Source organism: Bradyrhizobium semiaridum (assembly GCF_020329505.1).
GTDB lineage: Bacteria > Pseudomonadota > Alphaproteobacteria > Rhizobiales > Xanthobacteraceae > Bradyrhizobium > Bradyrhizobium semiaridum.
This window is the reverse complement of the sequence record NZ_JAGKJJ010000019.1, coordinates 56,820-111,229: the sequence shown is the minus strand read 5'-3', so window position 1 is coordinate 111,229 and position 54,410 is coordinate 56,820. Positions and strand designations below refer to the sequence as shown.

Genomic DNA, 54,410 nt, shown 5'->3' with positions numbered 1-54,410 from the left:
GGAAAACCTCTACAACAGCGTGACGCGGCTGATCGAGGAGGAGCTCAACGGCGCCGCCAACATCCTGAACTTCGAATCGACCTCCGACTCGCTCGGCCAGGTCGAGATCATCGCCAACTTCAAGCCGGGCACCGACACCAGCCAGGCCTCGGTCGAGGTGCAGAACCGCCTCAAGCGCGTCGAGGCGCGGCTGCCGCGCGCCGTGATCCAGCAGGGCATCCTGGTCGAGGAAGCCTCCTCGGCCGTGCTGCAGATCATCACGTTGAATTCGACCGACGGCAGCCTCGACGAGGTCGGTCTCGGCGACTTCATGATCCGCAACGTGCTGGGCGAGGTCCGCCGCATTCCCGGCGTCGGCCGCGCCACGCTGTATTCGACCGAGCGCAGCCTGCGCATCTGGATCGATCCGGCCAAGCTGGTCGGCTACGGCCTGTCCGCCGACGACGTCAACAAGGCGATCACGGCGCAGAACGCCCAGGTCGCCTCGGGCAGCATCGGCGCCGAGCCGAGCACCGACAGCCAGAAGATCTCCGCGCAGGTGCTGGTCAAGGGCCAGCTCTCCTCGCCGGACGAGTTCGGCGCGATCATCCTGCGCGCCAATGCCGACGGTTCGACGGTCCGCCTGCGCGACGTCGCGCGGATCGAGGTCGGCGGCCTCAGCTATCAGTTCAATACCCGCCTCGACGGCAAGCCGACCGCCGGTCTGTCGGTGCTGTTGTCGCCGAAGGGCAATGCGCTGGCGACCGCGAGCGCGGTCGAGGCCAAGATGAAGGAGCTGTCGCGCTTCTTTCCGGCCAACATCAGCTACGAGATCCCCTACAACATCACGCCGGTCGTGAAGGCCTCGATCGAGAAGGTCCTTATGACGCTGGTCGAGGCGGTGGTTCTCGTGTTCATCGTGATGTTCCTGTTCCTGCAGAACATCCGCTACACCATCATTCCGACCATCGTGGTGCCGGTGGCGCTGCTCGGCGCCTGCGCCACGCTGATGATCGCGGGCTTCTCGATCAACATGCTGACCATGTTCGGCATGGTGCTGGCGGTCGGCATCCTGGTCGACGACGCCATCGTCGTGGTCGAGAACGTCGAGCGCATCATGGCCGAGGAGGGCCTGCCGCCGAAGGAAGCGACCAAGAAGGCGATGTCGCAGATCACCGGCGCCATCATCGGCATCACCCTGGTGCTGATGGCGGTGTTCGTGCCGATGGCGTTCTTTCCGGGTTCGGTCGGCATCATCTACCGCCAGTTCTCGGTCACCATGGTGGCGGCGATCGCGTTCTCGGCGCTGCTCGCGCTGTCGCTGACGCCGGCGCTGTGCGCGACCTTGCTCAAGCCGGTGCAGCAGGGCCACGGCCACGCCCGCAGGGGCGTGTTCGGCTGGTTCAACCGCGTGCTCGACAAGAGCCGCGACGGCTATACGCGCACGGTGCAGGGTGGGCTGAAGCGCACCGGCCGCCTGATGGCGATCTACGCCGTGCTGTTCGTCGCCGTCGGCTGGGGTTTCGTGCGGCTGCCCGGCGGCTTCCTTCCGGTCGACGACCAGGGCTTCATCACCACCGACGTACAGACGCCGTCGGAGTCGTCATACGCGCGCACCGAGGCGGCGGTCGAGAAGGTCGAGAAGTATTTGCTCGAGCGCGCCGGCATCGAGAACGTCACGTTCCTGACCGGCTTCAGCTTCCTCGGCCAGGGCATGAACACCGCGCAGGCCTTCATCACCCTGAAGGACTGGTCGGAGCGCGGCCCGAAGGATTCCGCGGCCGCCATCGTCGCCGACATCAACCGCGATCTGTCGTCGATCCGCGACGCCAGGATCTCGGCGCTGCAGCCGCCGCCGATCGACAACCTCGGCAACTCCTCGGGCTTCTCGTTCCGCCTGCAGGACCGCGGCCAGAAGGGTTATGCGGCGCTGATCTCGGCGTCCGACCGCCTCGTGACCGAAGCCAATGCCAGCCCGGTGCTGCAGAAGGTCTATGTCGAAGGCCTGCCGCCGGCGCCGCAGGTCAATCTGATGATCGACCGCGAGAAGGCGGGCGCGTTCGGCGTCACCTTCGAGGACATCAACCAGACGATCTCGACCAATCTCGGCTCGAACTACATCAACGATTTCCCGAACCGCGGGCGTATGCAGCGCGTCATCGTGCAGGCCGACAAGACCAGCCGCATGAACGCCGACGATATCCTCAATTACAACGTCAAGAACAGCCGCGGCCAGCTGGTGCCGTTCTCGGCCTTCGCCACCATCGAGTGGACCAAGGGGCCGACTCAGATTGCGGGCTTCAACTACTATCCGGCGGTGCGCATCTCCGGCGAGGCGCGGCCGGGCTTCACCTCGGGCGATGCGATCGCCGAGATGGAGCGGCTCGCCGACAAGCTGCCGCGCGGCTTCGGCTATGAGTGGACCGGCCAGTCGCTGCAGGAGAAGCTGTCCGGTTCGCAGGCGCCGTTCCTGCTCGCGCTGTCGGTGCTGGTGGTGTTCCTCCTGCTCGCCGCGCTCTATGAGAGCTGGACCATTCCGCTCGCGGTACTGCTGACGATTCCGCTTGGCATTCTCGGCGCGGTGGTGGCGGCGACGATGCGCGGGCTGTCCAACGACGTCTATTTCACCGTCGGCCTGATCACCATCATCGGCCTTGCCGCCAAGGACGCGATCCTGATCATCGAGTTCGCCAAGGATCTGCGCGCGCAGGGCAAGCCGCTGGTCGAGGCGACGGTGGAGGCGTGCAGTCTGCGCTTCCGCCCGATCCTGATGACCGGTCTCGCCTTCGTCTGCGGCGTGCTGCCGATGGCGATCGCGACCGGCGCCGGCGGCGCCAGCCAGCAGGCGCTCGGCACCTCGGTGATGGGCGGCATGATCGCCGTCGTAATCCTCGCGCTGCTGCTGGTGCCGGTCTTCTTCGTCAGCGTCCAACGCGTGCTCGCCGGCGACCGCGAGAAGGCGGCGGAGACGGTCGAAGCACACGGCCCGCCCGCGCCGGCCAAGGGCGCGCACTGAGCATGATCCGGAAAAGTGCGAAGCGGTTTTCCGAGAAGATCATGCTCAAACAAGAGCTAAAGCGCGATGACGATTCAACCAAACCTCATCGCGCTTTAGAGGCGCGCACCGGCGTTCGAGATCGGCGCTGTTCAATTCGGACCCCAGCGCCGCTTCCGGCTTGCTTTCGCGAGCCGGCCAATCCAGATTGCACCTCTGGATTGAACGAGAACCCGGCGGGCAACCCGAGGAATGAGAGCGTGCAATGGGCCCGAGCGAAATTGAGATTTCGAATTATCGCTCGATCCGGCGGCTCTTCATGCCCGTTCAGCCGCTGTCCGTCTTCGTCGGCGAGAATGGTGTCGGCAAATCGAACCTCTACAAATCCCTGTCGCTGTTGCGCGACGCGGCGACCGGCCGGATCACGCGCACGATCGCCGACGAAGGCGGATTGAACTCGGTCTGCTGGTCCGGCCTGCGCAAGCGCGGCGAGGATGGACGGCTGCGATTGGCGGCCAAAATCGACAACATCAGGTACTTCATCGAGCTCGGACATCCGGGCCCGCTTGAGGCGGCATTTCCCGGCGAGCCGATGATCAAGTCCGAGCGCATCGAGGCGACGCACGGCAAACGCAAGGTCCTGCTGATGGAGCGGACGAATTCGCATGTCAGCGTCCGCGGCGAGAGCGGCGCCTGGAGTGAGCACAAGAATGCGGTGCTGCCGTCGGAAACCGCGCTCGCCGGTTTCCTCGACGGCAAGACGTGTCCCGAAGTGGACCTGATCAGAAACGCGCTGCAGAGCTGGCGTTTCTATCACGATTTCCGCACCGATCAGGCGTCACCGATCCGCAAGCCCTGTCTTGCGATCACAACGCCCTCGCTGAGCGCCGACGGCAGCGATCTGGCTGCCGCCCTGGCAACGCTCTACGCCATCCGCCAGGATGCCGAGGATATGCAGGATGCGGTCGAGGATGCGTTCCCGGGTGCCGAGCTCCGGGCATGGCAACGAAATGGTGCCTGCGAGTTCGATCTGCAGCTTGCCGATATGCCGCGTCCGTTCAAGGCGCACGAACTATCCGATGGGACGCTGAAATATATCTGCTTGCTCGCCGTGTTCATGGGCTACCGGCTGCCGCCGTTCATTGCGCTGAACGAGCCCGAGACCAGCCTGCATCCATCCTTGCTGGCGCCGTTGGCGCGGCTGATCGTCAAGGCGTCGCGCCGCGCCGATGTCTGGATCGTCACCCATTCGGAGCACTTGATGGAGGCGTTGCGCAGCGAGAGTTCGGTCCCGCTGCGCCGGGTGATCAAGACGAAAGGCGCCACCATCATCGAGGGCCTGACCCTCGCCGGCGAATTTCGCGACGAGGACGACGATTAGCCGCCGCAGATCGCGGCGTTGCACTACTGCCCGAGCGGCCGCAAGATCCTGATCAGTTCGCCGTGCACGAATTCGTTGCCGCAGACGACGTGGCCGGTCTGCAGCGGGTCGTCATTGCCCTGGATGCCGGAGACGGTGCCGCCGGCTTCCTTGACCATGATCTGGCCGGCTGCGATGTCCCAGGGTTGCAGGTTGCGCTCCCAGTAGCCGTCGAGGCGGCCGGCGGCGACGAACGCGAGGTCGAGCGAGGCGGCGCCGAAGCGGCGGAAGCCCGCGACCTTGCTCTGCAGCGCGGCCATCTCCTGCAGCGCCAGCTGGTGGTTGCCGCGGCCGATATGCGGCAGGCCGCAGGCGATCACGCATTCGTTGAGCTGGCGGCGGCCAGCGACCCGCAGCCGCTGGTCGTTGAGGAACGCGCCCTTGCCGCGCTCGGCGATGTAGAGCTCGTCATTGGCCGGATTGTAGATCACACCCGCGATCACGGTGCCCTCGCGCGCCAGCCCGATCGAGATCGCGAATTGCGGGATGCCGTGCAGGAAGTTGGTGGTGCCGTCGAGCGGATCGACGATCCAGGTGTGGCTCTTGTCGGAGCCTTCCCGATGCCCGCCTTCCTCGCCGTGAAAACCGTAGCCGGGCCGCGCCTTCTCGAGGTCGGCGTAGAGCATCTCCTCGGCGCGCTTGTCGGCCAGCGAGACGAAATTCGCCGGCCCCTTCAGCGACACCTGGAGGTGCTCGATCTCGCCGAGATCGCGCTTGAGGCTGCGGCCGGCCCGCCGCGCGGCCTTGACCATGACATTGATGAGGGCGGAGTAGAGCATGATGTGTACTTGACTCGAGAATGTTGGATCTCGGCGCTGGCAGCGCAGGAAGTTTCTGCCCGTCATCCCCGGAGCAACGGCTTTGCCGTTGCCTCGGGAGGAGCGCGGAACGCGCGTCTCGAAGGATCGACGGCCTGGTCTGTGGCCGATCATCCTTCGAGGCTCGCTCCGCTCGCACCTCAGGATGACGGGCAAAAATAGAGCGGCGAGGCTGTCCGAGGTTTCCGGACTGGGTGCCCTCTGAAGCAGGCGCCGTCAAGGCGTCATTTGGCGTTGCGGCCGATCCATTTCCGGGCAGCTGCCTCGGCCTTGGCGCGGTCGTCCGGGCTCATGTCGGCGAGGATGTCGTCGAGATCCGGATCGCCCTTGCCGCCGGTCTTGGCCACGGTGTGCCATTTCAGGGCCTCGACCTTGTCGACCGGCGCGCCCTGGCCGGTCGCCAGCACACGGGCGAGCCGGTTCTGTGCGATCGGGCTGTTCTGCCGGGCCGCCTTGCGCAGCAATGCCACCGCCGCCGGCACGTTCCGCGGCGTGCCGGTGCCGTTGTAGAGGGCGATGGCGTATTCGACCTCGGCGTCGACATTGTCGGCCAGCGACGCCGCCTGCAGCAGCCGCACCGCCTTTTCGAGGTCCTTCGGCACCCCGGTGCCTTCCTTGTAGAAGGTCGCGAGCGCGTATTGCGCCTCGGGGCTGCCGGCATCGGCGGCCATGCGCAGCAGCTCGGCCGAGCGCCTGAGGTCCTGCGGCAGGGTCTGGCCGTCGAGATACAGCAGCGCGAGATTATAGGCCGCCTTGGGCTCGCCGAGCTTGGCCGCCGACGCCAGCAGCTTGACCGCGGTATCCTTGTCGACCGGGCCGCCGCGGCCGGCGATCTTCATCATCGCGAGCGCGAACATCGCCTCGCGGTCGCCGCCGTCGACGGCGCGCTTGTACCAGCCGTCGGCCTTGACGTAATCGCGCTTGACGCCGAGCCCGTTGGCATAGAGCTCGCCCAGCATGGTCATCGCCTTGGGGTCGTTGTTGTTCTGTGCCCGCGCGGTCGCGAGGTCGAACGCGGTCTTGTACATGCCGCGCTGATAGGCGCCGTAGACCAGGTCGACATTGGGATCGTCGACCGTCTGGGTCGGCGTGGGCGAAGGCGTCGGGGTGGGCGTCGCCGCGGCGGCCGGCTTCGGCGCGGGCTTCTTGGCGACCGGCGAATGCACCTTCGGCTTGCTCTCCTTGGGCGCCTCCTTCTTAGCCGGCGGCGTCTGTGCCGGCGGCGTGATCGACAGCTGCGCCATCGCGCCGCCTGCCAGCATCGTGCAGCCGAGCGCAACACCTATCGGACGCAGGTGCTTCATTCCGGCGTCATCCTTCAGTCATCCCTCGGCCTTGGCCTTCCCGAACGTGCTGGCATGCGCTTGCGCGATCGCCTCGCCGATCTCGATCAGCGCCGCCTTGGCGCCGCGCGGATCGGCCCAGATGGCATCTCCGACCAGGACGAAATCCGCGCCCGCGGCGGCGAATTCCTCGGCCTCTGCGCGCGAGGCGGCGAAGCCCACGCAGGGCGGCTCGAACAATTCGTCCCACCATCCCAGCCGCTCGGCGATCGCCTCGACCGACGGCCGCTGTCCCTTGGCATCAGGTTCGCCGAACAGCACGTAGTCGGCGCCGGCTTCGCCCGCCGCCATCGAATCGTGGCGGGTCGCCAGCCCGCCGACACCGGCGATGCGGTCCGGCTTCAGCGAGGGCAGGGCGTCCTCCATCGCGGCAACGCCGGTCAGATGCGCGCCGTCGGCGCCGGCGCGGGCGACGATGTCGGGATGGCCGTCGATCAGGAGCGCCGCGCCCGCGTTCTGAACTGCAGGCGCCAGCGCCTTGACGCGGGTGATCATGCTGCGCGGATCGGTTTCGGCGAGCCGCACCAGCACCGCGGCGACGTCGGCCGCGGCGAGCAGATCCGGGAGCTCGGCGGCGAGCTGCGCGGGCTCCTCGACCAGCGGCGTCGCGAGATAGAGGCGCGGGACGGGCCGCGGCGGAACGGGCTTGGTGGCCAATTATGCCGCCTGTTTCTCGAGCGCGGCGTCCCAGTGGCCGGTGCTCGCGAGGCTGTTCATCTTGGCGCGATGCGCGAAGGCGCGCTGGCCCGCAGGCACGTTGTCGGCCTTGCCCGACCACGCCCTCTGCGGCGCCGCCTGCAGCGCGCGGCCGTAGGAGAAGGTCAGCTTCCAGGGCAGATTGCCGATCTTGTTCATGGCGTCGAGATGCGCGGTGGCCTCCTCGTCGCTCTGTCCGCCGGAGAGGAAGGCGATGCCGGGGACCGCGGCCGGCACGCAGCTCTTGAGCAGGCGCACGGTCTTCTCGGCGACTTCCTGCACTGACGCCTGCTTCGGGCACTTCTTGCCAGATATGGCCATGTTCGGCTTAAGGATCATGCCTTCCAGCGCGACGCGCTGCACCCGCAATTCCTGGAAGGTGCGGTTCAGCACCCGCTGCGTCACCTCGTAGCAGCGGTCGATGTCGTGGTCGCCGTCCATCAGCACTTCAGGCTCGACGATCGGCACGATCTGTGCGGCCTGGCACAGCGCGGCGTAGCGCGCCAGCGCGTGCGCGTTGACGCGGATCGCGGTCATGGTCGGAATGCCGCGGCCGCCAGCGCCCGAGCCGATATCGATCACCGCACGCCATTTCGCAAAGCGCGCACCGCGCTCGTAATATTTCTTCAGCCGCTCGGCGAGCCTGTCGAGGCCGACGGTGACGAGTTCACCCGGGCAATTCGGTAGCGGCTGCGTGCCTTCGTCGACCTTGATGCCCGGAATGGCGCCGGCCTGCTCGATCAGCTTGACCAGCGGCGTGCCGTCCTTGGCATTCTGCCAGATCGTCTCGTCATAGAGGATGACGCCGGAGATGTACTTGCTCATCGCCTCCTGCGAGCGGAACAGCATCTCGCGATAGTCGCGGCGATTGTCCTCGGTCGAATCGACGTTGATGGCGTCGAACCGCTTCTTGATGGTGCCGGAGGATTCGTCGGCGGCGAGGATGCCCTTGCCCGGGGTCACCATGGCGAGCGCAACTTTGTTGAGGTCAGCGAGGTTCATTTGGCGTCCTCCAGAGCGAATTGCCTTTGCAAACCAAAATAGGCGGTTCTCGGGCAATTGCCTAGAAAACGTTGGTCGCGGCCAGGAGGTCGCACCTCGCCCCGCTTGCGGCACGGCTATCGCATATCAGGCGCGCGAGGCTATCGGCTGGCTCACTTCGCCTCTCCCGCTTGCGGGGGAGGCCGACGCGCATCGTGAGATGCGTGGCGGGTGGGGGTATGTCCATGGTGGGATTCGCAATGCGGAGACACCCCCCACCCCCGCAAGCGGGAGAGGGAGCCCACCGCCAATGCCTACATCAATCCAATCCCCATATGTGATTGCCCTGCCGCTTGGAAAGGGAAGGATACATCACGCGATCTTCGGATCGAGCTCACCCGCGGCGTAGCGCTTGGCCATCTCGGCGGTGGTCAGCACCCGCTTGATCTTGCTGGCCTGGCCCGCGGTGTTGAACTCCTGCAGGCGCTGCTTGCAGAGCCTGGTCATCGCCTCCATCGCCGGCTTCAGGTACTTGCGCGGATCGAACTCCTCCGGATTGTCCTTCAGCACTTTCCGGATCTGGCCGGTCATCGCCATCCGGTTATCGGTGTCGATGTTGATCTTGCGCACGCCGTTCTTGATGCCGCGCTGGATCTCGGCGACTGGCACGCCCCAGGTCGGCTTCATCTTGCCGCCATTGGCGTTGATGATGTCCTGAAGGTCCTGCGGCACCGACGAGGAGCCGTGCATGACCAGATGCGTGTTCGGCAGCTTGCGGTGGATCTCCTCGATCACGTTCATGGCGAGGATGTCGCCGTCCGGCTTGCGGGTGAACTTGTAGGCGCCGTGCGAGGTGCCCATCGCGATCGCCAGCGCGTCGACCTTGGTCTCCTTGACGAACTTCACGGCCTCGTCGGGATTGGTCAGCAACTGGTCATGCGACAGCTTGCCCTCGGCGCCGTGGCCGTCTTCCTTGTCGCCCATGCCGGTCTCGAGCGAGCCGAGCACGCCGAGTTCGCCTTCGACCGAGATGCCGCCGAGATGCGCCATGGTGGTCACGGTCTTGGTGACACCGACATTGTAGTCCCAGTCGCCCGGGGTCTTGCCGTCGGCCTTCAGCGAGCCGTCCATCATGACCGAGGTGAAGCCGGCCTGGATCGCGGTCATGCAGGTCGCCGGCTCGTTGCCGTGGTCGAGATGCACGCAGACCGGGATCTGCGGATAGATCTCGGTGACGGCGTCCATCATGTGCTTGAGCATGACGTCATTGGCGTAGGAGCGCGCGCCGCGCGAGGCCTGGATGATGACGGGGGCATCGACCTCGGAGGCGGCGGCCATGATCGACAGCGCCTGCTCCATATTGTTGATATTGAAGGCAGGTACGCCGTAATCGTGCTCGGCCGCGTGGTCGAGCAGTTGCCGCAACGTAATGCGAGCCATTCAGTTTCTCCCTGTATTTGCAGCGCTTTCGCGCGATGCGATCGGTCAGCCCCGCTTCAGAACTTCGACGCCGGGCAGCGGCTTGCCTTCCATCCATTCAAGAAACGCGCCGCCCGCGGTCGAGACGTAGGTGAACTCGCCGCCGACGCCGGCCTGGTTCAGCGCCGCGACGGTGTCGCCGCCGCCGGCGACCGAGATCAGCTTTTTCGCCCTGGTGCGCTCCGCGGCGTGCTTGGCCGACACCACGGTGCCGCGGTCGAACGGCGTCAGCTCGAAGGCGCCGAGCGGGCCGTTCCAGACCAGCGTCGCCGCATCGTCGATCGCGGCATGGATGCGTGCGATCGACTGCGGGCCGACGTCGAGGATCATGCCGTCGGCGGGAATCGCGTCGAGGCCGTAGGCATGCGAGGGCGCGTTGGCCGCGAATTGATTGGCGACCACGGCGTCGACGGGGAGGATGATCGCGCAGTTCGCGGCGTTGGCCTTGTCGAGGATGCGCAGCGCGGTGGCTGCGAGGTCCTTCTCGGCCAGCGACTTGCCGATCGCGACGCCCTGCGCGTGCAGGAAGGTGTTGGCCATACCGCCGCCGATTACCAGCGCGTCGACCTTGCTCACCAGGTTTTCCAGCAGATCGATCTTGGTCGACACCTTGGCGCCGCCGACGATCGCGATCACCGGCTTGGTCGGCGCATCCAGCGCCTTGCCGAGCGCGTCGAGCTCGGCCTGCATGGTGCGGCCGGCATAGGCCGGCAGCTTGTGGCCGAGGCCTTCAGTCGTGGCATGGGCGCGGTGCGCGGCGGAGAACGCGTCGTTGACCCAGATGTCGCCGAGTTTGGCCAGCTCGGCGACGAAGCCGGCGTCGTTCTTCTCTTCTTCCTTATGGAAACGCGTGTTTTCCAGGCACAGGATGTCGCCATCCTTCATGGCGCCGACCGCCTTGGCCGCGACGTCGCCGATGCAATCGTCGGCGAAGGCGACCGGGCGCTTGATCACCCTCGACAGCTCCTCGGCGACCGGTTTCAGCGACTCCTTGGGATCGCGGCCCTTGGGCCGGCCGAAATGGGCGAGCAGGATCACCTTGCCGCCCTTGCCGGAGATTTCGGTGATGGTTGGAGCGACGCGCTCGAGCCTGGTGGCGTCGGTGACGCGGCCGTTTTCCATGGGCACGTTGAGGTCGACGCGCAGCAGCACGCGCTTGCCCTTCACGTCGACGTCGTCGAGGGTGCGGAATGATTTTGTCATGCGGGGGTCCCTTGTCCCGGGCGCGCTGCGCAGCGCAAGGGGTGCGCTGCAGAACCGGGACCCACGCACGGGTCCCGCGGTGGCATGGGTCCCGGCACTGCGGCGCGACGTGAAGACACGCCGCACCGCGTCCGGGACGCGAGTCGGCTTTAAACCAGCTTGCCGATCGCGACGGCGGTGTCGGCCATGCGGTTCGAGAAGCCCCACTCGTTGTCGTACCAGGACATCACGCGCACGAAGTTGCCGTTCTGCACCTTGGTCTGGTCCATGTGGAAGGTCGACGAGTGCGGATCGTGGTTGAAGTCGATCGAGACGTTGGGCTGATCGGTGTAGCCGAGGATGCCCTTGAGCTGCTGCTCGGAGGCGCGCTTCATCGCCTCGTTGATCTCCTTGGCGTTGGTCTCGCGCTTGGCGACGATCTTGAGGTCGATCACCGAGACGTTCGGGGTCGGCACGCGAACCGAGACGCCGTCGAGCTTGCCCTTCAACTCCGGCAGCACGAGGCCGATCGCCTTGGCGGCGCCGGTCGAGGTCGGGATCATCGACATCGCCGCGGCGCGGCCGCGGTAGAGATCCTTGTGCAACGTATCGAGCGTCGGCTGGTCGCCGGTATAGGCGTGAATCGTGGTCATGAAGCCGGTCTCGATGCCGACGGTGTCGTTCAGCACCTTGGCGACCGGCGCCAGGCAGTTGGTGGTGCACGAGCCGTTCGAGACCACCATGTGATCCTTGGTCAGCGTGTCGTGGTTGACGCCGTAGACGATGGTCGCGTCGGCGCCGTCGGCCGGAGCCGAGACCAGCACGCGCTTGGCGCCGGCGGTCAGATGCGCGGAGGCCTTGTCCTTGGAGGTGAAGATGCCGGTGCATTCCAGCGCGACGTCGACGCCGAGTTCCTTCCACGGCAGCTTGGAGGGATCGCGCTCGGCCGACACCTTGATCTTGCCGGCGCCGAGACTGATCGAGTCGCCGTCGACGGTCACGGTGCCCGGGAAGCGGCCATGCACGGAGTCGAAGCGCAGCAGGTGGGCGTTGGTCTCGACCGGGCCGAGGTCGTTGATGCCGACCACCTCGATGTCCTTGCGGCCGGACTCGGCGATGGCGCGCAGGATGTTGCGGCCGATGCGGCCAAATCCGTTGATCGCGACGCGGATTGCCATGCTCTTCTCTCCTCTAAAGCTGGTGCCAGCCCCGCGGGAGGCTGTCCCACGAGGTTTTTACGGCGGAACGCCCGGTTCGGCCGGGCGCGGACGGAAAAGATGGAGCTTAGGTAACCTTTTTTTGTGACAAGCTCAACCTTGGCCGGCGGGTGTCTGGTCAGCGTCAGACGCGTTTCAGCGCGGCGTTGACCACCGCCTCGGCAGTAATGCCGAAATGCTTGAAAAGGTCCTTGGCCGGAGCGCTGGCGCCGAAGCCGTGCATGCCGATGAATTCGCCGTCGTGGCCGATCACCGCGTCCCAGCCCCAGCGCACCGCGGCCTCGATCGCGATCTTGACCGGCGCCTTGCCGATGATGGCGTTCTGCCGCTCGGGCGGCTGTTGCAGCAGCAATTCCAGCGATGGGACGGAGACCACCCGCGTCGCGATGCCGCGCTCGGCGAGTTGCTTCTGCGCCGCGACCGCGACCTCGACCTCGGAACCGGAGGCGAACAATGACACTTTTGCGTCACCCTGTGCCGCGACCAGCTCGTAGGCGCCGTGGCTGCACGGGTTGTCGTTCGGCGCCGTGGTGCGGAGCTGCGGCAGGTTCTGGCGGGTCAGCGCCAGCACCGTCGGGCCGTCGATGCGGTTGAGCGCGAGTTCCCAGCACTCGGCGGTCTCGACCGCGTCGCAGGGCCGGAACACGCGCATGTTGGGCATCGCGCGCAGCGCCGAGAGGTGCTCGACCGGCTGGTGCGTCGGGCCGTCCTCGCCGAGGCCGATCGAGTCGTGGGTCATGACATAGACCACCCCGGCGCCCATCAGTGCCGACAGCCGCATCGCGCCGCGCGCGTAGTCGGTGAACACCAGGAAGGTGGCGCCGTTCGGCGCGAAGCCGCCATGCAGGAAGATGCCGTTGAGGCACGCGGCCATGCCGTGCTCGCGGATGCCGTAATGGATGAAGCGGCCCTTCGGCGTCTTGGCGCCGAACGCTGTCGCCGACTTCGCCTTGTTGTTGTTGGAGCCGGTGAGGTCGGCGGAGCCGGCGACGAACTCCATCGGCATCGCCGCGGCAATCGCCTCGATCGCGGCTTCCGAGGATTTGCGGGTCGCGACGTTGAGCGGATTTTCCAGCAGCGACTTCTTGTGCGCGCGCAGCGCCTTCGCCAGCGACTGTGGCCGCTCGTGGCGCAGGCGGCGCTCGAACTCGGCGCGCTTGCGGCTGCCGAGCTGATTGAACTGCTCCTCCCACGCCTTGCGCGCGGCGGCGCCGCGGGCCCCCGCCTCGCGCCAGGCCTTCAGCACGTCGTCGGGCACCGAGAACGGCTCAAGCGAGATGCCGAGATTTTCCTTGGCGGCCTTCAATTCGTCGGCGCCGAGCGCTTCGCCATGCGCCTTGGCGGTGCCGGCCTTGTGCGGTGCGCCGTAACCGATCGTGGTCTTGCAGGCGATCATCGACGGCTTGCTCGATTTCTGCGCGCGGGTAATCGCTGCCGCGATCGCTACCGGATCGTGGCCGTCGATCAGCTCGGCGGCCCAGCCGGCCGACTTGAAGCGCTTCACCTGGTCGACGGAATCCGAGATCGAGGTCGGGCCGTCGATCGAGATGCCGTTGTCGTCATACAGCACGATCATCTTGTTCAGCCGCCAGTGGCCGGCGAGCGCGATCGCTTCCTGCGAGATGCCTTCCATCAGGTCGCCGTCGGAGGCGAGCACATAGGTGTGGTGGTTGACGATCTTCTTGCCGAATTCGGCGGCCAGCATCTTCTCGGCCAGCGCCATGCCGACCGCGGTCGCGATGCCCTGACCGAGCGGTCCCGTCGTGGTCTCAATGCCCTTGGTGTGAAAATTCTCCGGATGTCCCGGCGTCAGCGATCCGAGCTGGCGGAAACGCTTGAGCTGGTCGAGCGTCATGTCCTTGTTGCCGGTGAGGTACAGCAACGAGTAGAGCAGCATCGAGCCGTGGCCGGCCGACAGCACGAAGCGGTCGCGGTCGGGCCAGGCGACATCGGCCGCGTCGAATTTCAGGAATTGGGTGAACAGCACCGTGGCGATGTCGGCGGCGCCCATCGGCAGCCCGGGATGGCCTGATTTCGCCTTCTCGACGGCGTCCATGGCTAGGCCACGGATCGCATTGGCCATACGGGTGTGATCGACCTGCGTCATGATGAATGTCCGCCTGAAATGAGGAGCTGATTGCGGGACGCATCGGGGCGGGCAGCCGCGACACGCGCGTGGATGGCCTTACGGGTTGAGGGGTGGATTAGCACCTGAATTCCGCAAGTCCAAGGCGATGAAACGCCTCAAAACGGGGAAAAGTTGCTCGAAACGGGCGGTTTTCATTGTTCGGTGCATAGTTCGGCGGCGGCGTTGCGCTTGCCTCGCTCACCACGTAAATTTCATGCCGTAAACGCTTGCCGAAGCGCCGGTTTTGCCGAACGGCAGCTTGCTTCTGGCCACTTACCGAGAGGGTCCGCGCCGCGTGTCATGAGTGATCGTCCCGCCAACGGGTCTGCCAATACCGAGGCACCGCTTGCCGATATCGACGCGGCGACCAAGCGGCTGATGGCCGCGCTCGATGCGCTGGAGAATTCGGTGGAGCGGCGCCGCGAGGCCGACCGCGACGAGAACGAACTGGCGAGCCGCATCCAGGCGCTCGGCGCCGATCGCTCGAGATTGGCCGACGAACTCGACGGATCGCTGGTGAAGACGCGCAAGCTCGAGCGCGCCAATCGCGAGATCGCGGAAAGGCTCGATGCGGCGATCGGCACCATCCGCGCCGTGCTGGAGAGCGGAGAGACGCGATGAGCCACATCAACGTCACCATCAACGGCCGGCAATACCGGATGGCCTGCGAGGAGGGCCAGGAGGTGCGACTGCTGAAGCTCGCGGAAAACCTCGAGCAGCGCATCGAATCGCTGCGCGGCAAATTCGGCGAGATCGGCGATGCGCGGCTGACGGTGATGGCGGCGCTGACCGCCTGCGACGAGGTGCTCGATTCCGCCGCGCGCATCCGCAGCCTCGAGGAAGAGGTCGAGCAGCTGCGCAACGCGCGCACCGCCGCGGCCGATCGCGCCCGCGCCACCCAGACCGCCGTCTCCGCCGCGCTCAATGCCGCCGCCGAGCGGATCGAGCGCACCACCCAGGTGCTCAACCGCACCGTCGGCGGCGGCATCGCGATCGGGTGATCCCGTCGTCCCGGCGAAGGCCGGGACCCATACGCCGCGGCTCATCGATTTTGGACGGTGCCGGTCGATACTGCCCGCAGCAATCAAAAGTAGTGGTTATGGGTCCCGGCCTTCGCCGGGACGACAAGGTGCCGCTGGCGGAACCACTGCTTCGTCGCTACATTAGCCCGCAGCGAAGCTGCGTCGTGCGTCAGGAGCCATATATCCCCGGGGCCTTATCGATCCTTTAGGGAACTGTCCCTGGCCGGGTCCGTGGACCCGGACATATGGTGCCCACCTACTTTCGTAGGGAACTCCGGGATCGAGCGCTCCAACGGCCTCTGCGGCTTCGCGCTCTAAAGCGCGATGGGTTCATCGCGCTTTAGTTTGTGGTTTGAGCATTCCGTGTCGTCGCATAGCGGCGTCCGATCGAGGTGCAGTTCCGCGGCTGCGGAGCGTCCAGTACGCCGCGGCGTCGCCGCAAGACTGCAAGCGTCTAGAGCCACGCGTTTTCTGGAATAGACCGATCGTCCGCCGGTTGCGGATGATGAGAGCGGAAGATGGTCATGCATGCATCTCCATCGAAGGCCGAGCTCCGGGCCCTTGCGCTGGCCAAGCGCGACGCGCTGAGCGACGAGCAGCGCGCGGCGGCCGCCGAGGCGCTGGCGAGGCGCGGCACGCCGTTCGAGATCACGCCGGGCATGATCGTGTCGGGCTATGCACCGATCCGCAGCGAGCTCGATCCGAAGCCGCTGATGCTCAAGCTTGCAGCGAAGGGCGCGCGGCTCGCGCTGCCCTGCGTCAACGCGCGCGGGCAGTCGCTGACCTTCCGCGCCTGGGCGCCGCATGACCGCTTGATGCTCGGTCTGCTCGGCATCCCCGAGCCGTCGACCGCCGCGGCCGAGGTGCATCCGGACGTCATGCTGGTGCCGCTCGCGGCGTTCGACAAGCTCGGCCACCGCATCGGCTATGGCGCCGGCTATTACGACTATAGTTTCGCGCATCTGCGCAAGACCAAGCACGTGATCGGGATCGGGGTCGCCTTTGCCGTGCAGGAAACCAAGGCGATCCCCGCGCTATCGCACGACGTCGCGCTGGATTATGTGCTAACGGAGCGCAAGACGTTCGATTTCCGGAGTGCCTAGCATTGCGAATTCTCTTCGTTGGTGACGTCGTCGGCAAGACCGGCCGCACCGCCATCACCGACCACCTTCCCGGCATGATCAGGGACTGGTCGCTCGACCTCGTCATCGTCAACGGCGAGAATTCCGCCGGCGGTTTCGGCATCACCGAGACAATCTACCAGGATCTGCTCGACGCCGGCGCAGACGCGATCACGCTCGGCAACCATGCCTGGAATCAGAAGGAGGCGCTGGTCTTTATCGAGCGTGCGCCGCGCCTGATCCGCCCGCTGAATTTTCCGCGCCATTCGCCCGGCCGCGGCTCGGCGCTGGTCGACACCAAGAACGGCAAGCGTGCGCTGGTCATCAACGCGATCGGGCGTGTGTTCATGGAGCCGTCCCACAACGATCCGTTCGCGGCGATCGAGCGCGAGCTCGAAGCCTGTCCCCTGCGCGAGGGCGCCGACGCCATCGTGCTGGATTTCCACGCCGAGGCGACCAGCGAGAAGCAGGGCGTCGGCTTCTTCTGCGACGGCCGCGTCAGCCTCGTGGTCGGGACGCACACCCATGTGCCGACCGCCGATCACCAGGTGCTGCCCGGCGGCACCGCCTATATGAGCGATGCCGGCATGACTGGCGATTATGATTCCGTGATCGGCATGCAGAAGGAGGAGCCGCTGCAGCGCTTCCTCACCGGCATCCCCTCCGCCCGCTTCGAGCCGGCCGGCGGCGTCGCGACGCTGAGCGGCGTCGCGGTCGAGACCGACGACGCGACGGGACTTGCCGTCAGAATCGCCCCGGTGCGCGCCGGCGGCCGCCTCGAGCCCGCCGTGCCCGCGTTCTGGACGTAGAGTTCACCTCCCCTTGAAAAGGGGAGGTCGCTTTGCTCGCCAGAGCAAAGCGGGTGGGATCTGCTCTCTCCATACGCGGTTGTGCCTGTGGCCGACCCCCCATCCCGACCTTCCCCCTTGCAAGGGGAAGGAGACGCAGACCACCTGTAGCCCGTCCACGCTTCGGAATAGTAGAATAATACCGCCGGTTGCCCGGCATGGCTACTTTGCATGGGGTTGTTTTTCGAGTTTGGGTCGTCGTGCCCCCAAGCCGGCGGGGGCGCGCCTAGCTCTGGCGAAAGCCCATCCGGAACGCGCCCCAATGGCGGCCCTGCACGAAGATCGGGGCGGAGGCGTCCTTCATCAGCACGAAATTGCCGCCGCCCATGTCGCGGCGATAGGTCTGCAGCAGGAACGGTTTTGTGTTCGCCGCGACCTTCTTCACCGCGCGGTCGCTGAACAGGCGGCGGTTGCGGCAGTTGGCGTTGTTCCAGACCGGGTCCGGACCCTGCGGCTGGCGGTAGTCCGGATTGTGGGTCGGCAGGTAGCCGCCCCTGGCCCAGGCGACGCAGAACACGATGCGCGGATCGCTCTTCTGGAGCGGGTCCTGGATCGCCGGCAGCACGCGATCGGTGAAGCTGACGTAGTCGGTCAGATACTGCTTCGGATCGGTGCCCGGTATCTCGCGATACTTCTCATCCATCAGCTGCGCCAGCGTGATCTCGCCGCGCGCGATCGCGGTCTCGAACAGCTCGGAGATCTGCTTTGCGGTATCGACCACGATGCGGATCAGCGGCGCGTCCGATGTTTCCACGCCGCTGTCGGCGATCAGCGCGATCAGGCCCTCGGAGGTCTCGAGCAGCTTCGCCACCCGCTCGTCGGCATGCTTGAGATCGCGCGAGGACAGGTCGACGCCCTTGGCGAGCTCGTTCAGCTCCGCGATCACGGTGTCGCAATGGCCGAGATTGGAGGTGGCGGCGCGCGCGACATTGCCGATCTCTTCGCCGACAGAGGAAAAGCCCTCCTGCACCCGCATGATGATGCCGGAGATCTGCTGGGCGCCTTCGCCGGCGCTCTTCGCGCGCAGCGAGGCGTCGCTGCTCTCGCCGATCAGGCGGCCGATCTGGCCGTCGAGATCGCGCACCGTGTCGGAGATCTGATGCGTCGCCTGGCGGGTCGCCTCGGCGAGGCTCTTCACCTCGCTGGCGACGACGGCAAAGCCGCGGCCGGCGGTGCCGGCGCGCGCAGCCTCGATGGTGGCATTGAGCGCCAGCAGATTGGTCTGCTTGGCGATCGCCTCGATCGAGCCGGTGACCTTTGCGACCTGGGTGAGCGCGGAGCCGACTGCGGCGAGCCGCGTCTCGATCCGTCCGACTGCCGCGACCAGCTCGGCGATATGACTGACCGCGGTCTCGACCGCATGACGCGACTCCGCAATCTGGCCGACCGCGGCCGATGCCGTCGACTGCACCGCCTGCGAGGCCTTGGCGATGTCATGATTGGCCGAGACCATCGTCTCCGCCGTCTGCTGCAGATGGTGGAACCGCTCCGACTGGTTGGTGACGCGGTTGGCGACCTCCTGGACATTGCCAGCAATGTCGGCGAGCTCGACGCCGAGGCCGCCGATGCGATCGGCGAGCTGGTCGACCAGACGTTCGGCCAGCGTCCGGTTGGATGACGTGTCCAAGACTGCAAGCTGCGCGACCGACATTGCGCAAATCCTTTTATCAGTGCCGCGCGTCGACCCACCACGGCATTCCCAAGAAGTTACAGCGTGATTCGCGCGCGACGTCTTGCCTGAGCGCGAACTGCGTCATCCGGCTGCGGCGCAGCGAAATCGCGGAGTTTCGCCTTTGGAAAGACTGGTCCCGGATTACGCTGCGCTGCATCCGGGCTACGAAACGTCAAAGCTTGTAGGCGCTGCGGAAGCCGCCCCAGTGCCGGCCGCGGACACGGATCGGCACGTCGATCTCGCGCATCATCACGGTGTTGCCGCCTCCCATGTCGCGGGCATAGGTCTGGATCAGATAGGCGCGCTGGTTGCGGGCGGCCGCAAGCCCGGCGGTGTCGTTGAAGATTCGGCGGTTGCGGCAATTGGCGGTGTTGTAGGTGACATCGCCCGGCCGCTGCGGATGCGAGTAGATCTTGTTGTGCACCGGCAGGTAGCCATTGCGGTCGACCGTGGCGCAGAACGCCATCCGCTTGTCCTTGGCGAGGAACGCTTCCAGCAGTGCAGGCAGCGCGCGATCCGCCCAGTCCAGCATTCGGGTGCGGTACTGCACCGGATTGGTGCCTGAAATCTCGACATAGTCCGTGTCGAACAAATCATCGAGCGTGACCGCGCCGGTGCGCAGCCCATCCTCGAAAATCTTCGTCAGCGCGTGGCCTGCTTCCATCGCGCGGGTGACGAGTTCGGCGGTCTCCTCATGGATCGCCCACATCGTGTCTTCGATCTTGTCGCGCATCGCCGCGCTCGCGGCCTCGAAGCGCGCCTGCGCGCCGGCCTTGCTGCGCTCGCCGATCCTGATCCGGCAGGCGCCGATGTCCTGCAAGGTCGCGCTCAGGGTCTCGTTGGCCGGCAGCTTCTCGGCGTCGGGTCCGCCGATCAGGATGCCGTCCATCGCGATCTCGTAGACCGGCGCGGTGACGACGCCGCGTGCGGTGCTGATTTCGATGGTCAGGCTGCACGGCAGCCGCTCGTCCTTGCGCGGATCGCCGCGCTCGCCTTGGCGCAGCAGCACGGCGCAGCGCGCCTTCAGCTTCTGCGCGAAAGCGGTGACGGCCTTGCCAGCGGTGGCGACGCTCTCGCCATGCGCTTCGGCTTCCCTTGTGGCCGAATCGATTTCGCCGGCGCTGGTGCCGACCGACACGATGAAGCTGGAGGCGGAGGCGGCGTTGTGACCGATCTCGCCGGTGATCTGGTTCTGCTCGGCGACCGCGCCGTTGACGTTCTCGAACACAGGGCGGATCGCCTCGATCGCCTGCGAGATGCGATGCACGGCGTCGGCCGAGCCGGTCGCGTCCTTCTGCAGCGCCTCGATCTTCCTGGTGATCTCCTCGGTCGCGCTCTGGGTCTGCACCGCCAGCGCCTTGACCTCGGTTGCGACCACTGCAAAGCCCTTGCCGGCGGCGCCGGCGCGCGCCGCCTCGATGGTCGAGTTGAGCGCGAGCAAAGTGGTTTGCCGCGCGATCTGCGCGATCAGATTGACGACGTTGCCGATCGCTGCCGAGGATTCGCGCAGCCGGTCGACATTGGCGGTGGCCTCGCGGGCCGCGGCCGCGGCGTCATCGGCCAGCCTCGAGGCGTTGCGCACCTGCTGGCCGATGCCGTCGGCGGAATGGGTGAAGCGGTCGGCGGCTTCCGAGAAGGTGGTGGCGGTGCTCTGCGCGGCGCTGCTGCGGCCGCTCAGGGCGTCGGTGCGGGCGCGGATGGTCGCGAGCGTCGAGGCCGTCGCCTCGGCGCCGTCGGCCACCGAACCGGCCGCGCGCTCGAGCTGGCGAATCATGCCGCCGAGTTCGAGTTCCAGCAGTTCGAGAATCTCCCTGGCCGAATCGATCTCGGCCGAAGCGGGCATCTCGGGTGCAGCAGCGGCCGGAACCTCGGCAGGAACAGCGGGCGCAGCCGGCTCCGGCACTTGCTTTCGAAACAAACCGAACGCCATGGGAATGCTCTGGGGCTTTGGGAAAGTTACGGCGGGACCGGGCGGATCATCTCAGCCGGGCATGAAGTCATGGTTAACAGGTGCCTCATATTCCGGCATGCGGTAGTATGCCGGGGACGGAATGCCCCGCCGGTGCTTTGATTTTGGCGGGTGGCGGGCCTATAAGGCCGCGTTTTCCATCCCCGTTCAGACCTGAGCTTCGAAGAGACGACGCATGGCCGGCCATTCCCAATTCAAGAACATCATGCATCGCAAGGGCCGGCAGGACGCCCAGAAGTCGAAGCTTTTCGGCAAGCTGGCCCGCGAAATCACCGTGGCGGCCAAGCTCGGCACCCCGGACCCTGCGATGAACCCGCGGCTGCGCGCCGCGGTGGTCGCGGCCCGCGCGGAAAACATGCCGAAGGACAATATCGAGCGCGCCATCAAGAAGGCCGCCGGCAGCGACGGCGAGAACTATGACGAGATCCGCTACGAGGGCTACGGCCCCGGCGGCGTCGCCGTCATCGTCGAGGCGCTGACCGACAACCGCAACCGCGCCGCCTCCGACATCCGCTCCTTCTTCACCAAATCGGGCGGCAATCTCGGCGAAACCGGCTCAGTCGCCTTCATGTTCGACCGCACCGGCATCATCGAATACGACAAGAGCGTCGCCTCCGACGACGCCATGCTGGACGCCGCGATCGAGGCCGGCGCCGATGACGTGGTCTCGAGCGAAGCCGGCCACGAGGTCTACGCCTCGCAGGATACCTTCCGTGAGGTCGCCAAGGCGCTGGAAGCGAAGTTCGGCGAGCCGCGCAAGGCGGCGCTGACCTGGAAGCCGCAGAACACCGTCTCGGTCGACGACGAAACCGGCGAAAAGCTTTTGAAGCTGATGGACCTGCTCAACGAACACGATGACGTGCAGAACGTGTTCGCCAATTTCGAGGTGTCCGACGCGCTGATCGCGAAGATGGGCGGGTAGGTGGGTAAGAGGGTAAGAGGCTGGTCCTCGCCTCACACTCCGCTGTCATCGCCCGCTTGACCGGGCGATCCTGTACCCCAGAGACCTCAGTTTGATCCGCGAAGCCGCGGCGTGCTGGATCACCGCTTTCGCGGGATATAAGCGGGCATTACGAAGACTGGGGCAGGGGATGACGCCCCGTTTGTGTTTCGTTCTCGCGAGGCAGGCGGTATCACTAGCCCATGACAGCCCAGCCGATTCGCATCCCCGTCCGTATCATCGGTATCGATCCCGGCCTCCGCCGCACCGGCTGGGGCGTGGTCGAGACCGAGGGCAACCGTCTGATCTATATCGCCTGCGGCTCAATCGAGCCGCCCGACAATCTGCCGCTGGCGAACCGCCTGCTCGCGATCCATGAGGGCCTCGCCGCCGTGCTCGGCGATTACCGGCCGGCGGAAGCCGCGGTGGAGCAGACCTTCGTGAACAAGGACGGCGTCGCCACCCTGAAGCTCGGCCAGGCCCGTGGCGTCGCCATGCTGGCGCCCGCAATGTTCGGCATCTCCGTCGCCGAATACGCGCCGAACCAGGTCAAGAAGACCGTGGTCGGTGCCGGCCATGCCGAGAAGAACCAGGTCCAGGTGATGCTGAAGATTTTGCTGCCGAAAGCCGAGCCGCCCTCCGCCGACGCCGCCGATGCGCTCGCCGTCGCCATCACCCACGCCCATCACCGCCAAACCACCGCGCTGCGGCTGAAGGTGGCGAGCTTATGAACAGCGCTCGTTTGTTCACGCGACGTGAGGTGAGCACGCCAGTCAGGCTCCCTCCCTCCTTGCGGGGGAGGGCTGGGGAGAGGGCTAAGCCCCGGGCGCCGACCGGCGATGTGTCGCGACGCATCAACGAGGATCACATGGTCCGCGCGATACGTCGGGCAACTGAGCAAGCGGCACCCCTCTCGCTAACCCGCAAGGGGGGAGGAAACCCTTCCGCTGGTGCGTCCCTTACTGCGTTCGATGCGAGCGCCGAACTTGCGGTGTCATCATGATCGGCAAACTGAAGGGCCTGATCGATTCCTACGGCGAGGATTACGTGATCCTCGATGTCGGCGGCGTCGGCTATCAGGTGCATTGCGCCAGCCGCACGCTGCAGGCGCTGCCGTCGCCGGGCGGGGCGGCGGTGCTGTCGATCGAGACCTATGTCCGCGAGGACCAGATCAAGTTGTTCGGCTTCCGCAGCGACCACGAGCGCGAATGGTTTCGGCTGCTGCAGACGGTGCAGGGCGTCGGTGCCAAGGTCGCGCTCGCAGTGCTCGGCACGTTGCCGCCGACCGATCTCGCCAACGCCATCGCGCTGCGCGACAAGGCGGCGGTGGCGCGGACGCCGGGAGTCGGACCGAAGGTCGCCGAGCGCATCGTCAGCGAATTGAAGGACAAGGCGCCGGGCTTTGCCGATGTCGATCCGGCCGTCGTGCATCTATCGGGAGCGATCGACAACAACCGCGCGCCGCGTCCGGTAACGGATGCGATCTCCGCGCTGGTCAATCTCGGCTACGGCCAGCCGCAGGCGGCAGCCGCCATCGCCGCTGCCTCGCGCAGCGCCGGTGAGAAAGCGGAGACCGCGCACCTGATCCGGCTGGGCCTGAAGGAATTGTCGAAGTGAACACGCCCTCCCGCATCGTCACGCCCGAACGCCGGTCCGATGACGTCGGCGACACCGCGCTGCGGCCGCAGTCGTTGTCGGAGTTCGTCGGCCAGGCGCAGGCGCGCAAGAACCTCTCGATCTTCATCGAGGCGGCGAAGAAGCGCGGCGAGGCGCTGGATCACGTGCTGTTCGTCGGCCCGCCCGGCCTCGGCAAGACCACGCTGGCGCAGATCGTCGCGCGCGAGCTCGGCGTCGGCTTTCGCGCCACCTCCGGTCCTGTCATCGCCAAAGCCGGTGATCTTGCGGCGCTGCTCACCAATCTCGAAGAGCGCGACGTGCTGTTCATCGACGAGATCCATCGGCTCAGCCCGGCGGTGGAGGAGGTGCTCTATCCCGCGATGGAGGATTTCCAGCTCGACCTCATCATCGGCGAGGGGCCGGCCGCGCGTTCGGTGAAGATCGACCTGGCGAAATTCACCCTGGTCGGCGCCACCACGCGGGCCGGCCTCTTGACCAATCCGCTGCGCGACCGCTTCGGGATTCCGATCCGGCTCAATTTCTACACTGAGGAGGAGCTGGAGAAGATCGTCACCCGCGGCGCCCGCGTGCTCAATGTCGGGATGACGGGCGACGGCGCCAACGAGATCGCGCGCCGCGCCCGCGGCACGCCGCGCATCGCCGGCCGTCTGCTGCGGCGGGTGCGCGATTTCGCCTCGGCGGCGGATGCGGACTCCGTCGACCGCGGTATCGCCGACCGTGCGCTCAGCGCGCTCGAGGTCGACAGCGCCGGCCTCGATGCGATGGACCGCCGCTATCTGACGACGATCGCGCTGAACTATGGCGGCGGCCCGGTCGGCGTGGAGACCATGGCGGCGGCGCTGTCGGAGCCGCGCGATGCGATCGAGGACATCATCGAGCCCTATCTGATCCAGTGCGGCTATTTGCAGCGCACGCCGCGCGGCCGACTGCTCACCTCGCACGCCTTCCGCCATCTCGGCCTCGCCGAGCCGAACCGCGATCCCGCGCAGTTCGGCCTGTTCGGCGGCAATGACGACGAGGACTGAAGCGCGATGGGTTCGCGCTTCAGTTTTTGATTTGAGCATGATTTGCTCGAAAAACCGCTTCACACTTTTCCGCATCATGCTTCCCACGCTCCCGAAGTCGTGAAAAGACGGGTTGAGCGCCGCCGGTAACCTTGCTTCGTAACCATTGCGAAACGTCTGGAGGCCTTCTGCACAAACGCGGCGCAATTCCGCTCCAATCCGAGGGCCTATGATCGACCGCGGCATGATCCGGAGACCTGCGAAGCGGTTTCCGATGAGGTCATGCCGGAGAAGATGAAGCACATCGCGCTTCGGGCATCACCGATCACACGTCCATGATTTCACGTCGCCAGTTTTTCCGCACCGTCGGCGGGTTGACCGCCGCCACCGCCTCGACCGCGGCCTATGGCGTCAGCGAGCCGGTCGTCCGCCTCGCGCTGACGCGCTACGACCTGTCGCCGCGGCAATGGCCGGCGGGCTTTCCGCTCAGGATCGCCGCGCTCGCCGACATCCATGCCTGCGATCCCTGGATGTCGCTCCGGCGCATTGAGACCATCGTCGAGCGTACCAACGCGCTCGATGCCGACATCATCGTCCTGCTCGGCGACTATGTCGCGGGGCTGCGCCACGTCACGCGGTTCATTCCGGCCTCGCGCGGCGCTATCGCCCGGTCGCACGTATCGGCGTCGACGATCTGGAGGCCACGCTCGGCAGGGTCACCGACGACGCGCCGGTGATCCTGCTCGCGCATGAGCCCGACGTCGCGCGCCGCGTGCCCGCGCGCGTCGCGCTGCAGCTGTCCGGCCACACCCATGGCGGCCAGGTCCGGCTGGCTGGCTGGTCCCCGGCGGTGCCCGTCAAGCAGGGCATGCGCCTCGCCTATGGTCACTTCAAGCTGAAATGCGACGTCGTCGTCTCCGGCGGCCTCGGCTGCAGCATCATGCCGTTTCGCCTCGGCGTGCCGCCAGAGATCGTGCAGGTGACGTTGGGCGGCAAGGCGCCGGTGGTGTCCTGACCGCGCTTGCGCCGAGCGGCGAATTTGCGCAATAGAGCATGATCCGGAAAAGTGTGAAGTGGTTTTCCGAAAGGATCCTGCTCAAAAAAGAACCAAGGCGCGATGATCTCATCGCGCTTTGGTAGCGCAAGTTCAGCGTGATCGGGGCGCAACATGACTTCACCCATTCTCGACGGCGAAATCCGCGACGGCCGCCACCATATGCAGGTCCGCGTCTATTACGAGGACACGGATTTCTCCGGCATCGTCTATCACGCCAATTACCTGCGCTTCATGGAGCGCGGGCGCACCAATCATCTGCGCCTGATGGGCGCCGAGCAGCAGGCATTGTTCGAGGAGGCGCAGGAGGAGACCGGTGGCTTTGCCTTCGTGGTGCGCTCGATGACGCTCGACTTTCTCAAGCCGGCGCGGATGGACGATCTGCTCGATATCGTGACCTGGCCGGTCGCGGTGAAGGGCGCCTCGATCACGCTGGCGCAGGAGGTGCGGCGCCGCGATGACGTGCTGGTCAAGGCCGAGGTCCGCGTCGCCTTCATCAGCGGCGGCCGCGCGCAGCCGATCCCGAAGGCGATCCGCGCGCTGATGAAGGCCGATCTGGTCTAGCTATCGGCCGATAGGCGCGAGCCCATCGACTCTTTCTGCCACGACGATAGATTGCGTGAGCGCAACAACCGCGAGGGATCGCCAATGTCACGTCCGCCGCTGCCGCCATTCACCCGCGAAACCGCCGCGCAGAAGGCGCGCATGGCGGAGGATGCCTGGAATTCGCGGGATCCTGCGCGGGTCGCGCTCGCCTATACCGAGGACAGCCGTTGGCGCAACCGCTCCGAGGTCTTTGCCGGCCGCGCAGCCATCGAGGCCTTTCTCACCCGCAAATGGGAGAAGGAGCGCGAGTATCGCCTGATCAAGGATCTCTGGGCGTTCGACGGCAACCGCATCGCGGTGCGCTTCCAGTACGAATGGCACGATGCCGACGGCAACTGGTTCCGCTCCTACGGCAATGAGCAGTGGGAGTTCGACGAGCATGGCCTGATGCGCCGCCGCGAAGCCTCGATCAACGACATCGCGATCGCGGAAAAAGACCGCCGCTTCCACTGGCCCGCCCCGGGCCCGCGTCCGGCCGACGTGCCCGGACTGGGCACGGAGCCGTTCTGATCCGCTGCGCACTCCACCTCGCCCCGATTGTGGGGAGAGGTCGGATCGCATCGTCCGATGCGATCCTGGTGAGGGGGACTCCGCGATTCCATTTCTCACCGGTCTCGCGGGAACTCCCACCTCATCCCGACCTTCTCCCGGCAGGCGGGGAGAAGGAGAGTTCACGCCGCCGCTTTGTGCCGCGCGATTTCGGCCTTGTAGAGCTCGAACTCCTCCGCGATCGCCTTCGCGACCGACGGCCGGCTGCGCAGCCGCTCGTAATAGGCTTTCAGCGCCGGCCATTTGGCCAATTCGATTGGTGGGGTCGCCATGGTCCAGTTGATGACGGTGACGAGGTAGGCGTCGGCGACGCTGAAATGATCGAGCAGGTAATCGCGGTCCTTCAGATGGTCCTCGAGATAGTCGAGCCGCGAGACGTATTTCTCCAGCGCATAGCTCTTCGCCTCCGGCGGCGCCTTCTTGTCGAGCAGCGGCAGGAACAGGCCCTTGTGCAGCTCGGTGCCGATGAAGCACAGCCATTGATGCAGCCGCGAGCGCTCGACGTTCGAGCTGGTGCCGATGCCGGCGCGCGGAAACTGGTCTGCGACGTATTGCAGGATCGCGGCGTTCTCGGTCAGCACCACGCCCTCGTCGGTGCGCCGGCCGATTGATTTTTGTACTGTCTTGCATAATATGGGGTCCGTCAAGGGATTTCATGCGAAATGGTACAAAAAAATAGCAAGCCGCCATCTGCTGCCAAACCGCTCGCTGCGAAAGCGCCCGCCGCCCCGAAGCGGCGCGGGCGGCCGCGTGCCTATGAGCCTGATGTGGCCCTCGGCAAGGCGCTCGATCTCTTCAGGCGCGACGGCTTTGCCGCGACCTCGCTCGATGATCTCAGCGCGGCAACCGGCATGAACCGGCCGAGCCTCTATGGCGCGTTCGGCGACAAGCGCGCGCTCTACATCAAGAGCTACCAGCGCTATCGCGACGAGGCGCGCGCCGCGATGGTCGATATCTTCGGCGCCGAGGCGCCGCTGCGACAGCGGCTCGAGCGCATCTACAAGATCGCGCTCGACATTTATCTGTCGGGCGACAGCGGCCCGCGCGGTTGCTTCACGGTGATGACCGCGGCATCGGAGGCGGTGTCGGATCCGGACATCCGCGCCATGGTGCTGGAGGGCCTCGTCGGCCTCGACAAGGCGTTCGCGTTCTGCTTCCGCGTTGCCAAGGAACGCGGCGAGCTGCCTGGCGATGCCGACGCCACCGCGCTGGCACATCTCGCCTCCGCCACCATCCACACCATCGCGATCCGCGCCCGCGCCCGCGTGCCGCGCAAGGACCTCGAGGCGATCGTGAAGGGCGCCATGGACGTGATGTGCGCAGCGGCGGCGCCGCCGAAATAGAACCGAGCCCGCACGTCAATACCCTCGCGTACGGTCCACCACATTCTCCAGCGCGCCGCCCGACTCGAAGCGGGTGATCTGCGCCGCAACGTATTTCGAGATCTCGTCGGCGTCGGTGTCGGCGGCGTTGTGCGGCGTCAGCACCACTTTCGGATGGCTCCAGAACGGGCTGTCCTGCGGCAGCGGCTCGGTCTCGAAGACGTCGAGCGAGGCGGCGCCCAGCGTGCCGTCGTCGAGCGCCCGCAGGATGTCGGGCTCGTTCTGCAGGGCGCCGCGGCCGGCATTGACGATCACGGGCGCGCCGAGCGGGCTGTCACGGTTCAGCTTCGCGAACACATCGCGGTTGAGGACATGCTGCGTATCCGGCGTCAGCGGCAGCAGGCAGACCAGGATGTTGCTCTGCCGCAGGAACGCATCCAGCCCGTCGGCGCCGTGGAAGCAGGCGATGCCGTCGATCTGTTTGGCGCTGCGGCTCCAGCCGACCACGCGAAAGCCGAGCGCGCGGAGCGCACGCGCCGAGGCGGCGCCGAGCGTACCGAGCCCCATGATGCCGACGGTGAGGGCGCTCGCCGCCCATTGGTATTTCGGCTCCCAGCGCTTCGCCCGCTGCGACTCGCGCAGGTAAAGCTCCTGCCTGTGATGCATCAGCACGTGCAGCACGACATATTCGGTCATCCGGTCGGTGAGGTCGCCGACCGAGACCCGCACCAGCGGCACGTCGGGCAGCGAGCGGTCGGCCATCAGCGCGTCGACGCCGGCGCCGAGATTGAAGATGACACGCAGGTTCCTGAATGCAGCGAGTTCGCCGGGCCTTGGTTTCCACACCGCGGCATAGTGCACATCGGCCGGATCGAGCGCGCCGTCCGGCAGCAGCACCACGCGGCGGCCAGGGCATTCGGCATCGAACCGCGCTTTCCAGCGCGACGGCAACCAGTTCTGCATGGCGCTGTTCACCAGAATCGCGAGCGTGCCGTTACCCATCTAAATACCTCCAAAACCTACGTGATGTTAGTCACAGAACTCGCCGACCTCTCTAATCTCCTGCCATCAACCGGAGAGAACTTCCATGCGCAAACTGCTCGCGCCGGGAGAAGCGAGGCCGCAACGGATTGCCTGGCCGTCGAACAGAAGCGACGCCTGGTACCCGGAGAACGACGAGGACCAAGGCACGCCGCATTGCCGCGCTACGGCATCTATCGTTGAGCACGTGATCGTCGCGGCGTTGACACGATGTATCATCGCCGCGACTGCAACGCCTGCGCCATCCGGAACCTTCTTTCCGCAAAATTTCTTTCGGCCCCTGTCGGCAGCGGGCATAATCGTTCGTTCTTGAATTGAACGGAGACGCCTTTTCGATGCTGTACGCCATCCTCTGCTATCACGACGAAGATCTCGTCGGTTCCTGGAGCAAGGAACAGGACGCTGCCGTCATGCAGAAACTCGCCGTGGTGCAGGAAAACCTCGCCAAGCAGGGCCGGCTCGGCCCGGTGGCGCGGCTGCTGCCGACCACGGCGGCCACGACGTTGCGCAAGGACGACCCGCCGATCGTGCTGGACGGGCCGTTTGCCGAAACCAAGGAACAGCTGCTCGGCTTCTACGTCGTCGACTGCAAGAACCTCGACGAAGCGCTCGACGTCGCCCGCGATCTCGGCAAGGCCAATCCCGGCGGCACCTACGAGATCCGGCCGGTCGGCGTGTTCAGGCCGGGGAGCGTCGAGTCGTGACCGATACCGCCTGGATCGATGCGGCACTGACGTCTGCGCGTCCCCAGGCGGTCGGCGCATTGCTGCGCTACTTCCGCAACCTCGACACCGCTGAGGAGGCATTCCAGAACGCCTGCCTGCGGGCGCTGAAGAGCTGGCCGCAGAACGGCCCGCCGCGCGATCCCGCGGCGTGGCTGATCATGGTCGGCCGCAACGTCGCGATCGACGAGGTCCGCCGCAACAAGCGGCAGCAGCCGTTGCCCGAGGACGACCAGGCGATCTCCGACCTAGACGATGCCGAGGAGGAGATCGCCGAGCGGCTCGACGGCTCGCACTACCGCGACGACATCCTGCGGCTGCTGTTCATCTGCTGCCACAAGGATCTACCGGCGACGCAGCAGATCGCGCTGGCGCTGCGCATCGTCTCCGGCCTTTCGGTGAAGCAGATCGCGCGCGCCTTCCTTGTATCGGAAGCCGCGATGGAGCAGCGCATCACGCGTGCCAAGGCGCGCGTCGCCGACGCCAGGGTGCCGTTCGAGACGCCGGGCGCGGTCGAGCGCAGCGAGCGGCTCGCCTCGGTCGCCGCGATGATCTATCTGATCTTCAACGAGGGCTATTCGGCGAGCGGCGATACCGCCGAGATCCGCTCGCCGCTGTGCGAGGAGGCGATCCGGCTCGCGCGCCTGCTGCTGCGGCTGTTCCAGAGCGAGCCGGAGATCATGGGCCTCACCGCGCTGCTGCTGTTGCAGCACGCCCGCGCCGCGGCGCGCTTCGATGCCGACGGTCAGGTGATCCTGCTGGAGGATCAGGACCGCGGCCTGTGGAATCAGAAGCTGATCGCCGAGGGGCTGGCGCTGATCGACAAGGCGATGCGCCACCGCAGGAGCGGGCCCTATCAGGTGCAGGCCGCGATCGCGGCGCTGCACGCCCGCGCAGAAAAGCCCGAGGACACCGACTGGGCGCAGATCGACCTGCTCTACGGCGCGCTCGAGGTGATGCAGCCGTCGCCGGTGGTGACGCTGAACCGCGCGGTCGCGGTCTCCAAGGTGAGGGGCGCGGAAGCCGCACTTGAGATGATCGAGCCCTTGGCGCCGCGGCTCGCCAATTACTTTCATTACTTCGGGGTGCGCGGCGCCTTCCTGATGCAGCTCGGGCGCAATGAGGAAGCCCGCGTCGCCTTCGACCGTGCCATCGCGCTCGCCAACACGACAGCCGAAGCCGCCCACATCCGCATGCATATCGACCGCCTGATGCGCGACAGCCAGCCGCGCAGCGCCAAGGCGAAGTAGTCGCGCGGCGGTGCGCGCATTGGTCGAAGCCAGATCGATAGACTTCCCCGCGCGGCACCCCTCTCCCCAACCCTCCCCCGCAAGGGGGGAGGGAGCCCTGCCGCCGGTGGCCGCATTACATCCGCACAATCGCGATCTGCCGAAGCCCCGTGAGGTGAGCACGCTGGTCAGGCTCCCTCCCCCCTTGCGGGGGAGGGTTGGGGAGAGGGGTGCCGCGCGCGAGAACATCGACGCATGCATCACTCCTGCAATTCGATCGCGCCGTCGCGGCTCCCTGCGTCGCTCTCGCAAAAATCTTCACCACCGATGTCGGCCCCGCCCGCGCCCATTCGTCTTGATGACAGAGCGTCACCAAGCCTTACGGAGCCAGTCATGGCGATCCTCGTCGACACCGAAGTCTCGAAGCCCGCCCGCATCACCGGCCGCGTGATGAGCGGCGTCGTCGTTCTCTTCCTGCTGTTCGACGGCGCTATCAAGCTGCTGCCGCTGCCTGTTGTCACCGAGACCATGGACAAGATGGGCTGGGGCGCGAGCGATACGCTGGCGCGCAGCCTCGGCATCATCACCATCGTCTGCACGCTGCTGTATTCGGTGCCGCCGACCTCGATCCTCGGTGCGATCCTGCTCACCGGCTATCTCGGCGGCGCCATCGCATCGCATGTGCGGATCGACAGCCCGCTGTTCACGCACACGCTGTTCGGGCTCTATCTCGGCCTGCTGCTGTGGGGCGGGCTTTACCTGCGCGACGGCACGCTGCGCACGCTGCTTCCGTTCCGCCGCTGAGCTGTTGCTGCACCCGTTTACGGAGATCCGTCATGCTTGAGACCATTGCCATCATCGCCGTGATCCTCGCGATCGCGATTGCCGTCATCCTTGTCCTCGCGGCGACCAAGCCGGACACGCTGCGGGTCGTGCGCACGATCAGCATCAAGGCGCCGGCCGAGCGGATTTTTCCGCTGATCAACGATTTCCACCAGTGGGTCGCCTGGTCACCCTACGAGAGCCGGGATCCTGCGATGAAGCGCAGCTATGACGGCGCCGAGCGCGGCCAGGGTGCGGTCTATGCCTGGGACGGCAGCAAGAATGTCGGCGCCGGCCGGATGGAGATCCTCGAAGCGCAGGCGCCGTCGAAGATCGTGATCAAGCTCGACTTCTTCAAGCCGTTCGAGGGCCACAACACCGCCGAGTTCACAATGCTGCCGCAGGGGGATGCGACCACCGTCACATGGACCATGTATGGTCCGGCCGTCTTCATGTCGAAAGTGATGCAGGTGTTCATGAACCTGGATCACATGATCGGCAGGGATTTCGAGGCCGGTCTCGCCAATCTGAAGAAGCTGACTGAGAAATAGAGCGTTTTCGAGCGAGGTGGATACCGGTTCGCGTCAGGAAAACGCGTCAAACAGGAATCGATCACCAAGGAGCATGCAATGCAGGTCAATCCCTATCTCTCCTTCGACGGCAATTGCGACGCCGCGCTGAAGTTCTACCAGAAGGTCCTGGGCGCGCAGATCGAACTGACCTTCCCCTACGGGGAGGGCAATCCGGAGATGCAGACCCCGCCCGGATGGAAGGACAAGATCATGCACGCCCGGATCACGATCGACGGCGAGATCATCATGGCCTCCGATGCGCCTCCCGGCCATTTCCAGAAGCCGCAAGGTTTTCACGTCGCGCTGCAGGTCGAGGATCCCGCCGACGCCGAGCGCCGCTTCAAGGCGCTGTCGGAAGGCGGCACCGTCACCATGCCGTTCGGCAAGACCTTTTTCTCGAAGGGCTTCGGCATGTGCGTCGATCAGTTCGGTATCCCCTGGATGGTGAACTGCCCGCAGGAGATGTGAGGGGCGGATCGGCTTGTCACCGGCACCCCGAGAGGATGCGAAGCTTTATTCTCACCCACCGCAGTCATCGCCCGGCCTGTGCGCAATTGCGCACATGGACCGGGCGATCCAGTATTCCAGAGACAGCCGTTGTTGAGCCGACAGGCCGCGGCGTACTGGATCGCCCGCAAGCCGGGCGATAGCAGCAGCGGGCTTCACCGGCAGCGCGGATAGATCGCCGCGAGGTCGCGGCCGCGCAGCAGCAATAGCCGCGAGCTCAATCCGCCGCGGCGGACGATCCAGCCGCGCACCGGTCCGGGATAGGCCGCCAGCACCGCCTCGGTGGCTTCCGGCTCGGCGTAGGTGCGGCCACGCTGGTCGATCGAGCGCGCGGCGTGGAAGCCGAGCACTGCGCGCCGCGTCACGCAGATGCGGTCGTCGGGCACCATCGAGAGCACCAGCGTGCAGGCCGAAAAACACGGGCCGTCGATCACCACGCGCTCGCCGGAGGCGCGCACCTTCTCGAACAATTCGAGGAATGGGCCGACCTGTCCGCCGGGGCTGGCGAGGATGCGCACCTCGGCGGCGGCGGACGAGACCGTCGCGAAGAACGCGGCTGCAGCGAGAAGCATCTTCATCAGCGCAATCCGATGGCGTGGACGCGATCGGGATCGCACCGCGTCTGTTGCGGACAATAGATGCACGCGGATCGGGGCATCATCAAGACCGGCGGCCGCCCCGAGCGGAGAATCAGGCGGTCCGGTTCTTCAGCGCGCCGACGATCGCGGTGAGCACCGCACCGGCCACGCCGCCCCCCGCGATCTGCCCGACGATGCTGCCGATATCCGGCGTTGCGGTGGAATTGGCGAGCAGCGGAATCAGCATGCCGAGAAGCTGTCCCCCGGCGCCGCCGCCGATCGCGCCCGCGATGGTGTTGCCGAGCGTGCCGAGATCGATGTTCTTGGCCGCCCCCGCGGCGACATTGCCGCAGATGGCTCCGCTGATGACTTGAATGAGCAGATTGATGAGAACTCCCGACATGACGTCATTCTCCCCGATAGCTGGTTTCAGCACGGCTGTTGCGCCTTGGCACCGCAGCGGGGCAAAGGTTATGCGGTTCGGGCACTGAAATCATGCTGCACACGCGAAGATTGCGGGCGGCCGGGCCGCTATGCACCGGCTTTTCAGCCGGTTGCCGGGCTGTCCGAGGCTCAGCCTGCGCCGGAGACGCCGGCCTCGGCAAAGGTCGCCATGCCGCCGTGGCAGGCCAGCGCCGCGCGCAGCAGGAGGATCGCGACCCCGGCGCCGGAGGCTTCGCCGAGCCGCATCTCGAGATCGAGCAGCGGGGCGAGGGCGAGCTCGCGCAGCAATTCGCGGTGGCCGAGCTCGGCCGAGACATGACCGGCGCGGCAATGCGCGAGGATATCGGGCGCAAGCTTGGCCAGCGGCAGCACTGCCGCGGTCGCCACGAAGCCGTCGAGCAGCACCGGGATGCAGCGCGCGCGTGCTGCGAGCACGGCGCCGGCGATCGCCGCAAGCTCGCGCCCGCCGAGCGCTGCGGCCGTGGCCAGCGGATCATCGAGCACCCCGCGATGCAGCTTCAGCGCCATATCGATCGCGGTGCGCTTGCGCAAAAGCCCGGCATCGTCGATGCCGGTGCCGCGGCCGGCCCAGCGCGCGCCGCGCCCGCCCATCAGCGCCGCGCATAGCGTCGCGGCCACCGTGGTGTTGGCGATGCCCATCTCGCCGACGACGAGCAGGTCGCACTGCTCGGGCACCGTGCGCCAGCCGGTGTCGAGTGCGACGAGGAAATCCGCCGTGTCCATAGCCGGCGCCATCGTGAAGTCGCGGGTCGGCCGCGCCAGCTCGAGCGGCTCGACGCGCAGCTCGGCACCGGCGAGTTTTGCGATCTGGTTGATCGCCGCGCCGCCGGCGGCGAAATTCGCCACCATCTGCGCAGTGACCTCGGACGGATAGGCAGAGACGCCGCGTTCCGCGATGCCGTGGTTGCCGGCGAACACCGCGATGGTGACCTTGTCGAGCTGCGGCAGCTCGCGACCCTGCCAGCGCGCCAGCCAGATCGCGATCTCCTCCAGTCGGCCGAGACTGCCCGGCGGCTTTGTCAAATTCTGCTGCCGCAGCCTGGCCGCCTCCGCCATGGCGGCGTCACCCCCGGGGAGGTCGCGACAAAAGCCGCGGACGTCGTCTAGAGTACTGAACTGCATGCGATTCCCTCGTCGAGCGCGGCGCAAGCTAAAGCATGATCCGGAAAAGTGTGAAGCGGTTTTCCGAAAGATCATGCTCAACAAGAGCATGATCCGGAAAGGCGTGGAGCGGTTTCCGACCGGATCATGCTCAAACGAGAAGCTATTGAAGGCTGCGATATGCGTGAATGGCTCGACGATCTCAGGACCGCCACCGCCTTCCTGACCCGCCTGCCGATGTCGCATCCGGACGGCGCGCGGCCGGAGAATTTTGCGAGGGCGCAGCGGCTGTTCCCCGTGATCGGCGGCCTGATCGGCACGGCGATCGGGCTGTTCTGCCTGTTGCTGCGCGCGGTCGGCGTGCCGGATCTTGCCGCGGCTGCGCTTGCGCTCGGCGGCGGTACGCTGCTCACCGGCGCATTGCATGAGGACGGGCTCGCCGACGTCGCCGATGGTTTTGGTGGCGGGCGCGACGTCGCGGCCAAGCTCGAGATCATGCGCGACAGCCGGCTCGGCACCTATGGCGCGCTGGCGCTGCTCGTGGGCTTTGCCGCAAAGCTTTCGGCGCTGGCGGCGATTCCGGATGGTGTCGTGATGCAGAGCCTGATCGCCGCGCATGCGCTCGGCCGCGGCGTGCTGCCGTGGCTGTCGATCAGCCTGCCCAATGCGCGCGCCGACGGGCTCGCGGCCAACGCCGGCCGGCCCGACGGCACCATCGCAGCGGTCGCGGCCGGCGCGGCGCTGCTGATTGCCGTGCTGGTGCTGCCGTTCGCCGGCGCATTGCTGGCGGCGATTGCGGCCGGCGCGGCGGCATTGCTCATGGGACTCCTGGCAAAGCGGCAGATCGGCGGCCTGACCGGCGACGTGCTCGGCGCTGCCGAGCAGGTCGCGGAGGTCGCGATCCTCGTACTGCTCGCGGCGCGGCTGGGATAGGCACGATGAATGGTGAAACGCGTCTCTGGCTGATCCGCCACGCGCCGGTGGACGGGCCGCCCGGCGTGATCCATGCGGCCGATGCGCCGGCCGATCTTGGCCATGCCGCGGCGTTCGAGACGCTCCGCGCGCGGCTGCCGACCGCAGCATTTGCGGTGTGCAGCCCGGCACGGCGCACGCGCGAAACCGCCGCACGCCTCGGCCTTCATGCTGCGCAGGACGACGCCTTCCGCGAACAGGATTTCGGCGACTGGACCGGCCGCCGCCACAGCGAGATCGAGGCCGAGCTTGGCGCGGAGGCCTATCGCGCATTCTGGCAGTTGCCTGCAACCAACCGCCCGCCCGGCGGCGAGAGCTTTGCTGATCAGATCGTGCGTGCAAGGGCAGGGCTGGCGCGCCTCCGCGCAGGCGATGCCGTGCTGGTCGTGCATTCCGGCACCATCCGCGCGGTGCTTGCGATCGCGCTCGAACTGGCCCCGGAGCTCGCGCTGCGCTTCGTCATCGACCCGCTGTCGCTGACGCGGATCGACCGGCTGCAGGATGCCTGGCGCGTGGTCGCGGTGAATCAGCGCTGACCGGTTCTGCTACCGGTTTAGTTTGCTCAACTTGCTCGGTGTCATCGCCCGGTCCATGTGCGCAATTGCGCACAGGCCGGGCGATGACAGCGGTGGGACAAACCTTCACGCCCTCTCAGGATGACGGGAGGGTAAGGAATGCGTGGCGAAGCTATCCATTCTGCCGCTGGCCGCGCAGGGTCGGCAGGCCGATGCCGGCGGCATCGAAGCCGCCGTCGACGGCGAGGATCTGGCCGGTGATGTAGCTGGCGCGCTCCGAGCACAGGAAGAAGATGGCGTCCGCCAGCTCTTCCTCCAGACCGTAACGATTGAGCGGAATCGCGTCGTGATAGTCGGCGCGGATCTCCGCCGTGTGCACCGCCTTGGCCATCGCGGTCTCGACCGGTCCGGGCGCCACGGCATTGACGCGGATGCCGAGCGAGGCGAGCTCGACCGCGAGCTGCTTGGTCAGATGCGCCAGCCCCGCCTTGCTGGTGCCGTAGGCCGAGCGCAGCGTCGAGGCGCGCACTGCCGAGATCGAGCTGATGTTGACGATCGCGCCGCCGCCATGCTCGCGCATGACCGGCGCCGCGGCTTTGGTGCACAGGAACGGGCCGGTCAGGTTGACCGCCATGATCCGGCTCCAGTCTTCGTCGGAGGTCTCCAGCACCGGCGCGAACACTGCGACACCGGCATTGTTGACCAGCGCATCGAGCCGGCCGAAGCGGCCCGCGACCGCGGCGATCGCCGCCGCGACGGCGCTGGCATCGGAGACGTCGCAGGTCAGCGCCAGCGTGTCGTCGGGCCTGTCAAGCGCCGCCACCGCGCGCGCCTGCAACTCACCCTCGATGTCGAGCAGCGCGACGCGCCAGCCCTCGGCGAGAAAGCGCTTTGCCGTCGCCAGCCCGATGCCGCGCGCGGCGCCCGTGACGAGTGCGACTTTCAGTGCGGGAGAATTCATCTGCAGGTCCATCGGTTCGGCGGGGAGAAGCCGACCGTCTGCGATCTTTGACCTGCGATGTCAACCGAGCGACGCGAAATCGCGCACCCCCGTCTTTCTGAGAGAGTGTGAATGTATGTATCGTCGCCTTGGCGAAAACGCTGGAGCCACTATCCCCATTCTCGATCAGACTCGGGGGTTATGGCTCCTCGCCTTCGCCAGGATGACGGCGCGGGAGGCCGCTCGCCACGTCGCAGTGCGTTTTGCGCGCCGGGTGATGCGCGCCGCGCATCCGTGGTAGGACTTTCGGCTGAACTGGACAAAATTGTTTTCGCGCGCGATGTCGGCGCGCGCGCATCCGGTTCGTCCTATGCGCATTCGACCATCCATGGAGTTCCGATGTCGCTCACCTTGCATTACCACCCGCTGTCCTCGTTCTGCTGGAAGGCGCTGATCGCGCTGTACGAGAACGGCGCGCCGTTCACGCCGAACCTGGTCAATCTCGGCGATCCCGCCGAACGCGCCGCGCTGCTCGCGCTGTGGTCGATCGGCAAGTTTCCTGTGCTGCGCGACGAGGCGCGCGGCGAGACCGTGCCGGAGTCCAGCATCGTCATCGAGTATCTCGACCGGCACTATCCGTCGTCCACGCGGCTGATCCCGGAGGATGCCGACCTCGCGCTGAAGACCCGGCTGCGCGACCGCGTGCTCGATCTCTACGTCCATCTACCGATGCAGAAGATCGTCGGCGACCGGCTCCGCCCGGCCGACAGGAAGGACCCGCACGGCGTGGCGGAGGCGCGGGCGCAGCTGCGTACCTCCTATGCGCTGCTCGAGCGCGAGATCGCGGCGACCGGGTGGATGATGGGCGAGCGCTTCACGCTGGCCGACTGCGCGGCGGCGCCGGCGCTGTTCTACGGCAACCTGAACGAGCCGTTCGGCGACGGCCATCCGCGCCTCGCCGCCTATCTGGAACGGCTCAAGGCGCGGCCGTCCTTTGCGCGCGTGCTGAAGCAGGCGGAGCCCTATTTCGGCATGCTGCCGAAGGACGGTTAGGCCAGTTCCTGCAGACAGGCGGCCGGGCAAATATTTTTGCCCGGCGTGTCGCATTCGCCGGTTCCCGTTCGTCTTCCAAGCGCCGGTTGAGGCCGAGGCGCGGCATCGCGCCGCGTCAATGACCCGCGGAATAATTTTCGAAGAGGTGTCGGCGCGGCAAGCTGCGCACCGTCTTTCAGGCGAGCATCGGCCGGGACCGGCCACAAGATAGCGGAGCAGACGATGAAGTTCATGGTGATCGTGAAGGCGAGCAAGGACACCGAGGCCGGCGTGATGCCGAGCACGGAGCTGCTCGCCGCAATGGGCAAGTTCAACGAGGAGATGGTCAAGGCCGGCGTGATGCAGGCCGGCGAGGGTCTGCACCCCACCAGCAAGGGCGCGCGCGTGAAATATGCCGGCGGGCAGAGCACGGTGACGCGCGGGCCGTTCAACCTCTCGAGCGATCTCGTCTGCGGCTTCTGGCTGATCGAGACCAAGTCGCTCGACGAGGCCATCGACTGGATGAAGCGCGCGCCGTTCGATGCCGGCTCCGAGATCGAGATCCGCCAGGTGTTCGCGGCCGAGGATTTCGGCGAGGCGCTCACCCCGGAACTGCGCGAGCAGGAAGAGCGCCTGCGCGCGCAGGCCGGCAAAGCGTGACGATGCTGTCGTCAGTCCGGGGCGGCGTGCAGGGCCGGGCCCGGAACCTGGAAGTCGTTTTGCGAGATTTCGGGATCGTGCTTCGCACGTCCCGGAACGAACCAGAGGAAATCCATTCCATGCGTTTCATGATGCTGATGATCCCGCTCGGCTATGAGACTGCCCGGGCGGAGCTCGACCTCGATCCCGAACGCGTCGCTGCGATGATGAAGTACAATCAGGCGCTGAAGGACGCCGGCGTGCTGATCACGCTGGAGGGCCTGCATCCGCCGGCAACCGGCGCGCGGGTCTCGTTCGCCACCGGCGCGCCCGTCGTCACCGACGGTCCGTTCACCGAATCCAAGGAGGTGATCGGCGGCTTCTGGATGATCGAGGTCGCCTCGCGCGCGGAGGCGATCGCATGGGCGAAGCAGTGCCCGGCCACCGCCAACGAGATCATCGAGATCCGCCAGGTCCAGGAGATGGGCGACTTCTCCGAGGAGGTGCAGCAGGCTGCTGCCACCTTCGAGCATCCGCAGGGCGGCTGGGGCAAGGCGCTGCGCTGATCCACTATTGTCGAACCGACCAACCACAGAGGAGCACACATGAGCACCAGCAAGACCTACGTCGCGGTCTATCTCGGCAGCGGCAACACCGGCAGCGGCATGGCGGCCTGGAACGCGATGCCCGAGGCCGAACGGCGCGCCAAGGAGCAGCAGGGCTTGGCGGCCTGGGGCGCCTGGGTCGAGAAGCACAAGGATGTGCTGGTCGAGATGGGCGGCCCGCTCGGCAAGACCAAGCGGGTCGGTCCGAACGGCATTGCCGACATCTCCAACCAGATCACCGGCTACACTGTGGTGCGCGCCGAGTCGCACGAGGCGGCGGCAAAGCTGTTCGAGAACCACCCGCACTTCACGATCTTCCCCGGCGATGCCGTCGAGATCATGCCGGTGCTGCCGATCCCGGGACAGTGAGACGGGAAAGCTCAACCTCCCCTTGAAAAGGGGAGGTTGCTTTGCTCGTGAGAGCAAAGCGGGTGGGATCTGCTCTCTCCACATGCAGCGGCGTCTGCGGCTCCGTGGCCCGGGTGCAGCGAAGCGCAATCTGGGGAAGCCTCACCGCGGATCATCTGCCCCGGATTGCGCTGCGCTCCATCCGGGCTACGCGAGCCACCTCGCGGGGGCAGCCATCCGTTAATCTTGATCGGCGCCGCATCCCGCCGGTAGTGACCTTTACCGCCGCCTCATGTAAAAGCCGTTCACATGAGCTGGCGGAAGGACCAAGGCCGCAGTGAGCGCGGCTATCATCACGGCAATCTCAAAGAGGCGTTGCTGCAGGCGGCGCTCGACTTGATCTCGAAGAAGGGACCCGCCGGCTTCACGTTCGCCGATGCCGCGCGCATGGCCGGCGTCAGCCCGGCGGCGCCGTACCGGCATTTCCGCGACCGCGACGAACTGATCGCCAGCATCGCGCAGCGCGGCTTCGAGCAGTTCGAAGCGGCGTTGACCCAGGCCTGGGACGACGGCCGTCCCGACACCGTCACGGCGTTCGAGCGGGTCGGCCGGGCGTATCTCGCCTTCGCGCGCGAGGAGCCCGCCTTTTATTCGGCGATGTTCGAATCCGGCCTGCCGCCCGACGCAAATCCGGCGCTGATGGCCGCAGGCGAGCGCGCCTTCGCAATCATCCGCGCCGCCGCCGAGCGGCTTGCGGCGCTGGCGCCGCCCGGCATGCCGCGTCCGCCGGCGATGATGATGGCGCTGCACATCTGGTCGATGTCGCATGGCGTGGCCTCGCTGTTCGGCCGCGGCGATGCCGCGCGCAGAAAGCTGCCGATGTCGCCGGAAGAGCTGCTCGAGGCCGAGGTGCTGATCTATCTGCGCGGCCTCGGCTTCCCGACCGAGCGCCGGCCTGGCGCCACGCCGCCGCCGCTGGACGATAGGCCGCCAGGCGACAAGGCCGGCCCTTGGGGCAAGGCGAAATAAAATTCCAAAAATAATTGGCGGGGTGCGTCATCCGCTCCGCTTGACTTTCCCAAGGGATCGGCTACCTATGTAAATGTTATTTACATTCACAACGGCGTGATGCCGTGATGGAGAAGGGAAATGGCCTACACCGCTGATGTCAATCGCTGGCGCGGCCCCGTTGAAGAACAGTACCCGCCGCACATGCATATGCACTGGGCGCCGTGGCACCCCCTCAAGATCGCGCTGATCATCCTCGGCTTCATGATCTGGTGGCCGATCGGTCTCGCTATTCTCCTTTTCACCTACGGGAGCAGAAAGATGGGTTGTTGGAGTCACAACGACATGGATCGCTGGCAGAACAAGATGGAGCGGATGCAGTTCAAGATGGATCGCATGCGCGACCGCATGGAGCGCCGCGGCTTCGGCTTTGGCTTCGGCCCGCCCTCGAGCGGCAACCGCGCCTTCGACGAATACCGCACCGAGACGCTGCGCCGTCTCGAGGAGGAGCAGAAGGAGTTCAAGGATTTCCTGAATCGCCTGCGCCACGCCAAGGACAAGGAAGAGTTCGACGCCTTCATGGCCCAGCAGAAGTCGCGTCCGACCCCGCCGAACGACCAGCCGCCGCAGGGCTGATCGCAAGCCCCAGCTAAGCCTTCAGGCGATGTGCCCCCATAGCACCTGATGGCCACGAGCCGCCCGTTTGCGATGAGCAAGCGGGCGGTTTGCGTTTGGGGGCTCGCATCGCTTACGCGTTGAAGCAGTAAGGTGAGCACATTGCCCAGGCTCCCTCTCCCCTTGCGGGAGAGGGTAGGGGAGAGGGGTGGCGCCGGGGCGAGATGCGCGAGATTGAACGGAGCTGCATCAAGCAGCATCTCGTTCATCGACGCGCATGCACTTCGCTCCCCATCAAGAGCGGAACAAGCGGTACCCCTCTCCCCACCCTCTCCCGCAAGGGGGGAGGGAGCCTGACCAGCATGCTCACCTCACGTGCTGACTGGGTGTCGCCTGCGGTTTCGCGCGGCCGTGCTCATCTCTGACTCCCGGCATTGGGAGCGCATGATGGCTGCGGCTGAATTCCTGTCGATCGACGACCTCTGGCAGCAGATCCGCCGGGAAGCCGTGGCTGCCGCTGCGGCCGATCCGTTCCTCCGTGCGCAAGCCACCGCCATCCTCGAACATCCTGATCTCGGCCGCGCGCTCGCCTCGCTGATCGGCCGGCGCATCGGTCGTGCGGAGGCCGATCGCGCACAGTTCATGCGCACTGCCGGCGAGGCGTTCGCCGCCGAGCCGGCGCTGGTCGATGCCGCAAGCCATGATCTGCAGGCGATCGTTCGCCGCGATCCCGCGATGACGGGCCTCTTGCCGCCGTTGCTGAACTTCAAAGGATACGTCGCGCTGCAGGCCTGGCGGGTGTCGAACTGGCTGTGGCGCGGCGGCCGCGCCGATCTCGCGCTGATGATGCAGAGCGCAGCGTCGGATCAGTTGCAGGTCAGCATCCACCCATCGGCCGCGATCGGAACGCAGGTGTTTCTGGATCACGGCACCGGGCTGATCATCGGCGCGCTGGTCGTGATCGGCGACGAGGCGACGATCCTGCAGAACGTCACGATCACGCGCGATCAGGCCGATCCGCGCCATGCGCCGCAGATCGGCCGCGGCGTCTTTGTCAGCGCCGGAGCGACCATCATCGGCGATATCAGCATCGGCGATTTCGCCAAGATCGGTGCCGATGCGCTGGTGACGGCGGACGTGCCGGCCGGCTGCACCGCAGTCGGCGTCCCGGCGCGGCTGACGAATTGCGCGCAAGCCGCGACGGCGTGAGGCGGGCCGGGCGAGACCGGACCCCGCACCGGTCGACGCAAGCCGTCTCCCGCGTCATTCCGGGGCGCGCCTGTTGGCGCGCGAGCCACGGAACGACAGGGATGACAGGGCTACCCCTCGCAACCCTGATCGGCAGAGCCGCGAGGCCTGCCGCGATGGACTTACGTTATGTTATAATATAACACTACTCCCATGGCCCAGACGCACTCCCACGCCCACGATCATTCCCATGCCCACCACCATGGCCATAGCCACGGCCCGCACGCGCATCCGGCCCAGGTCGCGCCTTGGTCGATCCTGCGCATGACCGTGCCGGCGCGGCTGGCGGCGGCCTTGGCGGTCAGCGCCTGCCTATGGGGCATCGTCTGGCTGGCGATGAGGTGAGCGATGGCTGCGCTCGTTACCTTCCGCGATGTCACGCTCGGCTATGACCGCCATCCGGCGGTGCATCACCTCAACGGCGCGGTGGAGAGCGGCGCGCTGCTCGCCGTGATCGGCCCCAACGGCGCCGGCAAGTCGACGCTGCTGCGCGGCATCGCCGGCGTGCTCAAGCCGCTGTCCGGCGTGATCGATCTCGACGGACTTGACGTCAGAGACATCGCCTACCTGCCGCAGTCGGCCGATATCGATCGCAGCTTCCCAATCTCGGTGTTCGATTTTGTCGGCACCGGGCTGTGGCGCGCCACCGGCTTCTTCGGCGGCATCAGCAAGGCTGCGCGGGAGAATATCCTAGCTTCGATCGCCGCGGTCGGCCTCAACGGCTTCGAGAACCGGCCGATCGGCACGCTGTCCGGCGGCCAGATGCAGCGCATGCTGTTCGCGCGCGTGCTGCTCCAGGACGCCCGCCTGATCGTGCTCGACGAACCCTTCAACGCCATCGATGCCAAGACCACCGCCGACCTGCTGGCGCTGGTGAAGCGCTGGAACGCCGAGGGCCGCACCGTGCTGGCGGCGCTGCACGACCTCGAAATGGTGCGCAACAATTTTCCGGAGACGCTGCTGTTGGCGCGCGGCCCGGTGGAATGGGGGCCGACCGCGCAGGCGCTGACGCCCGACAACCTGATGGTCGCGATGCGGATGTGCGAGGCTTTTGACGATTCCGCCGCCGCCTGCGGCGTCGACCCGCGTTCGAGGGCCGCCTGACGCCGATGCTATCAGACGCGCTGATCACGCCCTTCACCGAGTTCGAGTTCATGCGCCGCGCGCTCGCTGCGGTGATCGCGCTATCGCTCGGCGGCGCGCCGATCGGCGTGTTCCTGATGCTGCGCCGGATGAGCCTGGTCGGTGATGCCATGGCGCACGCCATCCTGCCCGGCGCCGCGATCGGCTTCCTGATCTCCGGCCTCAATCTGTTCGCGATGACGACGGGCGGGCTGATCGCCGGCTTCACCGTCGCGCTGCTTGCCGGCCTCGTCGCGCGCACCACCGAGCTCAAGGAGGACGCCTCGCTCGCGACCTTCTACCTCGTCTCGCTCGCGCTCGGCGTCACCATCGTCTCGATCAAGGGCACCAATATCGACCTGTTGCACGTGCTGTTCGGCAACATCCTCGCGATGGATGACCAGACCCTGCTGGTGATCGCCTTCAATGCCACGGTCACACTGCTGCTGCTGGCGGTGATCTATCGCCCGCTGGTGATCGAATGCGTCGATCCGGTGTTCCTGCGCACGGTGAGCCGGGCCGGCGCGCCGGCGCACCTCACGTTCCTGGCGCTGGTGGTGGTCAACCTCGTCAACGGTTTCCATGCACTGGGTACGCTGCTCGGCGTCGGGCTGATGATCCTGCCCGCCGGCATCGCCCGGTTCTGGTCGCGCGACATCACCACCATGATCTGCGTCGCGGTGGCGAGCGCGATGCTGTCGGGCTATGCCGGGCTGGTGCTGTCGTTCCAAACCCGCATCCCGTCCGGCCCCGCGATCATCCTGGTCGCGGCCGGGCTCTACGTGGTGTCGCTCCTGTTCGGCAATGTCAGCGGGCTGGTGCGGCAGCTATTCCCCGGCCGGCATCTCGAGGCGTGATGTGATGAAGTGGCTGCTGGGGCTGATCTGTCTGTCGCTCGCGATGGCGGGCGGCACCGCGCGCGCCGCCGAACGCGTCAATGTCGTGGCCAGCTTCTCGATCCTTGCCGATATGGTTCGCAATGTCGGCGGTAACAGCGTCGATGTGGTTGCGCTGGTCGGCCCCGACGGCGATGCGCATGTCTATGCGCCGACGCCGGCGGACGTCAGGAAGGTCGCGGCCGCGCGTCTCCTGCTGGTCAATGGTTTCGGCTTCGAGGGCTGGATGCCCCGGCTGTTGCAGGCTTCCGGCAGCAAGGCGCCGATCGCGGTGGCGACCAAGGGGATCACACCGCTGAAACTCGGCGGCGAGGCCGATCCGCATGCCTGGCAGTCGGTCGCCAATGCGAAAATCTATGTCGGCAACATCCGCGACGGCCTGATCGCTGTCGCCCCCGATCAGGCCGACGCCTTCAAGGCCGGCGCCGAAGCCTATCTGGCCAAGCTCGACGCCCTCGATCGCGAGGTGCGGGACGCGGTGGCGAAACTACCGGAAGATCGCCGCAAGGTGATCTCGACCCATGGCGCCTTTGGCTATTTCGCGGCCGCCTACGGCATCCAGTTCATTGCGCCGATCGGCGTCTCTACCGATTCCGAGCCCAGCGCACGGGATATCGCTGATATCATCTCGCAGATCAAAGCTGCGAAAATTCCGGCAGTTTTTCTCGAAAATATCAGTGATCCGCGCCTGATTGAGCGGATCGCGGCCGAGACCGGCGCAAAGGTCGGCGGCACCCTGTATTCGGACAGTTTGACGGGCGAAAAGGGCGACGCCCCCACTTACATTGATATGGTCAGGCACAATATAAAGGCCCTGACCGGTGCGCTCGCCGAGTAGGGCAGGGGCCCTCCCTGCCTGGTTGAGTGCCTCCCAAAAAGTTCGTTTGGAGTTGTTATGGTGGAAACCTCGCAAAAAATCCCTGTGACCGTGCTGACGGGCTATCTCGGCGCCGGCAAGACCACGCTGTTGAACCGCATCCTGTCGGAGAACCACGGCAAGAAGTATGCCGTCATCGTCAACGAATTCGGCGAGATCGGCATCGACAACGACCTCATCATCGGCGCCGATGAGGAAGTGTTCGAGATGAACAATGGCTGCATCTGCTGCACCGTGCGCGGCGACCTCGTCCGCATCATGGACGGGTTGATGAAGCGCAAGGGCAAGTTCGACGCCATCATCGTCGAGACCACCGGCCTTGCCGATCCGGCCCCGGTGGCGCAGACCTTCTTCGTCGACGAGGACGTGCAGAAGAACGCCCGGCTCGACGCCGTCGTGACTGTCGCCGACGCCAAGTGGCTGAGCGACCGCCTCAAGGACGCGCCGGAGGCCAAGAACCAGATCGCGTTCGCCGACGTCATCGTGCTGAACAAGACCGATCTGGTCTCCAAGCCCGAACTCGCGGAGGTCGAGGCCCGCATTCGCGGCATCAATCCGTACGCGAAACTGCATCGCACCGAGCGCTGCCAGGTCGGGCTGACCGACGTGCTGGAGCGCGGCGCATTCGACCTCGACCGCATCCTGGAGATCGAGCCCGATTTCCTCGAGGCCGGCGACGATCATGACCATGACCACGATCATCACCATCATGACCATGACCATGACCACCATCATCACGATCACGGCCATGGCGGGCTGAAGCATTATCACGACGAGGACATGCAGTCGCTGTCGCTGCGCTCGGACAAGCCGCTCGATCCGACCAAGTTCATGCCGTGGCTGCAGCAGCTGGTCGCCACCGAGGGCCAGAAGATCCTGCGCTCGAAGGGCATCCTCGCCTTCACCGGCGACGACGACCGCTACGTGTTCCAGGGCGTCCACATGATGCTGGAGGGCGACCACCAGCGCAAATGGAAGGACGGCGAGAAGCGCGAGAGCCGGGTCGTGTTCATCGGTCGCGAGCTGCCTGAACAGGCGATCCGCGACGGCTTCGAGAAGTGCATCGCGACGTGATTGATAACTTCGACGCCCCCGACGGGCCTTCCATCGTTTCGATCACCGATCGCGTCAAGCTGACGCCGCTGGGCGCGGCGGTCGGCTCGGTGCATTTCCTCGGCGACCGCGCCTTCTTCGTCGGCGCCGAGGAGAGTGTCGCGATCGTCACCAAGGACGGCGAGATCAACCGCGTGCCGACCCATTTCGGCGCCATCCTGTGCGCGGCGTCCGACGGCAAGCGGCTCGTCACCGGCGGCGACGACGGCAAGCTGATCGCGATCGACGACAAGGGCGAGACCTCGGTCGTCGCCACCGACGCCAAGCGGCGCTGGATCGACAATGTCGCGCTGCATGGCGACGGCACGCTGGCGTGGTCAGCGGGAAAGACCGCCTTCGTGCGTGGTCCAAAGGGCGAGGAGAAGACGTTCGAGGTGCCCTCGACCGTCGGCGGTCTCGCCTTCGCGCCGAAGGGCCTGCGGCTTGCGATCGCGCATTACAATGGCGTGACGCTGTGGTTTCCCAACATGGCCGCCAATCCGGAATTTCTGGAATGGGCCGGCTCGCACCTCGCCGTCACCTTCAGTCCGGACAACAAGTTTCTGGTTACCGCGATGCACGAGCCGGCGATGCATGGCTGGCGGCTCGCCGATTCCAGGCATATGCGGATGAGCGGCTATCCCGGCCGCGTCCGCTCGATGTCGTGGAGCGCCGGTGGCAAGGGCCTCGCCACCTCGGGCGCCGACAGCGTGATCGTCTGGCCGTTCACCTCCAAGGACGGCCCGATGGGCAAGGAGCCGGCGATGCTGGCGCCGATGCCGGCGCGGGTCTCGATGGTGGCCTGCCATCCGAAGAACGACATCATGGCCGTCGGCTACAGCGACGGCACGGTGCTGATGGTCCGTCTCGAGGACGGCGCCGAGATCCTGGTGCGGCGGACCGGCGGCTCGCCGGTGTCGGGGCTGGCGTGGAATGCCAAGGGCACGCTGCTCGCCTTCGGCGCAGAAGATGGTGACGCGGGCATCCTGGAAATGTAAGAGATCGCTGCGTTATCCAAAGCGTTTTCGAGCGAAGTGGGACCGGTTCGCGTAGAGAAAACGCGCCAAAGAAGAATTCTGCAGCGTCATGCGCTTTCTCACCACATTCCAGATCGCCGACTTCATCGACACGCTGGTCAGCCTGTTTTCGGCCTTCGTGCTGGGCACGCTGATCGGGGCCGAGCGGCAGTACCGGCAGCGCACCGCGGGGCTGCGCACCAACGTGCTGGTCGCGGTCGGCGCCGCAGCATTCGTCGATCTGGCAATGCATCTTGAAGGTGCCGCGGGCGCGGTGCGCGTGATCGCCTATGTGGTGTCGGGCATCGGCTTCCTCGGCGCCGGCGTCATCATGAAGCAGGGCATGGACGTCCGCGGATTGAACACCGCGGCGACGTTGTGGGCCTCGGCTGCGGTCGGCTCCTGTGCCGGTGCCGACATGGTGGCGCAGGCGGCGGCGCTGACCGTGTTCGTGATCGCCGGCAACACGCTGTTGCGCCCGCTGGTCAACGCCATCAACCGCATCCCGCTGAACGAGAAGGCCTCGGAGGCGACCTATTACGTCAAGCTCGCGGTCACCACCGAGGCGCTTGCCACCATGCGCGACCGCCTGGTGGAGAAGCTCGAGGCCGCCAATTACCCGGTGGCCGATGTCGATGTGGTCGAGATCGGCGACGACCATCTGGAAATCGTGGCGAAGCTGGTCGCGACTGCGGTCGATCCCAGCGAACTGAACGCCGTCGTGGCCGAGTTCGAGCCGCTGACCGGCGTGCGCCATGCCACTTGGGAGAGCAACACCGCGGATTGAGTTCCCGGGCGGCAATGCCTCGGAACCATGCCGTTGCCGGATCGTTGACCTCGCGAACAAGTCGCGAGGCATACGAGACATGGCAGCGGACCACACGAAGCGAATGCGGGGCGATCTGGTGATTGCCGCCGTCCTGCTGGTGGCGGGCGTCGCGCTGATCGGCCTCTCGCTGCGCGAGATCGGCTCGCAGTCGCAGGAGCAACCCACCTCGCGGGAGCAGATGGCGCAGGCGACGCACCCGACCCAACCCTCGCCCGAGCCGCAGAAGACCGCGCCGCCGGCCGAGTCGAAGCCCGGCGGCGACCGTCCGACCACGCCGGCGCCCGAGCCGGCGCGGCCCGATGCCGACGCGCAGAAGTCCGGTGCCCAGCCGGTGCTGCCGCCGGCCCCGGCCGAGAAGACTGCGCCGCCGATCAAGCAGAAGTAGACGCATTGTGACGCGTATTTGACGGCGACTGCCGATTCTCCGGCCTCGCCTCCGCCGCCCGCCCCGTCCATAATCTGCCGTCACGCCAACGGCAGATGGGGCTCACATGAAGATCGAGGACGTCAGGCGCACCGCCTATTCGATGCCACTCACCAACCCGTCGTTCCCGCCGGGGCCCTATCGGTTCTACGACCGCGAATACTTCATCGTCACCTACAAGACCGACCGCGAGGCCCTCGAAGCCGTGGTGCCCGAGCCGCTCGAGGTCGCCGAGCCGGTCGTGAAGTACGAGTTCATCCGCATGCCCGACTCCACCGGCTTCGGTGACTACACCGAGACCGGGCAGGTGATCCCGGTCCGCTTCAAGGGCGAGGAGGGCGCCTATACCCACGCGATGTATCTCGACGACGAGGGCCCGATCGCCGGCGGCCGCGAGCTGTGGGGATTTCCGAAGAAACTGGCGAAGCCCAAGATCGCGGTCGAGAGCGACGTGCTGGTCGGCTCGCTGCATTACGGCTCGGTGCTCTGCGCCTCCGCGACCATGGGCTACAAGCACCGCAAGGTCGACCACGACGCAGTGCTCAAATCGATGAAGGCGCCCAACTTCATTTTGAAGATCATCCCGCATGTCGACGGCAGCCCGCGGATCTGCGAGCTGGTGCGTTTCCATCTCGAGGAGATCACGCTGAAGGAAGCCTGGACCGGCCCTGCCGCGCTCGGCCTGTTCCCGCACGCGCTGTGCGACGTCGCCCGCCTGCCGGTGCGCGAGGTGGTCTCGGCGCTGCACTACAAGGCCGACCTGACGCTCGGCCTCGGCTCGGTGGCGTTCGACTACATGGCGAAGTGACGCGCAGGCGCCGAGAGAACCGATTTCGGAATATTGGAAGAATACCCCTGAGTTGCCCGACATGTCAAGTTGCTGCCGAACGCCGGCAGTTGCCGGCTCCTTCGCATGGGGTTGTTTTTCGATATTGGCAGCGGCACCCCGTCATTCCGGGGCGCGCGAAGCGCGAGCCCGGAATCCATCAGGCCGCTACTCCGTCGCGAAATGGATTCCGGGCCTGGCCCTCACGGGCCATCCCGGAATGACGAGGTTGAGAGTGCGTTGCCCTACCGCACCAGGATATTCTTGAACTGCCACGGATCCGAGGTGTCGATGTCCTCCGGAAACAGTCCCGGACGATCGGTCAGCGGGGTCCAGTCGGTGTAGAAGCCCTTCACCGGACCGAGATAGGGCAGCTGGATTTCCAGCAGGCGATCGAAGTCCATCTCGTCGGCTTCGACGATGCCTTCGTTCGGGTTCTCCAGCGCCCACACCATGCCGCCGAGCACGGCGGAGGTCACCTGCAGGCCCGTGGCGTTCTGGTAGGGCGCGAGTTGGCGCGTCTCCTCGATCGAGAGCTGCGAGCCGTACCAGTAGGCGTTGTTGTCGTGGCCGAACAGCAGCACGCCGAGCTCGTCGATGCCGTCGACGATCTCGTTCTCGTCGAGGATATGGTGCTTCTCCTGCATCTTCGCTGCGCGGCCGAACATCTCGTGCAGCGACAGCACCGCGTCGTCACACGGATGATAGGCATAGTGGCAGGTCGGCCGGTAGACCGCCGTGCCCGACGCGTCGCGCACCGTGAAGTAATCGGCGATCGAGATCGACTCGTTGTGGGTGACGAGGAAGCCATACTGCGCGCCGCGGGTCGGGCACCAGGTGCGCACGCGTGTGTTGGCGCCCGGCTGCATCAGATAGATCGCTGCGCCGCAACCGGCCTCGTGGGTCCGCGCATTCTCGGGCATCCATTTCTCATGGGTGCCCCAGCCGAGCTCGGACGGCTGCACGCCTTCCGACAGGAAGCCTTCCACCGACCAGGTGTTGACGAAGACATCAGGCTCCTTCGGCGTTTTCGAGCGCTGGGTGTCGCGCTCGGCGATGTGAATGCCCTTGACGCCGGCCTGCCGCATCAAATCGGCCCATTCGGCCCTGGTCTTCGGCTTGGGGGCGTTAAGCTTCAGATCGGCGGCGACATTGAGCAGCGCCTGCTTGACGAAGAACGAGACCATGCCGGGATTGGCGCCGCAGCAGGAGACTGCCGTCGTCGAGCCGGCCGGCCGCGCCCGCTTGGCGGCCAGCGTCACCTCGCGCAGCGCGTAGTTGGAGCGCGCCTCCGGGCCCTTCGTCGCATCGAAATAGAAGCCGAGCCAGGGCTCGTTGACGGTGTCGATATAAAGCGCGCCGACCTCGTTGCAGAGTTCCATGATGTCAGTCGAGCCGGTGTCGACCGACAGATTGACGCAAAAGCCCTGGCCGCCGCCCTCGGTGAGCAGCGGGGTCAGCAGCTCGCGATAATTGTCCCTGGTCACCGCCTTCTGAATGAACCGGACATTATGCTTCTCGCAATGCGCCCTGCGGCCCTCGTCCTTCGGATCGATCACGGTGACACGCGACTTGTCGTAGTCGAGATGCCGCTCGATCAGCGGCAACGTGCCCTTGCCGATGGAGCCGAAGCCGACCATGACGATTGGGCCGGTGATCTTCGCGTAGATCTGCGAGGAGGAACTCATCATTTTCTCCAGGAGAGTGCCTAGCGGCAAATAGAGTGGATCAGGGGTTGCGACGCTTTGCGGTGACTTCGATCTCGACCTTCATCTCGGGCTTGTAGAGCCCCGCGACGATCAGCAGCGTCGCCGCCGGGCGGATGTCGCCGAGCACCTCGCCGCAGACCGCGAAATGCGCCTCTGCATCACCGGCGTCGGTGAGGTAGTAGGTCGCGCGGACGATGTCGGCCATCGCAAAGCCACCCTCCTTGAGGGCAGCCTCGATGGTCTTGAAGCAGTTCCGTGACTGGCTCGTGACATCTTCGGGCATGGTCATCGTGGTGTAGTCGTAGCCCGTGGTTCCGGCGACGAAGGCGAAATCGCCGTCGATCACGGCGCGGCTGTAGCCGGCGGTCTTCTCGAAGGGCGAACCGGTGGAAATCAGGCGACGGGGCATCTCGGGACCTCGACTGAAAAGGGCTTGGCGCGGGGTTTACGGGCATTCTCGACGCCCGTGCAACCCCCGGATTCTAGCCGGGCGGCGGGTTCAGCGGGACTGCTGGGTGGTGCCCGGCGGCGACGGCGGCGAGCCGGCCCAGCGCCGGACCAGGATGTCGCGGACGATCATCACCGAGATCAGCACCAGCATCACCGTGGTGACGAGGCCGCGCCAGCGCGGGCGCGCGCCGTCGATGGCGGGAAGGTTCTCCGACATGGCGGCCCGCCTCTACGCCGCGTGCGGCACGGCGAGCGGTGCCTTCCGGGTGCGGGCGCGGGATGCCTTCATCTTCAGGGCGGCGCCGGTCGGCGTGATCATGCCCCAGGCGCCGTCGAGCGCGCCCTCGATGAGCTCGAACCCAAGCAGCCGCTCGCGCTCGAACGCGCCCGGCAGCGACAGCTCGCCGGTCTTGGCGGCCGTGAAGCCGTACCTGACGTAATAGGGCGCATCGCCGAGCAGGATCACCGCGCCGTGGCCACGCGCCCTGGCGACGGCCAGCGCGCGCTGCATGAGGGCGGCGCCGACGCCGAGGCCGCGGCAGTCGTCGTCGACAGCCAGCGGCCCCAGCATCAGCGCGCTACGGCCCCCCGCGCTGACGTGCCACAACCGCACGGTTCCAACCAGCCGGCCGTCCTGGCGCACGGCCGCAAGGCTCAGGCCTTCGGCGGGCGCGCGTCCGTCGCGCAGGCGCTGGCAGGTGCGCGTATGGCGGTTCGCGCCAAAGCAGGCATCCAGCAGCGCTTCGCGTGCGACGACGTCCGAGGCACGCTCCGCACGGATCGCGAACGCAGCGGCATCCCGGATGAGGGCAACGGGGGTGTTCCGTTTTGCAGTCATGGCACGTCAGTCCCCGCTTGCAACGGCATCGCGTACGCCGCGGCAAGCGTCGTTCAGAAAGTCAAAAATGACGGGGGAGGAGCCGGCTGGGCCGGCTCCCGGTTCATCAGGCCTCGAATGCGAGGCGGATCAGATGTGGTAGGTCCGCAGCGGCGGAATGCCGTTGAAGGCCACCGACGAGTAGGTCGACGTATAGGCGCCGGTGCCCTCGATCAGCAGCTTGTCGCCGATCTCGAGCGTCACCGGGAGCGGATACGGCAGCTTCTCGTACAGCACGTCGGCAGAGTCGCAGGTCGGGCCGGCGAGCACGCACGGCGTCATGTCCGCCCCGTCATGCGGGGTGCGGATGGCGTAGCGGATCGACTCGTCCATCGTCTCGGCGAGACCGCCGAACTTGCCGATGTCGAGGTACACCCAGCGCACCTCGTCATCGTCGCTCTTCTTGGAGATCAGAACGACTTCGGTCTCGATGATGCCGGCATTGCCGACCATGCCGCGGCCCGGCTCGATGATCGTCTCCGGGATCTGGTTGCCGAAATGCTTGCGCAGGGCACGGAAGATCGACCGGCCGTATTGCAGCACGGGCGGAACGTCCTTCAGGTACTTGGTCGGGAAGCCACCGCCCATGTTGACCATGGTGAGATTGATCCCGCGCTCGGCGCAGTCACGGAACACGGTCGACGCCATCGCCAGCGCGCGGTCCCAGGCCTTCACCTTGCGCTGCTGCGAGCCGACATGGAACGAGATGCCGCACGGCTCCAGCCCGAGGCGCTTGGCGAGGTCGAGCACCTCGACCGCCATCTCCGGGTCGCAGCCGAACTTGCGCGACAGCGGCCATTCGGCGCCGGCGCAGTCATAGAGGATGCGGCAGAACACCTTGGCGCCGGGAGCGGCGCGGGCGATCTTCTCGACCTCGGCGGCGCAGTCGACCGCGAACAGGCGAATGCCGAGCGCGTAGGCACGCGCGATGTCGCGCTCCTTCTTGATCGTGTTGCCGAAGGAGATGCGGTCCGCGGTCGCGCCGGCGGCCAGCGCCATCTCGATTTCCGCAACCGTCGCGGTGTCGAAGCAGGAGCCGAGCGAGGCGAGCAGCGACAGCACTTCGGGCGCCGGGTTGGCCTTCACCGCGTAGAACACGCGGCTGTCCGGCAGCGCCTTGGCGAAGGTCTGGTAATTGTCGCGCACGACCTCGAGGTCGACGACGAGGCACGGCTCGGTGTCGAGACCTTCGCTGCGGCGGTGACGCAGGAATTCCTGGATACGTTCGGTCATGGCACTCTCCAACGGCCCCAGCGACGGGATCCGCATCAACGTGACGTCGGATAAGAGCGCTCTGGCCACATCGCGCGATGGAGGCGCATTGAGGCCAAAAGACTCAAACCAGACTGT

General features: G+C 66.3%; 58 protein-coding genes, 1 other RNA gene and 2 pseudogenes (2 of these 61 cut by a window edge). 40 read left to right on the top strand and 21 right to left on the bottom strand.

Going from position 1 to position 54,410, the window contains the following annotated elements; translation table 11 throughout:
* A protein-coding gene (locus J6500_RS21260; protein ID WP_225714640.1) for a multidrug efflux RND transporter permease subunit crosses the window boundary here: on the top strand, positions 1-2,995 show its 3' portion. Its footprint begins 161 nt before the window's first position; 2,995 of the gene's 3,156 nt are visible here — the last part of the coding sequence; the start codon falls outside the window, past its left edge; its stop codon occupies positions 2,993-2,995.
* A 244-nt stretch (positions 2,996-3,239) separates the two neighbouring features.
* Positions 3,240-4,355, top strand: coding sequence for an AAA family ATPase (locus J6500_RS21255; RefSeq protein ID WP_225714639.1), 1,116 nt, complete (start codon positions 3,240-3,242; stop codon positions 4,353-4,355).
* Positions 4,356-4,378: 23 nt separating this feature from the next.
* On the opposite strand, the gene J6500_RS21250 is transcribed toward J6500_RS21255, so the two are convergent.
* From J6500_RS21250 to tkt, 8 genes are all read right to left on the bottom strand, one after another.
* Entirely contained in the window at positions 4,379-5,173 is a 795-nt protein-coding gene (locus tag J6500_RS21250) for an inositol monophosphatase family protein (protein WP_225714638.1), read from the bottom strand.
* Positions 5,174-5,436: 263 nt separating this feature from the next.
* The gene (locus J6500_RS21245; RefSeq protein WP_225714637.1) at positions 5,437-6,516 is read right to left on the bottom strand and encodes a tetratricopeptide repeat protein; all 1,080 of its coding nucleotides are present in this window, start codon (positions 6,514-6,516) and stop codon (positions 5,437-5,439) included.
* 18 nt (positions 6,517-6,534) lie between these two features.
* Positions 6,535-7,212 (bottom strand): thiamine phosphate synthase, encoded by a 678-nt coding sequence (locus J6500_RS21240; RefSeq protein ID WP_225714636.1) that lies wholly within the window; start codon positions 7,210-7,212, stop codon positions 6,535-6,537.
* Entirely contained in the window at positions 7,213-8,253 is a 1,041-nt protein-coding gene (locus tag J6500_RS21235) for a class I fructose-bisphosphate aldolase (protein WP_225714635.1), read from the bottom strand. It lies immediately after the preceding gene.
* Positions 8,254-8,604: 351 nt separating this feature from the next.
* Positions 8,605-9,672 carry a class II fructose-bisphosphate aldolase gene (fba, locus tag J6500_RS21230; RefSeq protein ID WP_225714634.1) on the bottom strand — a complete coding sequence of 356 codons (1,068 nt, stop codon included), beginning with the start codon at positions 9,670-9,672 and terminating at the stop codon, positions 8,605-8,607.
* 45 nt (positions 9,673-9,717) lie between these two features.
* Positions 9,718-10,914: a phosphoglycerate kinase gene (locus J6500_RS21225; protein ID WP_225714633.1), complete on the bottom strand. Its 1,197-nt coding sequence runs from the start codon at positions 10,912-10,914 to the stop codon at positions 9,718-9,720.
* A 149-nt stretch (positions 10,915-11,063) separates the two neighbouring features.
* The gene (gene gap / locus J6500_RS21220) at positions 11,064-12,071 is read right to left on the bottom strand and encodes a type I glyceraldehyde-3-phosphate dehydrogenase (RefSeq protein WP_225714632.1); all 1,008 of its coding nucleotides are present in this window, start codon (positions 12,069-12,071) and stop codon (positions 11,064-11,066) included.
* 163 nt (positions 12,072-12,234) lie between these two features.
* Positions 12,235-14,217 carry a transketolase gene (gene tkt, locus J6500_RS21215; RefSeq protein WP_225714631.1) on the bottom strand — a complete coding sequence of 661 codons (1,983 nt, stop codon included), beginning with the start codon at positions 14,215-14,217 and terminating at the stop codon, positions 12,235-12,237.
* Positions 14,218-14,538: 321 nt separating this feature from the next.
* Between tkt and J6500_RS21210 the strand changes: the two genes are divergently transcribed.
* From J6500_RS21210 to J6500_RS21190, 5 genes are all read left to right on the top strand, one after another.
* Positions 14,539-14,859 (top strand): DUF4164 domain-containing protein, encoded by a 321-nt coding sequence (locus J6500_RS21210; RefSeq protein ID WP_225714630.1) that lies wholly within the window; start codon positions 14,539-14,541, stop codon positions 14,857-14,859.
* On the top strand, positions 14,856-15,239 hold the full coding sequence (locus tag J6500_RS21205; RefSeq protein ID WP_225714629.1) for a cell division protein ZapA: 384 nt from the start codon (positions 14,856-14,858) through the stop codon (positions 15,237-15,239). The genes J6500_RS21210 and J6500_RS21205 overlap by 4 nt, the downstream gene beginning before the upstream one ends.
* A gap of 172 nt (positions 15,240-15,411) precedes the next feature.
* A non-coding RNA gene (gene ssrS, locus J6500_RS21200) (6S RNA) lies at positions 15,412-15,572 on the top strand.
* Between the two features lie 212 nt (positions 15,573-15,784).
* The gene (locus tag J6500_RS21195; protein ID WP_225714628.1) at positions 15,785-16,363 is read left to right on the top strand and encodes a 5-formyltetrahydrofolate cyclo-ligase; all 579 of its coding nucleotides are present in this window, start codon (positions 15,785-15,787) and stop codon (positions 16,361-16,363) included.
* A 2-nt stretch (positions 16,364-16,365) separates the two neighbouring features.
* On the top strand, positions 16,366-17,190 hold the full coding sequence (locus tag J6500_RS21190; protein WP_225714627.1) for a TIGR00282 family metallophosphoesterase: 825 nt from the start codon (positions 16,366-16,368) through the stop codon (positions 17,188-17,190).
* A 265-nt stretch (positions 17,191-17,455) separates the two neighbouring features.
* Here the strand turns inward: J6500_RS21190 and J6500_RS21185 are convergent, their stop codons facing one another.
* Positions 17,456-18,880 carry a methyl-accepting chemotaxis protein gene (locus J6500_RS21185; RefSeq protein ID WP_225714626.1) on the bottom strand — a complete coding sequence of 475 codons (1,425 nt, stop codon included), beginning with the start codon at positions 18,878-18,880 and terminating at the stop codon, positions 17,456-17,458.
* 193 nt (positions 18,881-19,073) lie between these two features.
* Positions 19,074-20,831: a methyl-accepting chemotaxis protein gene (locus tag J6500_RS21180; RefSeq protein ID WP_225714625.1), complete on the bottom strand. Its 1,758-nt coding sequence runs from the start codon at positions 20,829-20,831 to the stop codon at positions 19,074-19,076.
* 214 nt (positions 20,832-21,045) lie between these two features.
* Between J6500_RS21180 and J6500_RS21175 the strand changes: the two genes are divergently transcribed.
* From J6500_RS21175 to J6500_RS21145, 7 genes and pseudogenes are all read left to right on the top strand, one after another.
* On the top strand, positions 21,046-21,792 hold the full coding sequence (locus tag J6500_RS21175; protein WP_225714624.1) for a YebC/PmpR family DNA-binding transcriptional regulator: 747 nt from the start codon (positions 21,046-21,048) through the stop codon (positions 21,790-21,792).
* 221 nt (positions 21,793-22,013) lie between these two features.
* The gene (gene ruvC, locus J6500_RS21170; RefSeq protein ID WP_225714623.1) at positions 22,014-22,541 is read left to right on the top strand and encodes a crossover junction endodeoxyribonuclease RuvC; all 528 of its coding nucleotides are present in this window, start codon (positions 22,014-22,016) and stop codon (positions 22,539-22,541) included.
* A gap of 268 nt (positions 22,542-22,809) precedes the next feature.
* Positions 22,810-23,427 carry a Holliday junction branch migration protein RuvA gene (gene ruvA, locus J6500_RS21165; RefSeq protein WP_225714622.1) on the top strand — a complete coding sequence of 206 codons (618 nt, stop codon included), beginning with the start codon at positions 22,810-22,812 and terminating at the stop codon, positions 23,425-23,427.
* On the top strand, positions 23,424-24,473 hold the full coding sequence (gene ruvB, locus J6500_RS21160; protein WP_225714621.1) for a Holliday junction branch migration DNA helicase RuvB: 1,050 nt from the start codon (positions 23,424-23,426) through the stop codon (positions 24,471-24,473). The genes ruvA and ruvB overlap by 4 nt, the downstream gene beginning before the upstream one ends.
* A gap of 314 nt (positions 24,474-24,787) precedes the next feature.
* Positions 24,788-25,467, top strand: a pseudogene (locus J6500_RS21155) (metallophosphoesterase).
* Positions 25,468-25,620: 153 nt separating this feature from the next.
* Positions 25,621-26,070 (top strand): tol-pal system-associated acyl-CoA thioesterase, encoded by a 450-nt coding sequence (gene ybgC, locus J6500_RS21150; RefSeq protein WP_211990195.1) that lies wholly within the window; start codon positions 25,621-25,623, stop codon positions 26,068-26,070.
* Positions 26,071-26,154: 84 nt separating this feature from the next.
* A complete protein-coding gene (locus J6500_RS21145) occupies positions 26,155-26,622 on the top strand; it encodes a nuclear transport factor 2 family protein (RefSeq protein WP_225714620.1) in 468 nt (155 codons plus the stop codon).
* A 161-nt stretch (positions 26,623-26,783) separates the two neighbouring features.
* Here the strand turns inward: J6500_RS21145 and J6500_RS21140 are convergent.
* A pseudogene (locus tag J6500_RS21140) lies at positions 26,784-27,260 on the bottom strand (glutathione binding-like protein); the annotation flags it as partial.
* A gap of 63 nt (positions 27,261-27,323) precedes the next feature.
* On the opposite strand from J6500_RS21140, the gene J6500_RS21135 reads away from it, so the two are divergent.
* Positions 27,324-28,004: a TetR/AcrR family transcriptional regulator gene (locus J6500_RS21135; RefSeq protein WP_225714619.1), complete on the top strand. Its 681-nt coding sequence runs from the start codon at positions 27,324-27,326 to the stop codon at positions 28,002-28,004.
* Positions 28,005-28,019: 15 nt separating this feature from the next.
* Here J6500_RS21135 and J6500_RS21130 read toward each other — a convergent pair whose 3' ends face one another.
* Entirely contained in the window at positions 28,020-28,985 is a 966-nt protein-coding gene (locus tag J6500_RS21130; protein ID WP_225714618.1) for a 2-hydroxyacid dehydrogenase, read from the bottom strand.
* Between the two features lie 85 nt (positions 28,986-29,070).
* On the opposite strand from J6500_RS21130, the gene J6500_RS21125 reads away from it, so the two are divergent.
* From J6500_RS21125 to J6500_RS21100, 6 genes are all read left to right on the top strand, one after another.
* The gene (locus J6500_RS21125) at positions 29,071-29,337 is read left to right on the top strand and encodes a hypothetical protein (protein WP_225714617.1); all 267 of its coding nucleotides are present in this window, start codon (positions 29,071-29,073) and stop codon (positions 29,335-29,337) included.
* A 22-nt stretch (positions 29,338-29,359) separates the two neighbouring features.
* Positions 29,360-29,728 carry a YciI family protein gene (locus J6500_RS21120; RefSeq protein WP_225714616.1) on the top strand — a complete coding sequence of 123 codons (369 nt, stop codon included), beginning with the start codon at positions 29,360-29,362 and terminating at the stop codon, positions 29,726-29,728.
* Complete coding sequence (locus J6500_RS21115; RefSeq protein WP_225714615.1) at positions 29,725-30,996, top strand: RNA polymerase sigma factor; 1,272 nt, start codon at positions 29,725-29,727, stop codon at positions 30,994-30,996. The genes J6500_RS21120 and J6500_RS21115 overlap by 4 nt, the downstream gene beginning before the upstream one ends.
* Positions 30,997-31,368: 372 nt before the next feature.
* Complete coding sequence (locus J6500_RS21110; protein WP_225714614.1) at positions 31,369-31,779, top strand: DoxX family protein; 411 nt, start codon at positions 31,369-31,371, stop codon at positions 31,777-31,779.
* Between the two features lie 32 nt (positions 31,780-31,811).
* Entirely contained in the window at positions 31,812-32,348 is a 537-nt protein-coding gene (locus tag J6500_RS21105) for an SRPBCC family protein (protein ID WP_225714613.1), read from the top strand.
* A 78-nt stretch (positions 32,349-32,426) separates the two neighbouring features.
* The gene (locus J6500_RS21100) at positions 32,427-32,837 is read left to right on the top strand and encodes a VOC family protein (protein ID WP_225714612.1); all 411 of its coding nucleotides are present in this window, start codon (positions 32,427-32,429) and stop codon (positions 32,835-32,837) included.
* 194 nt (positions 32,838-33,031) lie between these two features.
* Here the strand turns inward: J6500_RS21100 and J6500_RS21095 are convergent, their stop codons facing one another.
* The 3 genes from J6500_RS21095 to cobT form a co-directional block, all read right to left on the bottom strand.
* Positions 33,032-33,454, bottom strand: a complete 423-nt coding sequence (locus J6500_RS21095; RefSeq protein WP_225714611.1) for a hypothetical protein — start codon at positions 33,452-33,454, stop codon at positions 33,032-33,034.
* Between the two features lie 112 nt (positions 33,455-33,566).
* Entirely contained in the window at positions 33,567-33,857 is a 291-nt protein-coding gene (locus J6500_RS21090; RefSeq protein ID WP_225714610.1) for a hypothetical protein, read from the bottom strand.
* 170 nt (positions 33,858-34,027) lie between these two features.
* Positions 34,028-35,041, bottom strand: a complete 1,014-nt coding sequence (cobT, locus tag J6500_RS21085) for a nicotinate-nucleotide--dimethylbenzimidazole phosphoribosyltransferase (RefSeq protein ID WP_225714609.1) — start codon at positions 35,039-35,041, stop codon at positions 34,028-34,030.
* A gap of 159 nt (positions 35,042-35,200) precedes the next feature.
* On the opposite strand from cobT, the gene cobS reads away from it, so the two are divergent.
* Together cobS and J6500_RS21075 are read left to right on the top strand one after the other, a co-directional pair.
* Complete coding sequence (cobS, locus tag J6500_RS21080) at positions 35,201-35,953, top strand: adenosylcobinamide-GDP ribazoletransferase (RefSeq protein WP_225714608.1); 753 nt, start codon at positions 35,201-35,203, stop codon at positions 35,951-35,953.
* Positions 35,954-35,958: 5 nt separating this feature from the next.
* Positions 35,959-36,528, top strand: a complete 570-nt coding sequence (locus tag J6500_RS21075; RefSeq protein ID WP_225714607.1) for a histidine phosphatase family protein — start codon at positions 35,959-35,961, stop codon at positions 36,526-36,528.
* Positions 36,529-36,679: 151 nt separating this feature from the next.
* Here the strand turns inward: J6500_RS21075 and J6500_RS21070 are convergent, their stop codons facing one another.
* Entirely contained in the window at positions 36,680-37,468 is a 789-nt protein-coding gene (locus tag J6500_RS21070) for an SDR family NAD(P)-dependent oxidoreductase (protein WP_225714606.1), read from the bottom strand.
* A gap of 378 nt (positions 37,469-37,846) precedes the next feature.
* Here J6500_RS21070 and J6500_RS21065 point away from each other — a divergent pair, with 378 nt between their 5' ends.
* The 16 genes from J6500_RS21065 to J6500_RS20990 all read left to right on the top strand — a co-directional run bounded on the left by J6500_RS21065 (position 37,847) and on the right by J6500_RS20990 (position 50,006).
* A complete protein-coding gene (locus tag J6500_RS21065) occupies positions 37,847-38,500 on the top strand; it encodes a glutathione S-transferase family protein (RefSeq protein WP_225714605.1) in 654 nt (217 codons plus the stop codon).
* A gap of 222 nt (positions 38,501-38,722) precedes the next feature.
* Positions 38,723-39,139, top strand: coding sequence for a YciI family protein (locus J6500_RS21060; RefSeq protein WP_225714604.1), 417 nt, complete (start codon positions 38,723-38,725; stop codon positions 39,137-39,139).
* A 119-nt stretch (positions 39,140-39,258) separates the two neighbouring features.
* Positions 39,259-39,684, top strand: coding sequence for a YciI family protein (locus tag J6500_RS21055; RefSeq protein WP_225714603.1), 426 nt, complete (start codon positions 39,259-39,261; stop codon positions 39,682-39,684).
* 39 nt (positions 39,685-39,723) lie between these two features.
* Entirely contained in the window at positions 39,724-40,092 is a 369-nt protein-coding gene (locus tag J6500_RS21050) for a YciI family protein (protein ID WP_225714602.1), read from the top strand.
* A 288-nt stretch (positions 40,093-40,380) separates the two neighbouring features.
* Entirely contained in the window at positions 40,381-41,100 is a 720-nt protein-coding gene (locus J6500_RS21045; protein WP_225714601.1) for a TetR/AcrR family transcriptional regulator, read from the top strand.
* Between the two features lie 120 nt (positions 41,101-41,220).
* Complete coding sequence (locus J6500_RS21040; protein ID WP_225714600.1) at positions 41,221-41,715, top strand: DUF2852 domain-containing protein; 495 nt, start codon at positions 41,221-41,223, stop codon at positions 41,713-41,715.
* A gap of 426 nt (positions 41,716-42,141) precedes the next feature.
* Positions 42,142-42,903 (top strand): serine acetyltransferase domain-containing protein, encoded by a 762-nt coding sequence (locus J6500_RS21035; protein WP_225714599.1) that lies wholly within the window; start codon positions 42,142-42,144, stop codon positions 42,901-42,903.
* Between the two features lie 192 nt (positions 42,904-43,095).
* Complete coding sequence (locus J6500_RS21030) at positions 43,096-43,287, top strand: hypothetical protein (RefSeq protein WP_225714598.1); 192 nt, start codon at positions 43,096-43,098, stop codon at positions 43,285-43,287.
* Between the two features lie 3 nt (positions 43,288-43,290).
* The gene (locus J6500_RS21025) at positions 43,291-44,046 is read left to right on the top strand and encodes a metal ABC transporter ATP-binding protein (RefSeq protein ID WP_225714597.1); all 756 of its coding nucleotides are present in this window, start codon (positions 43,291-43,293) and stop codon (positions 44,044-44,046) included.
* Between the two features lie 5 nt (positions 44,047-44,051).
* Complete coding sequence (locus J6500_RS21020) at positions 44,052-44,921, top strand: metal ABC transporter permease (RefSeq protein ID WP_225714596.1); 870 nt, start codon at positions 44,052-44,054, stop codon at positions 44,919-44,921.
* Positions 44,922-44,925: 4 nt separating this feature from the next.
* On the top strand, positions 44,926-45,798 hold the full coding sequence (locus tag J6500_RS21015; protein WP_225714716.1) for a metal ABC transporter substrate-binding protein: 873 nt from the start codon (positions 44,926-44,928) through the stop codon (positions 45,796-45,798).
* Positions 45,799-45,855: 57 nt separating this feature from the next.
* Positions 45,856-46,911: a CobW family GTP-binding protein gene (locus J6500_RS21010; RefSeq protein WP_225714595.1), complete on the top strand. Its 1,056-nt coding sequence runs from the start codon at positions 45,856-45,858 to the stop codon at positions 46,909-46,911.
* A complete protein-coding gene (locus J6500_RS21005; protein WP_225714715.1) occupies positions 46,911-47,927 on the top strand; it encodes a WD40 repeat domain-containing protein in 1,017 nt (338 codons plus the stop codon). Before J6500_RS21010 ends, J6500_RS21005 begins: the two co-directional genes overlap by 1 nt.
* A gap of 88 nt (positions 47,928-48,015) precedes the next feature.
* The gene (locus tag J6500_RS21000) at positions 48,016-48,732 is read left to right on the top strand and encodes an MgtC/SapB family protein (RefSeq protein ID WP_225714594.1); all 717 of its coding nucleotides are present in this window, start codon (positions 48,016-48,018) and stop codon (positions 48,730-48,732) included.
* Between the two features lie 118 nt (positions 48,733-48,850).
* Positions 48,851-49,159: a hypothetical protein gene (locus tag J6500_RS20995; RefSeq protein ID WP_312018231.1), complete on the top strand. Its 309-nt coding sequence runs from the start codon at positions 48,851-48,853 to the stop codon at positions 49,157-49,159.
* Positions 49,160-49,265: 106 nt separating this feature from the next.
* Positions 49,266-50,006: an acetoacetate decarboxylase gene (locus J6500_RS20990; protein WP_225714592.1), complete on the top strand. Its 741-nt coding sequence runs from the start codon at positions 49,266-49,268 to the stop codon at positions 50,004-50,006.
* 263 nt (positions 50,007-50,269) lie between these two features.
* Here J6500_RS20990 and J6500_RS20985 read toward each other — a convergent pair whose 3' ends face one another.
* The 5 genes from J6500_RS20985 to J6500_RS20965 all read right to left on the bottom strand — a co-directional run bounded on the left by J6500_RS20985 (position 50,270) and on the right by J6500_RS20965 (position 54,293).
* On the bottom strand, positions 50,270-51,712 hold the full coding sequence (locus J6500_RS20985) for a homospermidine synthase (protein ID WP_225714591.1): 1,443 nt from the start codon (positions 51,710-51,712) through the stop codon (positions 50,270-50,272).
* 40 nt (positions 51,713-51,752) lie between these two features.
* A complete protein-coding gene (locus tag J6500_RS20980; protein ID WP_225714590.1) occupies positions 51,753-52,142 on the bottom strand; it encodes a RidA family protein in 390 nt (129 codons plus the stop codon).
* A gap of 90 nt (positions 52,143-52,232) precedes the next feature.
* Entirely contained in the window at positions 52,233-52,400 is a 168-nt protein-coding gene (locus J6500_RS20975) for a hypothetical protein (RefSeq protein ID WP_225714589.1), read from the bottom strand.
* Between the two features lie 12 nt (positions 52,401-52,412).
* The gene (locus J6500_RS20970) at positions 52,413-53,021 is read right to left on the bottom strand and encodes a GNAT family N-acetyltransferase (protein WP_225714588.1); all 609 of its coding nucleotides are present in this window, start codon (positions 53,019-53,021) and stop codon (positions 52,413-52,415) included.
* Between the two features lie 129 nt (positions 53,022-53,150).
* The gene (locus J6500_RS20965) at positions 53,151-54,293 is read right to left on the bottom strand and encodes a type III PLP-dependent enzyme (RefSeq protein ID WP_225714587.1); all 1,143 of its coding nucleotides are present in this window, start codon (positions 54,291-54,293) and stop codon (positions 53,151-53,153) included.
* Here J6500_RS20965 and J6500_RS20960 point away from each other — a divergent pair.
* Positions 54,292-54,410: the 5' portion of a hypothetical protein gene (locus J6500_RS20960; RefSeq protein ID WP_225714586.1), read on the top strand. It continues 70 nt past the right edge of the window; 119 of the gene's 189 nt are visible here — the first part of the coding sequence; it begins with the start codon at positions 54,292-54,294; the stop codon falls past the right edge of the window. The two genes, J6500_RS20965 and J6500_RS20960, sit on opposite strands and share 2 nt — an antisense overlap.

What these genes read in the sequence shown, in the direction of transcription:
- J6500_RS21020 (WP_225714596.1), top strand. Translation starts at nt 44,052, where the DNA reads ATGCTATCAGACGCGCTGATCACGCCCTTCACCGAGTTCGAGTTCATG.
- J6500_RS21065 (WP_225714605.1), top strand. Translation starts at nt 37,847, where the DNA reads ATGTCGCTCACCTTGCATTACCACCCGCTGTCCTCGTTCTGCTGGAAG.
- ruvC (WP_225714623.1), top strand. Translation starts at nt 22,014, where the DNA reads ATGACAGCCCAGCCGATTCGCATCCCCGTCCGTATCATCGGTATCGAT.
- J6500_RS21010 (WP_225714595.1), top strand. Translation starts at nt 45,856, where the DNA reads ATGGTGGAAACCTCGCAAAAAATCCCTGTGACCGTGCTGACGGGCTAT.
- J6500_RS21095 (WP_225714611.1), bottom strand. Translation starts at nt 33,454, where the DNA reads ATGAAGATGCTTCTCGCTGCAGCCGCGTTCTTCGCGACGGTCTCGTCC.
- J6500_RS21210 (WP_225714630.1), top strand. Translation starts at nt 14,539, where the DNA reads ATGAGTGATCGTCCCGCCAACGGGTCTGCCAATACCGAGGCACCGCTT.
- J6500_RS20965 (WP_225714587.1), bottom strand. Translation starts at nt 54,293, where the DNA reads ATGACCGAACGTATCCAGGAATTCCTGCGTCACCGCCGCAGCGAAGGT.
- J6500_RS21100 (WP_225714612.1), top strand. Translation starts at nt 32,427, where the DNA reads ATGCAGGTCAATCCCTATCTCTCCTTCGACGGCAATTGCGACGCCGCG.
- fba (WP_225714634.1), bottom strand. Translation starts at nt 9,672, where the DNA reads ATGGCTCGCATTACGTTGCGGCAACTGCTCGACCACGCGGCCGAGCAC.
- J6500_RS21060 (WP_225714604.1), top strand. Translation starts at nt 38,723, where the DNA reads ATGAAGTTCATGGTGATCGTGAAGGCGAGCAAGGACACCGAGGCCGGC.
- cobS (WP_225714608.1), top strand. Translation starts at nt 35,201, where the DNA reads ATGCGTGAATGGCTCGACGATCTCAGGACCGCCACCGCCTTCCTGACC.
- J6500_RS20985 (WP_225714591.1), bottom strand. Translation starts at nt 51,712, where the DNA reads ATGAGTTCCTCCTCGCAGATCTACGCGAAGATCACCGGCCCAATCGTC.
- J6500_RS21120 (WP_225714616.1), top strand. Translation starts at nt 29,360, where the DNA reads ATGCTGTACGCCATCCTCTGCTATCACGACGAAGATCTCGTCGGTTCC.
- J6500_RS21015 (WP_225714716.1), top strand. Translation starts at nt 44,926, where the DNA reads ATGAAGTGGCTGCTGGGGCTGATCTGTCTGTCGCTCGCGATGGCGGGC.
- J6500_RS21180 (WP_225714625.1), bottom strand. Translation starts at nt 20,831, where the DNA reads ATGGCGTTCGGTTTGTTTCGAAAGCAAGTGCCGGAGCCGGCTGCGCCC.
- cobT (WP_225714609.1), bottom strand. Translation starts at nt 35,041, where the DNA reads ATGCAGTTCAGTACTCTAGACGACGTCCGCGGCTTTTGTCGCGACCTC.
- J6500_RS21175 (WP_225714624.1), top strand. Translation starts at nt 21,046, where the DNA reads ATGGCCGGCCATTCCCAATTCAAGAACATCATGCATCGCAAGGGCCGG.
- J6500_RS21250 (WP_225714638.1), bottom strand. Translation starts at nt 5,173, where the DNA reads ATGCTCTACTCCGCCCTCATCAATGTCATGGTCAAGGCCGCGCGGCGG.
- J6500_RS21045 (WP_225714601.1), top strand. Translation starts at nt 40,381, where the DNA reads ATGAGCTGGCGGAAGGACCAAGGCCGCAGTGAGCGCGGCTATCATCAC.
- J6500_RS21090 (WP_225714610.1), bottom strand. Translation starts at nt 33,857, where the DNA reads ATGTCGGGAGTTCTCATCAATCTGCTCATTCAAGTCATCAGCGGAGCC.
- J6500_RS21025 (WP_225714597.1), top strand. Translation starts at nt 43,291, where the DNA reads ATGGCTGCGCTCGTTACCTTCCGCGATGTCACGCTCGGCTATGACCGC.
- J6500_RS21075 (WP_225714607.1), top strand. Translation starts at nt 35,959, where the DNA reads ATGAATGGTGAAACGCGTCTCTGGCTGATCCGCCACGCGCCGGTGGAC.
- J6500_RS21185 (WP_225714626.1), bottom strand. Translation starts at nt 18,880, where the DNA reads ATGTCGGTCGCGCAGCTTGCAGTCTTGGACACGTCATCCAACCGGACG.
- J6500_RS20980 (WP_225714590.1), bottom strand. Translation starts at nt 52,142, where the DNA reads ATGCCCCGTCGCCTGATTTCCACCGGTTCGCCCTTCGAGAAGACCGCC.
- J6500_RS21050 (WP_225714602.1), top strand. Translation starts at nt 39,724, where the DNA reads ATGAGCACCAGCAAGACCTACGTCGCGGTCTATCTCGGCAGCGGCAAC.
- J6500_RS21125 (WP_225714617.1), top strand. Translation starts at nt 29,071, where the DNA reads ATGCGCAAACTGCTCGCGCCGGGAGAAGCGAGGCCGCAACGGATTGCC.
- ruvA (WP_225714622.1), top strand. Translation starts at nt 22,810, where the DNA reads ATGATCGGCAAACTGAAGGGCCTGATCGATTCCTACGGCGAGGATTAC.
- J6500_RS21135 (WP_225714619.1), top strand. Translation starts at nt 27,324, where the DNA reads ATGGTACAAAAAAATAGCAAGCCGCCATCTGCTGCCAAACCGCTCGCT.
- J6500_RS21030 (WP_225714598.1), top strand. Translation starts at nt 43,096, where the DNA reads ATGGCCCAGACGCACTCCCACGCCCACGATCATTCCCATGCCCACCAC.
- J6500_RS21000 (WP_225714594.1), top strand. Translation starts at nt 48,016, where the DNA reads ATGCGCTTTCTCACCACATTCCAGATCGCCGACTTCATCGACACGCTG.
- ybgC (WP_211990195.1), top strand. Translation starts at nt 25,621, where the DNA reads ATGACTTCACCCATTCTCGACGGCGAAATCCGCGACGGCCGCCACCAT.
- J6500_RS21145 (WP_225714620.1), top strand. Translation starts at nt 26,155, where the DNA reads ATGTCACGTCCGCCGCTGCCGCCATTCACCCGCGAAACCGCCGCGCAG.
- J6500_RS21130 (WP_225714618.1), bottom strand. Translation starts at nt 28,985, where the DNA reads ATGGGTAACGGCACGCTCGCGATTCTGGTGAACAGCGCCATGCAGAAC.
- J6500_RS21105 (WP_225714613.1), top strand. Translation starts at nt 31,812, where the DNA reads ATGCTTGAGACCATTGCCATCATCGCCGTGATCCTCGCGATCGCGATT.
- J6500_RS20975 (WP_225714589.1), bottom strand. Translation starts at nt 52,400, where the DNA reads ATGTCGGAGAACCTTCCCGCCATCGACGGCGCGCGCCCGCGCTGGCGC.
- J6500_RS21040 (WP_225714600.1), top strand. Translation starts at nt 41,221, where the DNA reads ATGGCCTACACCGCTGATGTCAATCGCTGGCGCGGCCCCGTTGAAGAA.
- J6500_RS21225 (WP_225714633.1), bottom strand. Translation starts at nt 10,914, where the DNA reads ATGACAAAATCATTCCGCACCCTCGACGACGTCGACGTGAAGGGCAAG.
- J6500_RS21235 (WP_225714635.1), bottom strand. Translation starts at nt 8,253, where the DNA reads ATGAACCTCGCTGACCTCAACAAAGTTGCGCTCGCCATGGTGACCCCG.
- J6500_RS21035 (WP_225714599.1), top strand. Translation starts at nt 42,142, where the DNA reads ATGGCTGCGGCTGAATTCCTGTCGATCGACGACCTCTGGCAGCAGATC.
- J6500_RS21205 (WP_225714629.1), top strand. Translation starts at nt 14,856, where the DNA reads ATGAGCCACATCAACGTCACCATCAACGGCCGGCAATACCGGATGGCC.
- J6500_RS21195 (WP_225714628.1), top strand. Translation starts at nt 15,785, where the DNA reads ATGCATGCATCTCCATCGAAGGCCGAGCTCCGGGCCCTTGCGCTGGCC.
- J6500_RS20970 (WP_225714588.1), bottom strand. Translation starts at nt 53,021, where the DNA reads ATGACTGCAAAACGGAACACCCCCGTTGCCCTCATCCGGGATGCCGCT.
- J6500_RS21110 (WP_225714614.1), top strand. Translation starts at nt 31,369, where the DNA reads ATGGCGATCCTCGTCGACACCGAAGTCTCGAAGCCCGCCCGCATCACC.
- J6500_RS21245 (WP_225714637.1), bottom strand. Translation starts at nt 6,516, where the DNA reads ATGAAGCACCTGCGTCCGATAGGTGTTGCGCTCGGCTGCACGATGCTG.
- tkt (WP_225714631.1), bottom strand. Translation starts at nt 14,217, where the DNA reads ATGACGCAGGTCGATCACACCCGTATGGCCAATGCGATCCGTGGCCTA.
- gap (WP_225714632.1), bottom strand. Translation starts at nt 12,071, where the DNA reads ATGGCAATCCGCGTCGCGATCAACGGATTTGGCCGCATCGGCCGCAAC.
- J6500_RS21070 (WP_225714606.1), bottom strand. Translation starts at nt 37,468, where the DNA reads ATGAATTCTCCCGCACTGAAAGTCGCACTCGTCACGGGCGCCGCGCGC.
- J6500_RS21255 (WP_225714639.1), top strand. Translation starts at nt 3,240, where the DNA reads ATGGGCCCGAGCGAAATTGAGATTTCGAATTATCGCTCGATCCGGCGG.
- J6500_RS20990 (WP_225714592.1), top strand. Translation starts at nt 49,266, where the DNA reads ATGAAGATCGAGGACGTCAGGCGCACCGCCTATTCGATGCCACTCACC.
- J6500_RS21055 (WP_225714603.1), top strand. Translation starts at nt 39,259, where the DNA reads ATGCGTTTCATGATGCTGATGATCCCGCTCGGCTATGAGACTGCCCGG.